Below are 57,671 nucleotides of genomic sequence, written 5' to 3' on the forward strand. Positions count from 1 at the left end.
TTGCAATTAAAGAGTTATGCCATTTCGTTATCAAGATTGGCTAATGGGGAATTAACGCATACATTTGTAACGAAACCAAGTAAAGAAGCTGCTCGGCTGTTTCACGATGACATTAAGCAAATCAAAGACAACGATGATTATGTTGCGATGGCTTACATAGGCACCGCAAAAAAAGAAATGTTTACATATCCAAAAGCGGATTTCGCTGAGGATTACGATCCAACATCAAGACCATGGTATAAGCTTGCAGCTGAAACCCCGGATCAAGTTGTTTGGACGGAACCTTATAAAGATGTCGTGACAGGAGACATGATTGTTACTGCATCGAAAGCGATCTTAGACGGGCAAAAAGTGATAGGGGTTGCCAGCTATGACTTGAAACTCTCTGCTATCCAGAGTATGGTCAATAAACAAAAGGTGCCTTACAAAGGATTTGCCTTTTTAGCTGATGCGAGCGGCAATCTTTTAGCCCATCCGTCAAATCAAGGAAAAAATATATCAAAGGATCAAACACTGCAAACCATCGCATCCGAGAAAAAAGGGATACAAGATGTGAATGGGAAAATGGTTGTGTACCAAATGATTGGCGAAACAGGCTGGAAGGTCGGAACGCAATTTGATACCGATCAATTAATGTGGATTTCAGATAAAATGAATCGGGCAAATCTTTGGATATCATTGATTGCGCTTATCATAACAATTATTCTCAGCTACTTCCTGGCCAAAACGATAACCGGTCCGATACAGCAGCTGATCGCAAAAACGAAAGCTGTTTCCGCAGGCGATTTAACAGTGCGCGCGGAATCAAAATCTAAGGATGAAGTCGGTATTTTAACAAGAGATTTCAATCTGATGGTTGAAAATATGAAGGAAATGGTTGAGCAAGTGAGACTCTCTTCAGGGAAAGTATCTGACACCTCTGAACAACTAACGGCTGTCTCTGCCGAAACTAATGAAACAAGCGGCCAAATTGCAAAAGCGATTGAAGAAGTAGCCGCAGGAGCATCGGAACAGGCTTCTGAAGTTGAAACCATTAATGAAAAATCGGAAAGCCTGTCAACGAAAATCAGGCAAATCGCTGAGGAGGCAGGCGGAATTAAAGAACGCTCAAAATCGTCCGAGGATGCAAGCTATAAAGGACTTGACGCGCTCGGCCAGCTGCTGATGAAATCAAACGAAGCCAATATGGAAACGAAAAAGGTTGAAACGATGCTGCTGGATTTGGAAAATCAAACTAAGAATATTGAAGAAGTCGTTACAGCGATTTCAAACATATCTGATCAAACCAACTTGCTTGCCTTAAATGCCAGTATTGAGGCAGCCAGAGCCGGAGAAAGCGGGCGCGGTTTTGCCGTCGTAGCCGATGAAGTGCGGAAGTTAGCTGAGCAATCAGCCCTTTCTACAAAGCATATCAGTGAGACTGTGAAGCTTATCCAGCTTGAGACAAAAGAGGCCTCTCACGCGATGGTTGAGGCAAGCAGAATGAATGATGAACAAAACAGTGCCATTCACGAAACTGGAGAGGTATTAAATACGATAACTGCAGAAATGCAGTCACTGGTACAAGGTATTGATCACATTTACGCGGAAATTCAAAGAATGAGTGAAGAACAGCTTGCGATTTCTGAAGCTATTCAAAGCATTTCAGCCATATCACAGGAATCAGCTGCCGCAGCAGAGGAAGTGAACGCATCAACCGATGAACAGCTTGTCACCCTTGATAAAGTCAAACACTCAACGGAAACACTAAAGCATGCAAGCCAAGAGCTTATGAACACAATTGCAAAATTCACATTGTAATCCAATTACATCCCCAAACATCATTTGTTTTGGGGATTTTTTATGTTATAAGATGAATAGATATGGTAGTCTAAAAAATGAAGGAAAAATGATAAATTTTAACTAAAATCAAAACGAAACATCTGGGAGGAATGACCTTGAAAAAAACAATTGGTTTTATCGGTCTTGGAGTGATGGGAAAGAGCATGGCATCACATATTCTGAATGACGGCCACCCTGTTTTGGTGTACACCCGGACAAAAGAAAAAGCAGAAAGCATACTTCAAAAAGGCGCGATCTGGAAAGATACGGTCAAAGATCTTTCGAAAGAAGCGGATGTCATCATTACAATGGTCGGCTATCCCAGTGATGTTGAAGAAGTGTATTTCGGAAGCAATGGAATTATTGAAAACGCAAAAGAAGGCGCATATCTTATTGATATGACGACATCTAAGCCTTCGCTTGCGAAGAAGATTGCTGAAGCGGCCAAAGAAAAAGCATTGTTCGCTTTAGACGCTCCTGTTTCCGGTGGAGACGTCGGTGCACAAAACGGAACACTCGCGATTATGGTCGGTGGAGAAAAAGAAGCTTTTGAAGCCTGCATGCCGATTTTCTCTTTAATGGGAGAGAATATTCAGTATCAAGGACCGGCTGGAAGCGGACAGCATACCAAGATGTGCAATCAGATTGCAATTGCAGCCGGTATGATCGGTGTTGCTGAAGCGATGGCTTATGCCCAAAAATCAGGCCTAGAGCCAGAAAATGTTCTGAAAAGCATCACAACGGGCGCAGCCGGAAGCTGGTCATTGTCAAATCTTGCTCCCCGTATGCTGCAAGGCAACTTTGAACCGGGATTTTATGTGAAGCATTTTATTAAGGATATGGGAATTGCACTAGAGGAAGCAGAATTAATGGGGGAAGAAATGCCAGGCTTGTCGCTCGCAAAATCCTTATATGACAAGCTAGCTGCTCAAGGTGAAGAAAACAGCGGAACACAGAGTATATATAAGCTTTGGGTGAAATAAAAGGACTGCTTGTATCCTGCAGGCAACCATCAGGCTGTCGTGAAAATCTCGACAGCCTTTTTTTGGACTATAAGTGCGTAAAAGAGAAAAATACCACTTGTTTTAATTAATTGACAAAACGGAAGGGTGAAAATAAGAACATGATTCTATAATTCTAGCTTTAAGAAAGAATCAATAGCTTAACCTATACATTCAACATCAGTGACTATTTTTCTGATGATCTAAATGCTGATTTGTTTTGTTTATTGATTTATTCTCTGAGATAGGATTATGGGGTAATATTCTTATTACTAAAGCGGCTTTGGAGTGAAGTCGATTTAGCATTGCCTCCTATCTCAGAAAAGTGAGTATAGGAGGCTTTTTTTGTAGATTATTATTGATGGGGGTATTGATATGAAGCTTGAACAGCAAGAAATAAATATTTTACATTCTGATTCTGGTCCATACGGGATAGCCATTTCACCCGAAGGAAAGGTATGGTTTACTCAACATAAAGCTAACAAGATCAGCTGTCTTGATAAGACGGGCCAAATTCAAGAGTATATTGTCCCGACACCTGATGCTGGAGTCATGTGTTTAACGGTGTCTTCAGAAGGTGATATTTGGTTTACAGAAAATAGGGCTAATAAGATAGGGAAACTGACAGCAAAACGGCAATTTATAGAATATCCATTGCCGCATCAACATTCAGCCCCATATGGGATTACGGAAGGTCCAGACGGAGATATCTGGTTTACTGAGATGAATGGAAATCGTATAGGTAAATTGACATCAGAGGGCAAAATTCATGAATACGAACTGCCTAATGAAGGATCGTACCCTTCTTTTATTACGTTGGGTTCAGATCACTCACTTTGGTTCACTGAAAACCAGAATAATGCTATCGGCAAAATAACTGAATCAGGTGAGTTAACGGAGTTTCCGATTCCTACACCAGCAGCAGGACCGGTAGGCATTACAAAAGGGCATGATGATGCACTTTGGTTTGTAGAGATAGTGGGTAATAAGATAGGTAAGATTACGGTTTCCGGTGACATAACTGAATATGATATCCCTACACCAAATGCACGGCCTCACGCTATCGCTGCAGGTGTAAGATCTGATTTATGGTTTACCGAATGGGGGGGAAATAAAATCGGAAGGCTGACAAGTGATCAAACAATTGAAGAATATACAATCAACACACCTCATGCTGAGCCTCATGGAATAGGATGCGATAATGATGGCACAGTATGGTTTGCATTAGAATGTAACAAAATAGGGAAATTAAAATTAACTAAATAAAGGAAAAGAGGACCCTTTGCATCTCATGCGAAACCTATGCTGCTCAACCTGACCCAAACATTTCTCCTTTATTATAAAAAGTCAAATCTATCAATGGCATAAATCTGTTGCAGCAGCTTTGCTATTGAAGGTAAAAGAAAAACGGATTGTAGTGAATAAGTTCCCTTCGCAGCCGGGTGAAGAAGACTGCCGTAACTTGACCTTGCTTGGCTGGGGGTCTGGCAGCTTTTTTCTGTTTCTCCATACATTTAGATGAATACAAAAAAAGCTTGTAGAAAAAACATGGTTTTCTCTACAAGCTGAAGATTACCTGTATCGTACAGGGAATTTTTTTTATTATTTTCCGATGAATTGTTGTGTCCAGATGCTTCCAGACTCAACGTAGCCAACACCGATGTGAGTAAAGTTAGGGTTTAGAATGTTTTTTCTGTGTCCTTCACTGTTCATCCAAGCTTTTACTACTTCTTCTGGTGTCTTTTGGCCCTTCGCAATGTTTTCACCTGCTGTTTTGTAGCTGATTCCGAAAGATTTCATCATATCAAACGGTGAGCCGTATGTTGGGCTTTGGTGATCAAAGTAGTTTTTGTCTTTCATATCCTGAGATTTTGCTCGTGCAGATTTGCTTAACGTTTCATCAATTTGAAGCGGCTTTAATCCTTGTTTTTGTCTTTCTGCATTTGTAAGTTCAACAACTTTTTTCTCATATGCACTTACAGATGAAGGTGCAGATGTTGTTGTGTTTGTTTTTTCAGCAGTTGCGGGTGCTTTAGAAGCAGTGCTTTGATCAGCAGCTGCTTTTTCAGTAGTCTTTTGTGCAGGTTTTGCCGTTTCTGTCTTTTGAACATCCTGAACTTTCACGTTAGATTGCTTCGCATGTTTTTGAAGAAACTGCTTAATCTCTTTTTCGTTTGCAGCGTTTAACGTTTTGATATTTGTGTTAATATGCAGTTTTTTCACTGCATCGTTAAGTGACATGTTTTGTACTGTGTTCCCCGTTTTTACTGTAACCACAGGCTGGCAGGAGAGTTCTTTCGCTGATGCTTGCTGTACGCCCCCGAATGTGAATAATCCAACCGCAGCGGCAGCAGATAAAATAAATGCTTTCTTCATTAGTTCGTAACCTCCTAGAGTTGTTTGTTTCTACAGAAAAATCATAACATAGCTTTTTTGTCATAAAGATTCCAGCACTTTCCTTTGACAAATAGAGATTGTCATTTTCGTAAAGTAAATGCGTTGAATCACTAAGAATAAGGGAATCAGCGGTATATATGATTTTATCGTACCGTTACATAGCTTCCTTTTTTTTGAACCGTTAGTTATATTTTAATGTGTTTTTATATTGACAGCTTTTTTTACTCCTTTTCGCTGTAACAACTATTACAAAGGTGTTACAATTAATCTCAGTATATGTAAATATATTGAATGATTTGAGAGGGGTAACCAGAAGTGACTGAAATAGGACGTGAACCAAAGAAAAAGAGCAAAGGAAACAGAGCAATCAGAATGAACCTTTTTTTCCTAGCTGTCTTTGTTCTATTCACTGCATTAATTTTTAAGCTCGGGGTTGTTCAAATTGTTGAAGGCGAACAGCATGAAGAAGACGCTGAGAAATCAAATGCAAAAACAGCTTACTATCCTGCGCCTCGCGGGAAGATGTACGACAGAAATCAGAAAGTTGCTGTCGACAACCAGAGCGTTCCAGAAATTGTGTATGTATCAACATCTAGCACAAAAACAGAAGATAAAATCAAAACAGCGAAGCGGCTTGCTTCTTTCATTCATATTGATACCGAATTTTTGAAGGAAAGGGATCTTCGTGATTACTGGATCGCAGCTCATCCGAAAAAAGCCGCCGCTCTGCTTAAGGAATCAGAAAGCAATCTGAAAGGAGACCAGGCTTACAAGCTTCAAATAGAGCGTGTTCCGGATCAAGAATTAAAGGCTATTCAGCAAGATGACGAAGAAATGGAAACTGCTGCGATATATACAAGGTTTTCAAGCGGAAATGCTTACGAACCTCAAATCGTAAAGGCAATGAATCCAAATAAGAGCAATAGCAATGGAAAAAACGGAGCGCTGCTTGATGAGAAGAAAAACTCCTCGCAAAGACCAAAAAATGACTTAACATATGATGAAATTTCCATTGTTTCTGAGCATTTAGAAGAACTTCCGGGAATCGATATCGTAAACGATTGGACACGAAAATATCCTTATGACAAAACCCTTTATTCTGTTTTCGGGGGCGTCACGACACCTGATCAGGGCCTGCTGAGCGACCGGAAAGATTTCTACTTAACAAGAGGCTATGCGAATAATGACAGGGTGGGAAAAAGTTATTTAGAGTATCAATATGAAGAATATTTAAATTCGCATAAAGAAAAAGTGGAATACGTAGAAGATAATAAAGGAAATGTCGTCAGCCAAAAAACCATTGATAAAGGCAGCAGGGGATACGATCTTCAGCTTTCTTTTGACATGGAGCTTCAGGCAAAGGTAGAAAAGATCATTGAAGAAGAAGTAAGAAACAGCCGTGCACGCGGAAATTACATGCTTGACAGAGCCTTTGTCGTGATGATGGACCCGAATAACGGCGATATTTTATCGATGGCAGGGAAAAAGATAGATTTAAAAACCAACAAAATTGAAGATTATGCGATAGGGGCATTTACCACCCAATATGAAATGGGATCAGCAGTAAAGGGGGCCACCGTGCTAGCCGGCTATCAGGACGGAATTCCGCATTATAAATATTATGTCGATGCTCCAATGCTTTTAGGAACGAATCTTATAAAAAAATCTTATACTAATATGGGAACCATCAATGAATTAACCGCATTGCAAAAAAGTTCAAACGTATATATGTTCAATGTTGCCATGCATATTGCAGGCGTAACATACAAGCCGCATGGATCTCTCCCGGCTGATCAGAACGATCTACTGAAAATGAGAAACTATTACAGCCAGTTTGGTCTGGGAGTAAAGACAGGTATTGATCTCCCGCAGGAATCAGCCGGAATGCAAACCACACCTAAAACTGTAGGAGGATTAATTTTAGACTTAGCAATTGGCCAATACGATACATACACACCGCTTCAAATGGCTCAATACATCTCAGTAATCGCCAATGGTGGCTATCGTGTTCAGCCTAGAATCGTTACAAGTATTCATAAGCCAGGAAAAAAAGACCAGCTGGGTAAGGCGATTGAACATAGGAAACCTAAAGTACTCAATAAGATTAATAATTCAGAGAGCGATTTGAAACAAGTACAAACAGGCATGAAATTAGTCACTTCTTCAGGGACAGCTAAAAATACGTTTACAGAAGATGTATCAGGGAAAACGGGAACAGCGGAAACATTTTACTACGGCACGAATCGCAACTGGTGGGGGAAAAAAACATACAATCTGACTTTTGTCGGCTATTACCCGTCGAAAAAAACAAAAGTGGCCTTTAGTGTTGTTGTTCCATCAGTAGATGATGATGATAAGATCAATAAAATTATTGCCAAAAGAGCTATCCACGCCTATGCAGAGCTCGAAAAAAAACACAGTAAAAAATAAAAAACAGGGTGCACAACTAAAAGATTGTGTGCCCTTTCTTTTATTCAAAAATTGACGTTCACCATAAGAATAGAAGGAGAATACTCATTTTCTAGCGAATCATACTAGGTAAAAGTCAATCTGTATATGTCGAAACACGATGATCATGCAAAGGAGGGATTCTGTGGAACAGGATACGCAGCATGTTAAACCACTTCAAACAAAAACCGATATTCATGCAGTCTTGGCCTCTAATGGACGCATCATTTATATATCTGCCAACTCCAAACTGCATTTGGGCTATCTCCAAGGAGAGATGATCGGATCATTCCTCAAAACGTTTCTGCATGAGGAAGACCAATTTTTAGTTGAAAGCTATTTTTATAATGAACATCACCTGATGCCGTGCACCTTTCGTTTTATTAAAAAAGATCATACGATTGTGTGGGTGGAGGCTGCGGTAGAAATTGTTACGACAAGAGCTGAGCGGACAGAACGGGAAATCATTTTGAAAATGAAGGTTCTTGAAGAAGAAACAGGCCATCAATCCCTAAACTGCGAAAAACATGAAATCGAACCTGCAAGCCCGGAATCGACTACATATATAACGGATGATTATGAACGGTTGGTTGAAAATCTCCCGAGTCCGCTATGCATCAGTGTCAAAGGCAAGATCGTCTATGTAAACAGCGCGATGCTCTCAATGCTGGGAGCAAAAAGCAAGGATGCTATTATTGGTAAATGGTCCTATGAATTTATTGAAGAAGAATATCATGATATCGTGAAAAACAGGATTATACGAATGCAAAAAGGAATGGAAGTCGGAATGATTGAACAGACGTGGAAAAGGCTTGATGGCACACCTGTTCATTTAGAAGTGAAAGCATCCCCGACCGTCTACAAAAACCAGCAGGCTGAGCTGCTGCTGCTGATCGATATCTCTTCAAGGAAAAAATTCCAAACCATCCTGCAAAAAAGCCGTGAACGATATCAGCTGCTGATTCAAAATTCCATTGATACCATTGCGGTGATTCACAATGGAAAATGGGTGTTTATGAATGAATCGGGAATTTCCCTGTTTGAAGCGGCTACATATGAGGATTTAATTGGCAAAAACATATACGATCAGCTGCATCCTTGCGATCACGAGGATGTAAAAGAGAGAATCCAAAACATTGCCGAGCAAAAAACAGAATCTGAAATTGTCAAGCAATCCTGGTTCACCTTTCAGAACAGGGTCATTTATACGGAGATGGTCTGCATTCCGACGACCTTTTTTGGTGAAGCGGCCGTCCAGGTCATTCTTCGGGACATCTCAGAGAGAAAACAAACAGAAGAATTGATGCTGAAATCGGAAAAATTATCAATCGCAGGGCAGCTCGCGGCGGGAATCGCCCATGAGATCCGCAACCCTCTTACAGCGATCAAAGGATTTTTACAGCTGATGAAACCGACAATGGAAGGAAACGAACATTACTTTGATATTGTGTTTTCTGAACTCAGCCGTATCGAATTAATACTCAGTGAATTGCTCATGCTGGCGAAACCTCAGCAAAATGCTGTCAAAGAATATTTGAACTTGAAAAAATTAATTGGTGAGGTTTCAGCCCTGTTAGAAACGCAGGCGAATTTAAATGGCATTTTTATCAGAACAAGTTATGAAAAAGACAGCATTTATATAAACGGGGATCAAAACCAATTAAAGCAGGTATTCATTAATTTAATCAAAAATGCAGTTGAATCAATGCCTGATGGGGGAACAGTAGACATTATCATAACCGAAGATGAGCATTCTGTTCATGTTACTGTCAAAGACGAAGGGGAAGGTATACCTGAAAAGGTACTAAACCGGATTGGAGAGCCATTTTTAACAACAAAAGAAAAAGGTACGGGGCTTGGATTAATGGTGACATTTAATATCATTGAAAACCATCAGGGAGTTATACATGTGGACAGCCATCCTGAAAAAGGCACAGCGTTTAAAATTTCATTTCCAAAAAAATAAAACAACGGCTTAAACGCCGTTGTTTATCGTCTGCATTGCTTCACGTTTTTTAAATACAAATAATTCTAAACGGTCCAGGCCTTCTCTCAGCGTGTCCATTGAGCATGCAAAAGACAGCCTTACATATCCTTCACCATATGTTGAGAACGAGCTGCCCGGCACGAGTGCCACGCCAGCGTCTTCCAAAAGAGCCATACTAAAATCAAATGAAGTCATTCCAAATGATTTAATAGAAGGGAAGATATAAAACGCACCGGATGGTTTAACAACATCAATTCCCATGGAAACAAGACGGTCATAAACATAGTCCAGACGTTTTTTGTATTGTTCTCTCATAATCAATGCGTCGTCAAAGCCGTTTGTGACAGCTTCAAGCGCGGCTTTTTGAGAAATGGATGAGGCACATGACACATTGTATTGATGAACCTTTAAAATGTGCTTTGCAATGTCTTTCGGTGCAAATAAAAATCCAATTCTCCAACCAGTCATGCTGTGTGATTTTGACAAGCCGTTAATGACAATTGTTTGATCCCGCAAATGGTTTGCGATGGAGTAATGCGGTCTGTCATATGTTAATTCACTGTATATTTCATCGGACAATACGAAGACATTTCTGCCTTTTAAAAGGGCTGCGATGCTTTTCAGTTCTTCTTCAGATAAAGTCACGCCGGTAGGATTTGACGGATAAGGAAGCACGACACACTTGGTGTTGGGTGTCAGAGCATCTTCAATCAGCCGGGCGGTAAGCTTAAAGCCGTGTGATGTAGTATCAACAATGACAGGCTTGGCCCCGCACAAATTGATAATAGGTTCATAGCCCGGATAAATAGGCCCTGGCATAATGACTTCATCACCGGGAGATAAAATCGTCCGGAATGCAGCATCAATGGCTTGGCTTGCGCCTGTTGTGATGATAATTTCAGATTCAGCATCATAGTTGAAATCCGCTTTTTTCTTCATATAAAGCTGCACAGCTTGTCTCAGCTCCAGGTAGCCGGCATTCGGAGTATATGACGTCACGTTTTCATCAATGGCTTTTTTTGCGGCAGCTTTCACATGATGCGGTGTGAAAAAATCAGGCTGGCCGATTGTAAGTGAAATGACGTCTTCGTGTTGGGCTACAAGATTCGAGAATTTGCGTATTCCTGAAATTTCGATCTCTCTTGCTTTCGGATTCAGCAAATGTTCCATAATTCATCACCTTAACAAATATAATGAGTTTATCCTATTTTACCACTAGCTGATCATTTGTCACCTTTTTAACTGATATATTTCGATTGTATGCGCCTTTTTTCTAAACATACCTTTCTTTTCAGAAAAAAAGAAGACAACCAGCGATTTGATTGTCTTTATTGTATCATGTTCTATTATTGTTTATATGTGCCAATTTCATTAATAGCCATAATCAAAATGAAGGTCTTCGTGCCAAATCAGATACGGAGGATGCTCTTCTCGAAGGTCAGCTGATTCTTTCTTCATATTCAGGTAAGTTTCTTCACTGATATCCTCTAAAACAGTCATTTCGTTTTCTTTAAATATTACTAAGGTACCCATTATTTACACCCTTCTTTGGAAAAATCCTTGACTATTTTATCACTGTTAGTTGGAAAGTCAATGGTTATTAGGAAAAAAGTTTCTTTTTTGAGGAACGCGGCTTGTTGCCTTCGGAATTCGATTTTGAAGAGCTGCCATTCACTTTTTACAAATTACGCCGATATATACAGTACAATACTGAATGCGAATAGCGAGGGATTGAATTGTCGTTACAACAATACGAAATTTTATTGGATTCTGGTACAAATGAATTAGAAATTGTGAAGTTTGGCGTGGGTGAAAATGCTTTCGGAATTAACGTCATGAAGGTAAGAGAAATTATTCAGCCTGTCGAGGTGACATCAGTGCCTCACTCCCATCAGCATGTAGAAGGAATGATTAAACTCAGAGGAGAAATTCTCCCTGTGATCAGTCTCTTCTCATTTTTTGGAGTAGAGCCTGAAGGATCAAAAGATGAGAAATATATCGTGACTGAATTTAATAAACGGAAAATTGTTTTTCATGTCGGCTCTGTTTCTCAAATTCACAGAGTATCCTGGGAAGCGATTGAAAAGCCGACATCGTTAAATCAAGGAATGGAGCGGCACCTTACCGGGATTATTAAGCTCGAAGACCTGATGATCTTTTTGCCTGACTATGAAAAAATTATTTATGACATTGAATCAGATTCAGGTGTTGACACGTATAATATGCATACCGAGGGCTTCGATGAAAGAAGAACTGATAAAAAGCTTATCATTGTAGAGGACTCACCGCTTTTGATGCGCCTCTTGCAGGATGAATTAAAAGAAGCAGGGTACAACAATATCGCTTCGTTTGAAAATGGAAAAGAGGCATATGAATACATTATGAACCTTGCTGAAAACGAAACTGATTTATCAGAACAGATTGATATGATCATCACTGATATTGAAATGCCAAAAATGGACGGACACAGGCTCACAAAGCTGCTGAAGGAAAATCCGAAAAGCTCAGATGTGCCGGTTATGATTTTCTCATCGTTAATTACGGATGATCTGCGTCACCGCGGCGAAGTTGTAGGCGCAGATGAGCAAATCAGCAAGCCTGAGATCAGTGATTTGATTAAAAAAGTGGATACGTATGTTATTGAATAAATAAAAACAGCCGTTGCCAGAAAGAGGCACGGCTGTTTTTATTTTAAAAGTAACTCTCGCCAAGTTTTTTAAAGACCGGTTTATGGTAAGCTGGCTGCTGGCGATTTGGCACTAGCGGCTTTTCTTTCATGCCGACATATTCTTGCAATAGGTGTTTCGCTTTTGTTAAAGACATTTGAGCTTTAGGATTTCGGTACGATTGATTAAGTGTACCTAAATGCGGAAGATGTTCGAAGTCTTCTTTAGTTGGAGGCATGTGAAAATAGTAGTCTCCGATTGAGATAAGCACGTCCGATTGCTGTTGGCTGAACCTTGGATTTTTTGAAAAATGAAGCCCTATTTTCTTTCCTTTACCTTCTTTGACAAGCTTTTGCAAAGCCCGTTTTTTCAGCAGATATAGGTATTTAGGGTTGGGGGCGGTTTTTGCATGGCGGTTCACAGTGTAAACTGCTTTTGAAAGATTTTCTACGGTTGGCTGCAGATCTTTCGTATATGCATGGTCGTCCATTATTTCTCTCCTTTGCTCTTATCAATTTCTATATGTTTAGATTATACTTTTTTAAAGTTGAAATGCAAATATTGAATGTAAAAATGCGCTTTTTTCTAAGAAAAAAAGCGCATTTTTAACCTGCATTATACAGATCTTGCCTTCTTTTTCGGCTGTTCTTGAAATGCTTCCTGAACATTCACTTCCACAGCCTGAGCACTGTATTTTGGCAGTGCAATAAAATAAAAAATAAAAACGAGCAGGATAATAACACCCATGCCGTAATAAAGATAATCAATGTTTGAAACAAACTTAGGGAATAACAGTGCGACTAAGCCAAGTGTCAAAGACTGTGCAAACATCATAAAAGGGTCCTGCATGCCGCTTACACGTCCCATCAGTTTTGGATGAACAATTTTGGGCATCCACCCTCCGATTGCAATGTTGATCGGTCCGATGCACATTCCCAGTGCAAAAGCTGCCGCGTAATACACCCATAAAATATTGGTGTAGCCGAGGACGAAGATCAGCAAACCTGCAATGAAAATCGGTATCGACATTAAAAAGTGCGGCTTCACTTTTTTAGAGATGATCGTGCCGATTACGCTGCCTGCCAGCAGCCCAAACCCGAGTGCGATCGTAAATACAGACGTATGCCACTCATAACGGTCAGGCGCCAATCCATATTTCATTGTAAACATCGGCAATACGGCGAATCCTCCATTGACAAATCCAAAAATGAAGAAGCCAAAAATAAGAGATGCCAGCAATTTGTTTTTTAAAATATAGAGGATGCCTTCTCTAAAGTCATTTATTGAATCCTTAACAGAAGTCTTTCTCCAGCTGAATGCACCGTTTGGCTGTCGGGCTTCTTTTGGAATCCGGCAGCTGCGGATCAGCAGCCCGGAAATGATAAAGCTGACAAAATCAAGAATAATGGCGCCTTCAATACCGATGGTGTTGTACATAAACGCGCCTATACCGACTCCAAACACCATAAAAATGCTAAAAAGCATCTGATTAAGCCCTGCCGCTTTCGCATAATGCTCCTTCGGCAGAATGGCTTGTACCAAACTGTTTTCTGCCGGAAAGAAAAACTTTGTTACAGCGCTTCTGATAAATAAGATACAAAAAACAAGAGGAATATTGCCGGTAAATAAAGTGAAAAAAAGCACGACAGTCAGGCCTGCTCTGATCCAATCACAATTTTCTGCCACCTTTTTTCTGTCAAACCGGTCCGCGACGACTCCCACGATCAGAAATACAAATATGGTCGGAAGAGAATACATCAGCTCCGCCAAGGTCGTATATGAAGGCTGGCTGCTGAATCGGTCCAGCAAAAAAAAAGCAAAGGCCATGTTGCCTACTGTCGTGCCCATTTGAGAAGCGAGTGCTGCGAAAAATAGACGAACAAAATTACGATTTTTAAATATATCCATAAAAACGCTCCTTACCCTAAAGGTCCCACTTTATCATATTATAAACCGCCTGTTTTTGAAACAAATAAGAAAACATTACCGGTTAATCGTGACTCTTGTTCCGTTTGGCACAATTGAAGCAAGTTCGATCACGTCTTTGTTATGCATGCGAATGCAGCCTTTAGAAACAGCCTTACCAATCGAAGCGGGATTATTCGTCCCATGTATTCCGTAGTGCTGCTTTGAAAGGCTCAGCCAATAAGCGCCAAATGGGCCGCCGGGATTGCGCTGGCGGTTAATAATGTAAAACTCGCCAGTAGGCGTTTGCGTTAGTATTTTACCAACGGCGATGGGATAGGTTTTCATTACCCGATTATTTAGGAACAGCGTAAGGGTCTTCGCTCCGATTGAGACTGCGATATGATACGGAATTGTATATGGGTCCGGCAGTCCGGGGATGACTATGGACTGTCCCGCTGTGAGCCCTGCCTGCAGTGACGGATTAGCCTGGAGTAATGCAGCCGTGCTGATTCTGAAATCAGCCGCGATGCTGTTCAGTGTATCACCTTGCTTCACCTGGTACGTAAGCAGTTTCCTCATCCTCCTTTTTTACTTATAAGTATTGATGAGGAGCCCATCCTGCTACATTAATTTGTGCTTTTTAAGGTGAAGACAGTGATTTCAGGCTTGGCCAGAAACCGCAAAGGTAGCCTGGTCATCCCGAGGCCTCGGTTTACGTAAATATGAGTGCTGCCCGTTTGATACATTCCCTCTGTGTAGACTTTTCCATATGGAGGCGTAATAATCGGTCCGTAAAAAGGCAGCTGAATCTGGCCGCCGTGTGTATGGCCGGAAAGCTGAAGGTTCACGGGATAATCTGTTGTTTTCAAGGCCGCATCAGGTTCATGGACGAGAAGAATGGAAAAAAGTCTGTCGCTCAGCCTTGAAAGGGTGCCTTCATAATCTGGGTTTCCCAGCATTAAGTCATCAAGCGAAGCAATTTCGATTTTGCTGCCGTCTGCGAGTGACAATGTTTGATAGCCATTGCGATATACCGTGAAACCTCCGGCCGTCATCAGGCTTTTGTAAACGGCAGTTCCATAGCCTCCATGATCATGATTGCCGTAAATACAAAGCTTGCCGAAGGGAGCATTAAGCTTTCTCAATAATGGAATGACTGCCTGGGGGTGCTGGTACGTATCAGGATTATCGATAATATCACCTGTAAAAACAATGAGATCAGGTTTAGATTCATTAATTGTAAGAATGACAGTTTTTAAATCTTCGAGAGTAAAGTAATCACTCAAGTGTGCATCGCTGAACTGCACGATTTTAAAACCGTCAAATCCGTGCGGGATGAGAGAGCTTTTTATTGTGTGTTCGGTTGTCTCGATCATATGCGGCTCGAGATACCTGGCATAGCCATATCCCCCGCCGGCCGTTAAAGCACCGGCAGCAAGAGCGCCGAACATTCCTTTTAGAAATTGTCTTCTGGACATCTTTTTCATTTCAAACCAACCTTTAATAGAGTTGTTCTATTATATCATCTGTATCTGATAAAAATCTCATATGAGCATGTGCTGACAGAGGCAGGGATATAATGATAGAATATTATTGAATGAATACTCATTCACAATTGGAGGGGTAAACATGGAAAAAAAAGCGGTAATTATTACCGGCGGGTCAAGCGGCATGGGAAAAGCGATGGCAAAAAAACAGGCTGAATTAGGGTGGCACGTTATGGTGACAGGGAGGAACCATGAAGCACTTGAGGAAACAAAAAAAGAAATTCAGACCTTTGAGGGACAGGTCGCTTGTTTTCAAATGGATGTCCGTTCCGATTCCGCCGCTTCAGACATGATTAAAGAAGCGTTAAAAGCCTTTGGCCGGTTTGACGCGCTGATTAACAACGCGGCCGGAAACTTTATTTGTCCGGCAGAAAAGCTAACGCCCAATGGATGGAAAGCCGTTATTGAGATTGTTTTAAACGGCACATTTTTTTGCAGCCAAGCAGCGGCAAGGCATTGGATTGACCAGAAGCAGCAGGGTGTCATTTTAAATATGGCAGCCACGTACGCTTGGGGAGCGGGAGCGGGGGTCGTTCATTCCGCTGCAGCCAAAGCGGGGGTATTGTCATTGACAAGAACGCTGGCCGTTGAATGGGGGAGCAAATACGGCATTCGTACAAACGCTATAGCCCCCGGACCGATTGAACGAACAGGCGGTGCGGAGAAGCTATTTGAATCGGAAAAAGCGATGGCCCGCACGATGAACAGTGTGCCGCTCGGCCGATTGGGCACACCGGAGGAAATCGCCGCTTTGGCAGCGTTTTTGCTTTCTGATGAAGCATCCTATATAAACGGGGATTGTATCACAATGGACGGAGGGCAATGGCTGAATCCTTATCCGTTTTAAAGAATATTAATCTTTGGATTCAATGTGGTATAATCAGACAAAGATAGAGAAGCAGGTGATAACATGTTGGATCCACTTGATATTTTAACGAACATTGATGATGTCCTTCCATATTACCAGGCGATTTTCAGTGCCGAGGAACAGAAGGTTGTCGGATATGAGGTGCTTGGACGAATTTTGGCAGATTCAGAAATCCAAAGTCTCGGGCCCTTCTTTTTAGATGCGGGGATACCCGAAGAATATAAACTAGAGGTTGATAACAGAATTATCCGCCAGGCTCTAGACCGCTTTTTAGATGCGGATTCTGATCTGTTGATTTTTATGAATCAGGATGCCAATCTGCTGATGCTGGATCATGGTGAAAGCTTTCTGGAGCTTCTGAAAGAATATGAAGCGAAGGGAATCGAACTCCACCGTTTTGTGCTTGAAATTACAGAGCACAATTTTGAAGGGGATATTGAGCAGCTCTACCATATGCTTGCATACTATCGTACATACGGAATTAAAATCGCAGTTGACAACATCGGAAAAGAAAGCAGCAACTTGGACAGAATCGCGCTGCTCTCACCAGATCTGTTAAAAATCGATTTGCAGGCGCTGAAAGTGTCACAGCCGTCACCGTCATATGAGCATGTGCTGTACAGCATATCTTTATTAGCAAGAAAAATCGGTGCGGCGCTGCTGTATGAAGACATTGAGGCGAACTTCCAGCTTCAGTACGCCTGGAGAAACGGAGGCCGCTATTTTCAGGGCTATTACTTGGTGTCTCCATCTGAAACGTTTCTAGAGAGAGATGTATTGAAACATAGACTAAAAACTGAATTTCACCAATTTATCACACATGAGAAAAAGAAACTGGAAACCGTCTATGAGCACTCCGAACAGTTTTACAAACGAGTGCATCAGGCTGTGACCTCTTTGAGAAAAAACAATCTGTCTTCTGATGATGACTTTATTAAAAAGCTGGCGGAAGAGCTGACAGATTGCAGCTTCAGGATTTACATGTGTGATGAAGAAGGCGATCAGCTGACGGGAAATGTGTTTAAGCAGGATGGAGAATGGATTTATCAGCCGGAATATGCGGAAAAGAACTGGAGCTGGCGCCCTTATTTTCTGGAGAACATTATGCGAATGAGAAATCTCAGAAAAGGTTTTTTCAGTGATCTGTACAGTGATTTGGAAACAGGTGAAATGATCAGAACGTTTTCATATCCGATGGATGATCAGATGTATTTATTTATAGACTTGCCTTATTCTTATTTATATGAGCAGGACGGACTGATTTAACGGCTGATAGGCCGTTTTTTTTTATGAATTGAAAAAAATATCAAAAAACGATTGACATTGATACTGAGAATCATTATCATTTAATTATAGAGAGAAGCTACTCTCTGTTCCCCAACCCCTCTATCAGATCAAGATCCGAAAAAACTTGGCGCTACCCCCGCCAAGTTTTTTATTTGTCAAAGCATAGGACAATCCAATGAAACAATAAACCTAACTAGTGGTAAACGTTTAACACGGGGAGAAACATTGAGTGCCGAACACCCCTGACACTGCTGCACGGGTGTTCAGTTCCGTTGTTTACCTCTATCCAGCATGACTCCCATTGATTATGGCCACGCGGAACTTCACCATAACATTCAAAAGAAGGTTTTGACAAAGTTGCAAAAAGGCATTCTTAATGCTGCCAAAGATTCGAAAAAAATTATAATTGTGTGCATGACATTCAAAAAAAGCCTCAAACTAAAGAAAAATAGTTTTTTTCACTTTTTTTTCTTTGCTTAAATTCAGCAGTGAAAATGCCATCCTGTCCGACTTTATGGTATGATGCTCAATAGAACTTGTATTATAATAAATACTTGTTGATTTGAAGTTGCTTTTTGAAAGGAGTCTTTTTTTAGAATGTCACAATTAATGGGTATCATCACACGGCTGCAAAGTCTGCAAGAAACAGCGGAAGCGGCTAACGAGCCAATGCAGCGTTATTTCGAAGTGAATGGTGAGAAAATATGCAGTGTTAAATATTTCGAAAAAAATCAAACGTTTGAACTGACGGTTTTCCAAAAAGGTGAAAAACCTAACACATATCCGTTTGATAATATCGACATGGTTTCCATCGAAATCTTTGAACTTCTTCAGTAAGATTCCTGAAATAGGGGGAACAAGCTTCCGCCTTTGCAAAAGTAATCGAAATAAACGGTAAGGAACATACTTGTTTCATGGTTGTAAATCCTTGAAAAGGAGTGTCGTGATGGCTGATTCTTTTCTGTTTTATAATCTTTCAGAAGCACAGATGACCTTTCAAGATGTGATGGAACGGCTTAAAGCCTTTGTTCAAAAGGACCCCCGTTCTTCTTATGTGTTATCGATCGGAACCGATTCACAGGTTTACCGCGATTACACAAAGTTTATTACCGCATTGCATTTGCATCGTACAGGCAAGGGAGCTTGGGGCTGCTTGAAAAATCATACAGTCGACAGACCCATACATAGCCTTCGGGAGAAGATTTCGTTAGAAACGGCGTACAGCCAAGAAACGGCCGCTCATATTCTTGATGGACACTTAATGGATATTACCGATCTGCTCCTGCCCTTTACCGGTGAGGGGGCGGATCTTACCTTTGAAGTTCACTTGGATATTGGGAAAAAAGGGCTTACAAAAGATCTGATCCAAGAAATGACTGGACGTATTACCTCCATGGGGATTGAGGCCAAAATAAAGCCGGATTCATACACTGCCTTCAGCTATGCAAATCGTTTCACAAAATAATTTGACTGAAAAAGCCAAGGTAAATGTCGAATTATGCGGTTGACGTTTGTTATCTGATTACTTATTCTAGCGGTAGAGCTGAAAGTAAGTTGTCTTGCTTTCAGAGGTATTCAGTATAAAACAGGGGGCCTGATTGCGAATGAGTCTTATCGGTGAACGATTTACAGAAGAAGAACAAAAACTTCTGCTGAATATCCTGATCAACCATGAGTATGCCATCGAGCTATTAAGCAGTGAGATCAACGATATAGAGACAGGGACCAAAAACGTTGACGGAACCACCTACAAAAAACTTGTAACGCTATACGACCGATTTCGATTTGAAAATTAATGGGACACCCTATAATTGATACTCCACAAAGAGTATCTTTTTTATTGAAAGGAAACTTTTCGACAAATACTGATAAAGTTTATATTATTGCAATATAGGGAATGTATTGATGATGAAAATGAAAAGGGGTCGAAAACATGATAAGCTTACAATCAGATCAACTTCTTGAGGCAACAGTCGGACAATTTATGATTGAGGCGGACAAAGTAGCGCACGTGCAAGTCGGAAATAACCTTGAGCACGCATTATTAGTATTGACAAAAACCGGATACACAGCCATCCCGGTTCTGGATCCTTCCTACCGTTTACATGGCTTAATCGGGACAAATATGATCATGAACAGTATTTTTGGACTTGAGCGAATTGAGTTTGAAAAGCTTGACCAAATCACTGTTGAGGAAGTCATGCTGACCGACATTCCGCGCCTTCATATCAATGATCCGATTATGAAGGGATTCGGCATGGTCATTAATAACGGATTTGTCTGTGTTGAAAATGACGAGCAGGTATTTGAAGGGATTTTTACGAGAAGAGTCGTTTTAAAGGAATTGAATAAGCATATACGCTCATTGAATAAGTAGGCTGTACGGCCTATTTTTATTATATAGGCAGAGTGAAAAGAAAGCGCATACATAATTTAAACGAGAATAGGGCTTGAATAAGAAACTAAGATTTTATTAGAATGGGAGATAAGAAAAACTTATTGATAACAAAAAGGAGGACGACATGCAGCTTCAAGAGCTTCATATGCTCGTAGTTTTAGCTGAGGAATTAAATATGAGAAAGGCGGCAGAACGGCTTTTTGTATCTCAGCCGGCTTTATCTCAGCGCTTACAAACCATTGAAAAGGCGTGGGGAACAAAAATCTTTTTAAGATCCCAAAAAGGATTAACGGTAACGCCTGCCGGTGAGAAAATCATTCAGTTTGCGAATGATGTGACATTAGAGCAGGAAAGAATAAGAGAAAATATTGACGAGCTTGAAGGTGAAATTCACGGCACATTGAAGCTTGCCGTCGCCTCCATAATCGGTCAGCATTGGCTCCCTAAAGTCCTGAAGACGTATGTTGAAAAGTATCCGAATGCAAAGATCTCGCTCATAACCGGGTGGAGCAGCGAAATGCTGAAAAGCTTGTATGAGGATCAGGTTCATATCGGCATTATAAGAGGCAACCCTGAGTGGAAGGGGCGCAAAGATTACTTAATGACAGATCATCTGTATTTAGTGGATACTGAAATTTCCTGCATCGAAGATATTGCCCATACAGAACGGCCGTTTATCCAGTTTAAAAGTGACAGCACTTATTTTCAGGAAATTCAGCACTGGTGGCATCAAAAATTTAAAACGTCGCCGAAACAGACGATATTGGTTGATCAGATTGAAACGTGCAAACAGATGGCGCTGCACGGAATCGGTTATGCCATTTTGCCGTCTGTTACCCTTCAAAATGAAGATAAAGTGAATAAAATGCCTCTTTTAGACATGAAAGGGCATCCGATCGGTCGGGATACATGGTTATTAGGCTATGAGCCTGCCTTTGAACTGAAACAAGTCCAAGCTTTTGTACAAGTGATAAAGGATATGCTGGATCAGGAAAATCCATTTTAAAGACAGCGAGGTGCTGTCTTTTTTTATTTATATGTTGACAATGAAAATCATTATCATTTAAAGTGATACATATGATATTGAAAATCATTATCAATTAATGGGGTGATAACATGGCTAAAGCCTTGATTACATATGCCAGCATGTCAGGAAATACAGAAGACATTGCCTTCATAATAAAAGATACGCTTCAGGAATATGAGTTGGATATCGATTGTGTCGAGATAGATGATGTGGATGTGTCTTGTTTAACCTCCTATGATTATGTACTGATTGGCACCTATACATGGGGGGACGGCGATTTGCCCTACGAAGCGGAGGATTTTTTCGAAGAGGTCAAACAGCTTCAGCTTAATGGTTTAAAAACAGCCTGCTTCGGGTCTGGCGATTATTCTTATCCAAAGTTTTGCGAAGCGGTGAATTTGTTCAATGTCATGCTGCAAGAGGCGGGAGCTGCTGTTTACCAGGAAACACTAAAAATTGAATTAGCGCCTGAAACAGATGAAGATGTGGAAAGCTGCCGAGCGTTTGCGAGAGGTTTTCTTGCATGGGCAGATTATATGAACAAGGAAAAAAGCCATGTTTCATAAAGGAGCAACTGCTGTTACGGCATCGGCGTTTTCTGGATATTTTGTGGCGGTACAAAGAGAAGGCATTTTTCATTATTCTTTGGAGCAGGGCTGGAGAAAGCTTTTTCGTTTGAAAAGTAAGATACACTGTATCAGCTACATAGGGCCTTACTTATTTGGCGTTGGTGAAAAGGGAACAGTCATTCGTTCGGCTGATGAAGGGAAAACCTGGACGATGTCGAGCTTTCCGACAAATGCAACAGTGTGGGCGATTACCGGCAGAAACAACGGGTTTGTCTGCGCCCACGGTAAGCATTGTATTTATGTATCGGATGATTTTGGTGTCTCATGGCGCGTAGTCAAACCTTTTGCCGAATTTCATAATCCCCCTGTTATCCGGTCGCTATGCCTTCACGGGGGCAATCTTTTTATCGGCACGCAAATACACGCATATTTTGGCGGCATTTGGGCTTACGACATTAAGCGTGACACTGTCCAAGTTGTCAAAAAAGAAAAAAACCGGATGACGGCATCCATGCTAGTGTTCAATGAAAATTGGCTGGTGGCGGCGATGGGTTCTGTGAAAGGAAAGCACGGTGCTGTCACTGTACGGAATCTTTTGAATGGTGAAGAATTCATCATTCAATCCAGCATGATCAGAAAAGAAGATTCATTTCTTGATCTTTCAGAGGATGATGGCATTATATATGTCACTACAACACAAGATGAAAACGGTTTTTCGAGAATTTACCAGGCTAATCTCGAAGCCCGGTCGTTAAAATGGTTCGATACCATTAAGGGACATGGATGGAGAGTGGCCAATCAGAAAGAGAATTTCTTTTGCGCAGGCTTGTATGAATGTAAATTTGTCCAGCCGTACGAAGTTTCAGCAATGATTCATTAGAGGAGGAACAAGGAATTGGCGAAGATTTTGCTCGTTTATGCAACAATGTCAGGCAACACTGAAGCTATGGCAGATTTGATTGAAAAGGGGCTTCAGGAGGCGGAAGCAGAAGTAGACCGTTTCGAAGCAATGGATATTGATGATGCCCAGCTGTTTACCGATTATGACCATATCATAATGGGAACCTATACGTGGGGAGACGGAGATCTGCCTGATGAATTTTTAGATCTGGCTGAAGACATGGATGAGATTGATTTTTCCGGCAAAACATGCGCTGTATTCGGTTCCGGTGATACAGCATATGAATTTTTCTGCGGAGCGGTTGATACGCTAGAGGCAAAAATAAAAGAACGCGGTGGAGACATTGTGCTGCCTTCGGTAAAAATCGAAAATAATCCAGAAGGTGAAGAAGAGGAAGAATTAATAAACTTTGGGAGACAATTCGCAAAGAAAAGCGGGTGCGCTGTCTGATCACTCACTGGGAACTGCTAAAACGGCTGTTCCTTTTTTTCTTGTCTTTGTATCTTTCCTTTGATACAGTAATGAGGTAGAAAATCAGGAGGAGGACTATACATATGAAAATGATGGACGCAAATGAAATTATTTCATTTATTCAAAATAGTACAAAATCAACACCTGTAAAGGTTTACGTGAAAGGTGAGCTGGAAGGAATCAATTTCGGCGAATCTGCGAAAGCTTTTATCAACGGAAACACTGGTGTCGTTTTCGGTGAGTGGAGCGAAATCCAAACAGCAATCGAAGAAAACCAAAGCAAAATCGAAGACTATGTGGTTGAAAATGACCGCCGCAATTCTGCGATCCCAATGCTTGATCTTAAAAACATCAAAGCGCGTATCGAGCCGGGCGCGATCATCCGCGACCAAGTTGAAATCGGTGATAACGCAGTCATCATGATGGGTGCTTCTATTAATATCGGTTCAGTCATCGGTGAAGGCACAATGATTGATATGAACGTTGTGCTTGGCGGACGAGCTACTGTCGGAAAAAACTGCCATATCGGCGCGGGTTCTGTACTTGCGGGCGTTATTGAGCCGCCATCCGCTAAACCGGTTGTGATTGAAGACGACGTCGTAATCGGCGCAAATGCTGTTGTGCTTGAAGGTGTAACAGTAGGTAAAGGAGCTGTTGTTGCTGCGGGAGCGATCGTGGTAAACGACGTTGAGCCATACACTGTCGTTGCAGGCACACCAGCTAAAAAAATCAAAGACATTGATGAAAAAACAAAAGGCAAAACTGAAATCAAGCAGGAATTACGCCAGCTGTAAGGAAAAGTTTGATAAAAAAGGCGTGGATAATATATCCACGCCTTATTCGTATAGGCAGGAGGAATAGAAATGAAGAAAGAGGAGCTCATCGCAATTCGCAGAGATCTGCATCGTATACCGGAGCTTGGATTTCAGGAGTTCAAAACCCAGCAGTATTTATTAAATGTCTTGGAACAATATCCGCAAGACAGAATTGAAATTGAGAAATGGCGAACAGGGCTTTTTGTAAAAGTGAACGGGACGGCGCCGGAAAAAATGCTGGCGTACAGAGCGGATATCGATGCGCTTTCTATAGAAGAGCAAACTGGTCTTCCATTCGCATCAGAGCATCACGGCAACATGCACGCCTGCGGTCACGATTTGCATATGACGATTGCACTCGGCATTATTGATCATTTTGTTCACCACCCAGTCAAACAAGATTTGCTTTTTCTGTTTCAGCCGGCAGAGGAAGGGCCTGGCGGTGCGGAACCAATGCTTGAGAGCGATGTATTAAAAAAGTGGCAGCCTGATTTCATCACTGCGCTTCATATTGCTCCAGAGCTTCCGGTAGGCACCATTGCGACAAAAAGCGGCCTTCTATTTGCGAATACATCAGAGCTAGTCATCGATCTGGAAGGCAAAGGGGGACATGCGGCATATCCGCATTTGGCTGAGGATATGGTTGTAGCAGCAAGTACACTTGTCACCCAGCTGCAAACGATTATCTCTAGAAACACAGATCCGCTAGACAGTGCTGTTATTACAGTTGGTACCATTACCGGAGGCTCGGCACAAAATATCATTGCGGAAACGGCCCACCTGGAAGGCACGATCCGCACGCTTTCTGAAGAATCGATGAAACAGGTAAAGGAACGGATTGAAGATGTAGTGAAAGGAATCGAAATCGGATTCCGCTGCAAAGGAAAAGTGACATATCCGTCTGTATATCACCAAGTTTACAATACGAGCGGATTAACAGAAGAATTTATGTCTTTTGTTGCTGAACATCAACTGGCGACAGTAATTGAAGCAAAAGAAGCAATGACTGGGGAGGATTTTGGCTACATGCTGAAAAAATATCCCGGCTTCATGTTCTGGCTCGGCGCTGATTCTGAACATGGGCTTCATCATGCTAAGCTGAATCCCGATGAAAATGCGATAGAAACAGCGGTTAATGTCATGACAGGTTATTTTTCTGTTTATGCCAATTAAGTACAAATGAAAGAATAAAATTCCATAAAATGAGCACTCTAGTAAACGGAGGTGTTCAAAAATGGCTAAAAAAATTGGAATTGAACAATCGTTATCAGATGTAGAAGCTGCTTTAAAAGAAAAAGGATATGACGTTGTAATGATGAAAAGCCCTGCTGATGCTCAAGGCTGTGACTGCTGTGTCGTAACAGGTCTTGATAATAATGTGCAAGGGATAGCCGATACGGTAACACAAGCACCTGTCATTACAGCTTCCGGGATGACGGCTGAAGAAATTTGTAGCGAAGTTGAGAGCAGAATTCAGTAATAAAAAAACCGAAGCAAAAAGCTTCGGTTCTTTTATTTATTCTGTTTCTTTAGGGAAAGCGCGGTCGAACGCGTTCTTTATTTCTTTTCTCAACACTCGTTCGACTCGCCACTGTTCCATATTTTCTGTTTTGGCAATGACCCTGATTACAATTTCAGAAGTCCCCAGTTCTTGAATCCCGATGACATTTGGGCCTTCTTTTATTTGTGGAAGAGCCGCTGCCGTTTCATCACAAACCTGCTGTAAAATATGAATCATTTCATCAATATTTCTTTCAGCCGGCACTTTAATGTCAACAAGAGCCTGCATGGTACCACGAGAATGATTGCTCACGTTTGTGATGTTTCTGTTGGGGATGTAATGCAGTGTTCCGTCAAAGCTGCGGATTTGAGTTGTCCTTAAGCCAACCTGCTCGACAATTCCGTCAAAGGTGGAAACGGTAATATAATCTCCGACATCCAATTGTTTCTCAAGCAAAATAAAAAAACCTGTCACGATATCACTGACAAGCCCTTGGGCGCCAAATCCGACAGCCAGGCCGACGATTCCTGCCCCCGCTAAAAGAGCGCTTGGATCATAATGAAACAAATCTAGAACCATGACGAAAAATATGAAAATCAATGTATAAGCAAATATGTTAAGAGTCAGGCTTCGGAGCGTATGTGCACGTCCGATAGACAAGCTATTCTGCTCCTCGAATTTTGCAAACAGATGTTTAATGATTTTCATGCCTAATGATCGAACGATAAAATAGAGCAATATCATAATGGCGAGTTTAATGAGCAGAACACCGGCATTTGTAATCAGTCCCGCCCAATCATATTGTTTAATAAAGTCCATGTTGAGCTCCTTTTCTAATTGATTGCTGCACATTGAGACTAGTTACCCTGTACATGACCATGTTAAACGTTTTATTCAAAAATGTCGAAGCCAAAGACATACATGATTTGTTAAAAATTGACTCGGGAAATCTGCTTTTATATAATGGCATTGCAATATAACTAAAAATGGTTAATCACCCTTTATTTTCATGCGATTTTGACCTTTAAGCCAAACAATAAATTGGAGGGATACATATGGCAGAACGTATGGTAGGTAAACAAGCTCCTCGTTTTGAAATGGAAGCAGTCCTTGCAAGCAAAGAATTCGGTAAAGTAAGTCTTGAGGAAAACATGAAAAACGACAAATGGACAGTGCTGTTCTTCTATCCAATGGATTTCACTTTTGTTTGTCCGACAGAAATTACAGCAATGTCTGACCGCTATGACGAGTTCGAAGATCTTGATGCAGAAGTCATCGGGGTTTCAACTGATACCATCCATACTCATTTAGCTTGGATCAATACAGACCGCAAAGAAAACGGTCTTGGCCAGCTGAAATACCCGCTTGCTGCTGATACAAACCATGAGGTATCCCGGGAATATGGCGTTTTAATCGAAGAAGAAGGTGTGGCTTTGCGCGGATTGTTTATTATTAATCCTGAAGGGGAGCTCCAATACCAAACTGTTTTCCATAACAACATTGGACGTGATGTTGATGAAACGCTTCGTGTTCTCCAGGCGCTGCAAACTGGCGGACTCTGTCCGGCTAACTGGAAACCAGGCCAAAAAACACTTTAATTCTTTCCAAGAACGAAAAGCGGTCTAGCATATTCGTTAGGCCTTTCTGTTAAATAGGAGGGAAAAGCAATGAAATTACGTCAGCCCATGCCGGAATTGACGGGAGAAAAAGCTTGGTTAAATGGTGAAGTGACGAGAGAGCAATTGATTGGGGAAAAGCCGACGCTTATTCATTTCTGGTCCATCAGCTGCCACTTGTGCAAAGAAGCGATGCCGCAAGTGAATGAATTTCGTGATAAATATCAAGATCAACTGAATGTTGTAGCTGTGCATATGCCTCGTTCCGAAGATGATCTTGACCTTGGTAAAATTAAAGAAACAGCTGCTGAACACGATATCACCCAGCCGATTTTTGTTGACAGTGACCATACTTTAACCGATGCATTTGAAAATGAATACGTACCTGCATATTATGTGTTTGATAAAACAGGACAGCTCCGTCACTTCCAAGCCGGCGGGAGCGGTATGAAAATGCTTGAAAAACGTGTGAACCGCGTTCTGGCTGAAACGGAATAGGTATCTGACTAAATAGTATTTCCTAAAAACCTGATCACATCAGGTTTTTTATTTGTGCAAAAAGCAATGGAAGAAGAGTAAGAAGCTTATTTTTCCAAATTTGGGTATAGGAATTGATGGTTTGTTTGATTGATACGCTAGAAAACACAGCTAATTTTTGATGTTTTTCCTCAATTTTAGATAAATCTCATATCTCATAACTCGAAAATTGTAGATATTACACTAAATTCCTTTAAAGAAGTAAGTAAAATATATATTTTCAACATTATACCAAATAAACTAGAAAGCCCCTTAATCCCTTGAGAATAAAGGACTCTTTTGAAAAATAAAACATTTTCAGAAAATAAGGAATTTTTCATAGAGTAAATATAATAGTAAAATGCTAAAATAATAGTTGATAAAATTACTTTTGTAATCTAATATCTTAATTAAAGATGTTAATTTTGATAGGGGGTACATTGAGGAATGTTTAATGAAAGAGAAGCTTTGCGCTTGCGGTTAGAACAATTAAATGAAGCTGAAGTGAAAGTCATTCGTGAATATCAAATTGAACGTGATAAAATATACGCAAAATTAAGAGAGCTGGACAGAAATGGAAGCCCTTCCGAAATCAAAAAGGATTTCCGTTCTGAAAAAAAACCTGACTCTCTGCCGGTTCTCGCTGAGCTTGCGGCTCAGGAAATCAGAAGCTATCAGCCGCAATCACAGCAGCAGTCTGTCCAGCCTCAGCTTCAATCTATTTCCTCTCTTCCTGCCGGTATACCAGACGGAACAACACGAAGAAGAAGAGGAACGGCAAGACCGGGATCAAAAGCAGCGAAGCTGCGTGAAGCTGCTATTAAAACATTAAAACGCCACAACGCGGCGATTAAGAGCTCCGAGCTTCAAAAAGAGATTGAAAAAGAAAGCGGTCTTGAAATCCCTAATATGACAACGTTTATGCAAAGCTTAATTAAAATGTACCCGGAAGTGAAAAAACCATATCGCGGGCAGTACATTTTAGAGGGTGAAATCGAATCTGCAGAATCAGCTGAATCAGCTAATGAATAAATATAAAGAAAAACTGCTTGGCATCGCTCAAGCAGTTTTTTTATTGAGGTTTTTTCTGTGAAGGTTTGTTTTCTTTTTCAAGATTAAGCTTATACACCCACTTTTGATAAGGCTTTTCTTCAGCGGCTCTGTTTTTCAGCTCTTCGATTGTATGGCTCTTGGCCTGGTCTGATGATTGGGCGCGGGCAAGCTGTTTTTGGAGCACATGTATCTGTTTGGTGACATCTTCAAGGATGGTCTCTACATGATATGGCTGCGCGTAGGCCGCTGGAGCTTCTTCTTCCGTTTTTTCTTTTTGTTTTGTGCCGCCATCAATATCGGCAAAATGAGAAGCAATCCAGGCATCGCTTTCATCAAGCTGCCGTTTATACGATATAATAGTTTCGTGAAATAATTTTTCTTTCGTTTTTTCTATGTCTAGCAGTCTTTCTTTCGTTTCTATGATTCGATCTTTCATATGATCAACTTCTATTTTAATATGTTTTAGCTGATATTCTTTTTCTACCATTTGCTCTTTTAGACGCCCATTTTCGGCCTTTATCAATTCGGCTTGCTGTTTTGCCTGAAGCAGTGCATTTTGTTCTTGCTCAATTGAGGCTTGAAGTTCGCTGATCCGTTTATGAAGATTTTTATTTTCTTCTTCGATTTTGACTTTAGCAATATGAAGTTTATGTTTTTCTTCGATTTCGGCTCTGCGTTTATAGGTTTCAGCAGATAGAAGCTCCTGCAAAACAACGATTTTATCAAGCAGTTCAGCTCTTATTTGGTGCAGGGTTTGGCTGGTGTGGGAGGCATGTTTTTCTTTTGTTGACATATGTGTTAATTCGGCAGTCAGCTGCTGGAGTTTTTCTTTCATATCGGTATTTTCTTTGAGCAATTTGTTATTTTTCTGATGAAAGTAGCTTGCTTCAAGTTCAGAAATCAGCTTATGGCACCTTGAAAGCTCGGATTTTAAATAAAGGTTCTCCTGAGACACGTCGTGGAAAAAAGGACCTGATCTTTTCATTCGAACCATCTCCCTCATGATGTTAACACTACAATATGCAAATACTGAACAGCTATTCCTCTTTAATAAACAGACAAGCAGTAGCGTTGAGCCTTTGCTTTTGCTATGCTTTTAACGAAACTAGAGGTGAGATGATATGAAGCATGTAAACGTACTGCTGGCAGGGGGAGCCTCGCGGCGATTTGGAGAACCGAAGGCGTTTGTCAAATGGAAGGGCAGGATGCTTTACGAATGCGCTAAAGAGGCACTTGGAGAACAAACGGTTATCATCAGCCGTCCCGAATTTATTGATAGATTTCAAGAAAATGGTGAAAATGAAGTGTATCAAGATGCTGAGCCATTTCAAGGCATGGGGCCATTGGCTGGTATATATACCGCTTTTAAAAAGACAGACGGTGATCTTTATACTGTTCTTTCCTGTGACACACCGCTGATACAAAGAAGGACGATACTGGAGCTCAAACGTCTGATGACTGCCGGTGCTGACGCGGTAGTCCCAATTTCAGACGGACAAGTGCAGCCATTGATTGCGATTTACCACAAACGTATCATGCCGGTTCTATACGATCAGCTTTCTGAGAAGAGGTTGAGAATATCAGATTTATTAGGCAGAATTTCGGTTTGTTACGTACAGGCTGAAAATATCGGAGCAAACCCGGCAGAGTTTATCAACATTAATACACGTGATGATTTTAGCTGTTTGGAAGAAAAATCGAACTCCCTCAAGCGGGACTGACGGGGCAATAACATGATAAGATGACATAAAAGATAAGGAGAACAGGTTTGATGGAGGAACGTTATTCACGGCAAATCAGATTTAAGCAAATTGGGGAAGAGGGCCAGAAAAGACTGGCAGACAGCCATGTGCTGATTGTCGGAGCGGGAGCGCTCGGCACTGCAGGAGCTGAAGGGCTTTCGAGAGCGGGAGTCGGTACTATTACCATTATTGACCGTGACTATGTGGAGTGGAGCAATCTTCAAAGGCAGCAGCTTTATACAGAAAGCGATGCCAAACTCCGCATGCCGAAAGCCATGGCTGCCAAAGAGCATTTATCAGCGATTAACAGCGAGATACATATTGAGGCGTATGTTACCGAAGGAACAGCCGAAACGCTTGAGCCGCTGATTGAAAAAGCAGATGTCGTGATCGACGCGACAGATAATTTTGAAACCCGCATGCTGATAAACGATCTTGCCCAGAAAACAAAGACACCTTGGGTCTATGGCGCCTGTGTAAGCAGCCAGGGAATGTTCATGACTGTCATTCCCGGAGAAACCCCTTGTCTGTCTTGTTTGTTTGAGCAAATTCCTGTCGGCGGGGCGACGTGTGATACTGCCGGCATTATTCCGCCTGCTGTGCATATCGTTTCAGCATATCAGCAGGCTGAGGCATTAAAGCTGTTAACCGGCCAAAAAGAAGCAATACAGCGGGGTTTTGTGACATTTGATGTCTGGAACAATTCGCATATGAAGATTAACGTTAATCATGTACGCCGTGAGGAATGCCCATCTTGCGGAGCTAATGCGGTATATCCTTATCTTCAGGATTGGAACACACCAAAAGCTGCTGTACTATGCGGCCGTGATACAGTGCAGGTAAGGTCAGAATCATTAAAAAGAATCCCGAAACAGGAACTCATTAAGCGGCTGAAAACAATCGGCAAGGTCGAGGCTAATGCGTTTTTGCTGCATATTTTTTACGAGGATTTCAGAATTGTCATTTTCAATGACGGACGGGCACTGGTGCATGGAACAAATGATGTGAAAGAAGCCAACTCCGTGTTGGCAAGAGTGATTGGACTGTAACAACAGGAGGGGTCAGAATGCTGGAGAAACGAACACCGATACCGGTAGACGAGGCAGTTCGGCGTGTCTGCCATTTTCAAAAACAAGGTGAAACAGAATGGGTGGCGCTGGAAGACAGCCTTCATCGGTTTTTAGCCGAAGATATAACTGCGGATCACCACGTCCCTGCGTTTGACCGTTCGCCATACGATGGTTTTGCTGTCAGAGCGTGCGATACGGCAGAAGCTTCACGTGAAAACCCAGTTCGGTTTGAAGTTATTGACCATATTGGAGCGGGAGCAGTATCTGAAAAAGAGCTTGGCCCGTTTCAGGCTGTGCGGATTATGACTGGCGCGCAAATCCCTGACGGGGCAGATGCAGTCGTCATGATTGAACTGACTCAAACCTTTGAGGAGAATGGGAAGTCATTTATGTCTTTAAAACGCCGCTTTCAGACGGGGGATAATATTTCAAAAACAGGTGAGGACGCTCAAAAAGGGAGTGTTTTACTGACAAAGGGCACCCGGGTGACACCAGGAGTGACGGCTCTTTTGGCAACATTCGGATACGCATCTGTGCCTGTCGTGAGAAAGCCTGTAGTCGGGATTATCGCAACCGGTACCGAATTGCTGAATGTCAGTGATCCGCTGGAACCGGGAAAAATCCGCAACAGCAATGCGAGTATGGTATATGCGCAAGCGATAGAAGCAGGCGCAACACCGCTTTATTTAGGGAAAATCTCTGATGAATTGGATAAAAGCTTTGCTGCAGTTAAAGAAGCGATGAAAAAGGTGGACTTCCTGATCACAACTGGAGGTGTGTCAGTCGGTGACTTTGACTTTTTGCCTGCGATCTATGAAAAACTCCGAGCGGACGTGCTGTTTAATAAAGTTGCCATGCGCCCGGGCAGTGTGACAACGGTGGCGCATGCAAACGATATGCTGCTGTTTGGCCTTTCAGGTAATCCGTCGGCATGCTATGTCGGTTTTGAACTGTTTGTCAAACCGATAATCCAGACATGGCTGCTCAATGAAACACCGCATTCAATTTGTGCGGAAGCTGTTTTGACCAAGGATTTTCCGAAGCCGAACCCATTTACCCGATTTGTTCGTGCGCTCGTGCACCATCAGGAAGGGAAGCTGTTGGCGACACCCGTTGGCTTAGATAAGTCGAGCTCTGTCACATCACTTGCAGATGCCAATGCATTTATTATCCTGCCGGGCGGCACGCGAGGCTACGAATCTGGCAGAACGGTTCAAGTACTGCTCATTAGAGAAGAGAATGGAAGTGAATGGCCTTGGTCCGTCCTTTCCCGATCGTCCAAGTTGTAGGATTTCAAAACAGCGGGAAAACAACGTTTATTGAGCGCATTCTTGAAAAAGCCTCTGAACAGGGAGTCCATTTGGGCTGCCTGAAGCATCATGGTCACGGCGGTGAACCGCAAACGCTCACGGAAGGAAAAGACACGGACCGTTACAAGGCGGCAGGTGCTGATGTAACAGCGGTAGAAGGTGCTGGTGTGTTACAGCTGACCGCCCGCCGCAATTGGGATTTGGCACGGCTGATTGAGTTATACCAATTTCTCGAAACAGACTGTCTTCTGATTGAAGGCTTTAAAAAAGCCCCTTATCCTAAAGTGGTTATCCTAAGTGAAAAGGAAGATCTGGAAGCGCTGCAAGCAGTAAATATAATCGCCATCATCTATAGAAAAAAAGAGCATATGACAGAGCATCAGGGATTACCCGTTTTTCATGCGGATGATCCGGTTGCCGTGGATTTTGTGCTTTCACAGCTGAAGGGGGAATCTGCATAATGGAACGGTTTGAGATTACGAAAACACCCATTAATACTGAAAACATCATCAAAAAAGTGGAGAAACGGGAAGCAGGGGCCATTACAACATTTATTGGTACGGTTCGGGAATGGACAAACGGAAAAAGAACGGTTCGGCTTGAATATGAGGCATATGAACCGATGGCCGTGCAAATGCTTGCTCAAATCGGCGCTGAAATCGAAGAAAAATGGGAAGGTGCCTCAGCTGCGATCACGCACCGTATAGGTGTGCTCGATATCGGTGAAGCAGCGGTAGTGATTGCTGTATCTTCTCCCCATCGAAAAGCCGCATATGAAGCCAATGAGTATGCGATTGAACGCATTAAACAGATTGTGCCGATTTGGAAAAAAGAAATTTGGGAAGACGGTGAGCAATGGATCGGCGACCAGCTAGGAACAACAGCTTATCCGAACGGAAAACCAGACCTAAGCGAGGGAGAGCAGCATGATTAAAATTCTTTTATTTGCAGGACTGGCTGAACAGGCCGGTACACAAGCAATAGAAATAGATGTGGAACAAGCAACCACAGATGAAATAAAAGCGAGTCTAAAAGAACAATACGGTCTTGAATCTATTGATACGGCTATGATTGCCGTTAACGAAAGCTATGTAAAAGAAAATACCTCTGTATCTTCGGGTGAAACGGTAGCCATCATACCGCCGGTCAGCGGGGGATGAAAACCGGACGGCATTTCAGCCGTCCGGTTTTTCTGTATTTCATTGGCATATCCCCAAGTATCCCCAGCATACAATGATTTTCTGTAAGCGTTTATTCTACATATGTTACTCCCTATAAAGTAAGAGACTCACTCCATAATTAGACTGAAATTTTGAAAAATAATAGAAATTTATTTCGGGTATCGATATAGTGAAGATGATAAATGTTGGAAAGGTGCTGGATATGGAGACATTTAAAAGATTAAAAATGTATTATTGGCCGTACAGAAAAGTGTTTATGTGGTCGCTTCTAGCCATGCTTTTGATGACTGCAATTACTGTCGTTTATCCGATTATCTTGCAAATTACGATTGATGAGATCGTGCTGGGACGGCAGTATCAGCTTGCGGCGTGGGTCAGCTTAGGATTTATTGCGGTAATGGTTTTGAAAGGAATGGCTACCTTTTTTCATCAGTATTTAGGTGATATGTTCGGGATCAAATCCGTTTATCGGCTGAGAAATGGTCTGTATGAAAAACTGCAGCGGCTTTCTTTTTCTTACTATGATAACGCGAAAACAGGAGATTTGATGTCCAGGCTGACTGCTGATGTTGAAGGTCTTCGTTTTTTCTTATCATACGGTCTCGCTGAGCTCATTCGCTTCGGCCTGCTGGTAGCCATCAGCCTGTCGGTTATGTTTTACTATTCTGTTCCTCTCACGCTTGTGACGATAGCTGTTCTGCCATTTCTCGCGGTTGCGGTATACCGGTTTGACAAAAGAGTCCATCCCGCCTTCAGAGGCATCCGCAAATCGTTTGCGAAACTCAATACAAAAGTTCAGGAAAATATCAGCGGCATTAATACGGTTAAATCTCTTTCCAGGGAAGATTTTCAGATCAGCACTTTCAATAAAGCCAATGCAGAATACAGGGCGCAGTATTTACAAACATCATCCATCTGGTCTGCGTATTTCCCTTTAATGGAGTTCATTGGTAACATTTGTATTGTAGCTCTCCTCTCATACGGCGGTTACTTGGTTATGCAAAATCAGCTCAATCCCGGCGAGCTTGTTGCTTTCTTCAGCCTTGTCAATTATATGATGTGGCCCATTATGAACTTAGGTTTTGTCATCAATATGTTCTCTCAAGCAAAAGCGTCAGGAGAACGCCTGCTCGATATTCTGGAAAAAGAAGAAGACATTACAGATCCTCCTCATGCTTTGCATAAACAAAAATTAACCGGAGATGTCCATTTCAAAAATGTTTCTCTTGCATACGGGAAAGAACAAACAAACGCGCTATGCAATGTAAGCTTTGAGGCAAACAGCGGGAAGGTAATCGGACTGTTGGGCCCGACAGGTTCAGGCAAAAGCTCAGTGACACAGCTTCTCACCAGATTTTACAGTCCTGTTGGCGGAATGATTACCATTGATCACAAACCAATCACGGATTATTCGTTAAAAACCCTTCGCTCCAATATCGGGGTCGTACTTCAAGAATCCTTCCTGTTTTCATCTACGATTAGATCAAATATTTCGTATGGGCGGCCGGATGCCTCAATGGAAGACGTCATCGAAGCGGCAAAAAGGGCACAGGCTCATAACTTTATTATGGAGCTTCCTGATGGGTATGACACCATGCTGGGAGAGAGGGGAATGGGGCTTTCCGGCGGGCAGAAACAGCGTATTGCCATTGCGAGAGCCATCTGCTTGAACCCGAGCATTTTAATATTGGATGATGCCACAAGCGCAGTAGATATGCAAACGGAGCACAGCATACAGCTTGCCTTAAAAGAAGTCATGAAAAACCGCACAACCTTTATCGTCGCTCACCGCATTTCTTCACTGAAACACGCCGATGAAATTCTCGTTTTTAATAAAGGACGCATTCGTGAAAGGGGAACACATCATGAGCTTCTTGAAAAAGGCGGCTACTATAAAAAGATTTACGATTTGCAATACCGTGATGTCAAAATGATTAATGAGCCGCATGAGGTCGGATAGGGAGGGGCCAAATGAAACAAGCGAAAAAACAGGGGATTTTAGAGCGTTTCTATTACTCTTCAGATGAAATCATTGAAAAGCCGTTTAACTGGGCTCAAATGTGGCGGCTGCTGAGCTATGTCAAACCATATCGAAAAACAATTTTGCCGCTTTCTTTTCTCACCGTATTAATTGGCACTGCTGTGAAGCTTGTGATCCCCATTTTGATCGGCGTTTATGTTCTTGATCAAGCGATTACAGGGAGAAACTCGGAGCTGCTGATTCAGCTCATTTTTATTATTAGCGGTTTATATGTCCTCAATTACGCCGCCAATGTGTTAAGAATCAGGTGGATGAATCAGCTTGGCCAGCATGTCATTTACGATTTGCGACAGCATTTATTTACCCATGTGCAGCGCTTATCCCATCGATTTTTTGATCAGCGGTCGGCGGGATCGATCTTAGTCAGGATCATGAATGATATTAACTCTCTTCAGGAGCTCTTTACAAGCGGAGTCATCAATTTGTTGACCGACTTGCTGCTTCTGGCCGGCGTGATTATCATTTTGTTTACGCTGAGCCCTGAGCTGACTATAGCCATCATGGTGACATTGCCGATTATGTTTTTTATTTCAACAAGTCTCAGAAAAAAAATACGCCGATCCTGGCAAACGGTACGGCTAAAGCAATCGAAGCTCAACTCTCATCTAAACGAAAGCATTCAGGGCATCCGGGTCACACAGGCATTTACGCAGGAAGAAGAAAACATGGCGTATTTTGACGGTGTCAATCAGGAGAACTACGAATCATGGCGGGAAGCAACTAGAAAAAATGCCATGTTCCGTCCGCTGGTAGAAATGACGAATGCGATTGGGACGGCTGTCTTGATTTGGTATGGAGCCACACTCATCATGAATGAAACCATCACGATTGGCGTCTTCGTTTCTTTTGCTTTTTATCTGGGTATGTTTTGGGAACCAATTTCGAGACTGGGTCAGGTCTATAATCAGCTGTTAATGGGGATGGCATCATCAGAACGGATTTTTGAGTTTCTGGACGAACAGCCAAATGTCAAGGAGAAGCCGAATGCCATTCATAATGAAAAGATAAATGGGGAGATCAGTTTTGAAGAGGTTGAATTTTCGTATGATGAAAAACGAAAAGCCCTTCACGCCGTTTCTTTCTCTATTCCTGCAGGCTCGACGCTTGCGCTTGTCGGGCATACAGGGAGCGGGAAGACGACGATTGCGAATTTAATCAGCCGTTTTTATGATGCGACCGGAGGCACCATTAAAATAGACGGTATACCGATTAAGGATCTTTCCCTTGCCAGTCTGCGTTCACAAATCAGCATTGTCCTGCAAGATACATTTATTTTCTCTGGGACCATCATGGAAAATATTCGTTTTGGAAGGCCAAATGCTTCGGATGAAGAGGTGATCAAAGCGTCCCAAGCGGTCGGAGCGGATGACTTTATATCCGATTTAGCGGAAGGATACGCAACAGAGGTAGAGGAAAGGGGCAGCGTACTGTCTGCCGGTCAGCGCCAGCTCATTTCATTTGCAAGAGCATTGCTCGCCGATCCGGCTATTATCATCCTTGACGAAGCAACGGCAAGCATTGATACAGAGACAGAAGTAAAAATTCAGCAAGCGTTAAAAACGCTTCTGAAAGGGCGTACAGCAGTGATGATCGCTCACAGATTGTCTACGATCCGCGACGCCGACCGCATCATTGTTCTTGATCACGGCAGGAAAATAGAAGAAGGGAACCATGATCAGCTGCTCGCTAAAGGAGGCATTTATGCCGGGCTTGTGAAAGCGCAATACAGCACAACGATAGAATAATATGAAAAGCCTTCAATATTGAAGGCTTTTGGAAATTTATTAGAAAAACATGAAACTTTTTGATATCCTTCCCGTACTATTTGTTAGATATTCTCAAGGAGGTTTTGAAATGGAAACGAATGTAGAAAAAAACAGCGGAACGGTGACTGAAAAGCCTTCACTTTTCGGAGTAATCACAAGTCCGTCCGTTCAATTTGAAAGAATAAGAGAAAGGCCGGCTGTATGGGGACCGCTTTTGATTGTTGCAGCAATTATCATCGTTGGTGCCGTGCTGCAATCACTCGGTACGGATTATAGTGAGCTTTTGAAAAGCCAGGATACGCAAGGGCTATCTGCTGAACAAATGGAAACTGTTGCAACAATAACCAAAGTTGGCGGAATGGCAGGCGCTATTATCGGCGGTATCGCAGCATTATTTATTGCCCCTCTTATTTATTGGCTCTGTGTAAAAATATCAGGCGGAGTTACGACATATAAAAAAATGCTTTCTCTCGGTCTGTTTGTCTCTTTGATTAGCAGTCTCGGATTATTGGTTAATGGAATCGTTGCTTTTACGACTGACGTGAATCCTCTTTACAGCACGACGTCACTGGCAGGGATTATCCCATCTGACGGGGCTCTTGCCAGCGTGTTAAATACCTTTGAAATTTTCAGCATCTGGAGCTTTGTATTATTAGCAATCGGACTTCACAAAACGGGAGGCATCTCCAAAAAAGCCGGGTGGATTTCAGCAATCATTCTATTCGGAATTTTAGTTGTATTTTCGCTTTTTTCAGGTTTAATCAATTCTGTGGCGGGTGCATAAGCTCATGAAAAAAGTCTGGATCGGAATTGGAATCGCAGTTATAGTCGCTCTTTTTGTTGGAATCAATATATACCGGTCTGCCGCTCCAACAAGCGGCAGCGCCGGCAAGGAGATACAGACGGGGAGCGTTGAAGAAAATGAAATCTCATCAACGGTTATGGTTCCTGGCACGCTAAAATTTTCAAATGAACAGTATGTCTTTTATGAAGCGGATAAAGGGACATTAGAAGACATTAAAGTTAAGGAAGGCGATAAAGTTAAAAAGGGCACGCCTTTAGTCACCTATACAAATGAGCAGCTGAGCCTGGAAAAAGAACAGAACCAGTTAACGTCTGAATCCAACCGGCTTCAAATTGACCAAATTCAAGAAAAGTTAAAAGCCTTAGACAGCAAAGAAAGAGAACTGGAAAAACAGGTAGGAAAGAAAGAAGCAGAAAAACAAATCGAATCTGAACGGACAGAGCTTCAAATGCAGAAAAAAACAGCGGAGATCGAATTAAAACAAACCGAGCTTCAGCGGCAGTCACTTGCCAACCGGGTGTCAGATTTAGAAGTGAAAAGCGAAATTGAAGGCACCGTTATTTCTGTCAACCAAGAAGCGGCATCCAAAAAGTCAGATATTCAAGAGCCTGTCATACATATCGGCAACCCAAAAGACCTTGTCGTCTCAGGGAAATTGTCTGAATACGATACATTGAAAGTCAAAAAAGGCCAGAAGGTCACACTCACTTCAGATGTAATACAGGGTAAAACATGGAAAGGCACGGTTTCCGCAGTCGGGCTTGTTCCGGATCAGCAGGAGAGCGCTGCGGCACAAGGAACAGAACAGGCGGTCCAATACCCGCTTCAAGTGAAAATAAAAGGAAATCTTCCAGAAGGAAAGCCAGGCTTTAAATTTATCATGAATATTGAAACAGATAAACGGAAAGCAAATACGCTTCCTTCAAAGGCAGTCAAAAAAGAAGATGACCAATATTATGTGTATACAGTAAAAGACGGAAAAGCAAAGCGAGTTGATGTCAAAATCGGCGAAGTGACAGATGACCTGACAGAAATTAAAGAGGGGCTTTCCCAAGATGATCAAGTCATTTTGAATCCATCTGATCAGGTGACTGACGGAATGGAAGTGAAATCCTAAATGATTCAGCTTTCTAATGTGCGAAAAAGCTACCAGATCGGAAAGGAAACGTTTGATGTTCTCCATTCTATTGATTTGGACATTCATCAAGGTGAATATGTCTCGATTATGGGGCCGTCAGGATCAGGAAAATCGACGATCATGAATATTATCGGCTGTCTTGATCGGCCGACTTCCGGTACATATAAATTGGACGGCGAAGACATTTCTTCATATAAAGATAAAGAACTGGCGGCAGTCCGTAACCGGTCCATCGGTTTTGTATTTCAGCAATTTCAGCTTCTTCCGCGGCTGAACGCAAAAAAAAATGTCGAGCTGCCGATGATTTACTCCGGGATAGGCAAAAAAGAACGTCAAGAGCGGGCTGAGAGAGCATTGGAAAAGGTCGGGTTAGCCGATCGAATGCTCCACATGCCCAACGAGCTGTCGGGCGGGCAGAAGCAGCGGGTGGCGATTGCGAGGGCGATCGTGAATGAGCCGAAATTGATTTTAGCTGATGAACCGACCGGCGCGCTGGATACGAAAACAAGCGAGGCGATTATGGATCAGTTTACAGCATTAAATGCCGAGGGAACGACAATCGTTCTGGTTACTCACGAGCCTGAAGTAGCAGATTGCACGAATCGGATCGTCATGGTGCGTGACGGAAACATTGTTCCTGCCAGCTCCGGACAAAGGAGTGTGGGAGAATGAGCCTGTTAGAAAACATCAGAATGGCTCTAAGCTCTGTCCTTGCCCATAAAATGCGTTCGATCTTAACGATGCTCGGCATTATCATTGGTGTAGGCTCTGTCATTGTTGTCGTTGCGGTAGGACAGGGCGGCGAGCAAATGCTGAAGCAGTCGATCAGCGGCCCGGGAAATACTGTGGAGCTGTACTATATGCCTAGCGACGAGGAGCTTGCAAGCAACCCGAACGCCGCAGCTGAATCTACGTTTACAGAAAACGATATTAAAGGTTTAAAAGGAATAGAAGGCATTAAACAAGTCGTTGCTTCGACTTCTGAAAGTATGAAAGCGCGTTATCACGAAGAAGAAACCGATGCTACGGTTAACGGAATAAATGATGGATACATGAATGTCAATTCTTTAGAAATCGAAAGCGGCAGAACATTTACCGACAATGACTTTCTCGCTGGGAATAGAGCCGGAATCATCTCTCAAAAGATGGCTGAAGAACTGTTCGATAAAACCTCCCCTTTAGGAGGTGAAGTTGTCTGGATAAACGGACAGCCCGTTGAAATTATCGGTGTGCTGAAAAAAGAAACAGGCTTGCTTTCTTTCGGTTTAAGTGAAATGTATGTGCCATTTAATATGATGAAATCCTCTTTTGGCACAAGCGATTTCAGTAACGTATCATTGCAGGTCGAATCAGCAGACGACATAAAATCGGCAGGAAAAGAAGCAGCACAGCTGGTAAATGACAATCATGGCACAGAGGATTCGTATCAAGTGATGAACATGGAGGAGATTGCGGCCGGAATTGGCAAGGTAACGGCAATTATGACGACGATTATCGGCTCAATTGCAGGTATTTCCCTTTTGGTCGGCGGAATCGGTGTCATGAATATCATGCTCGTATCAGTCACAGAACGGACACGGGAAATTGGAATCAGAAAATCCCTCGGTGCGACGAGGGGACAGATTCTGACTCAGTTTTTAATTGAGTCAGTAGTATTGACGCTGATTGGCGGTCTGGTCGGGATTGGTATTGGATACGGAGGGGCCGCGCTTGTTTCAGCCATTGCGGGCTGGCCGTCACTCATATCCTGGCAGGTTGTATGCGGGGGCGTGCTGTTCAGTATGCTCATTGGTGTTATTTTCGGCATGCTTCCTGCAAATAAAGCTGCAAAGCTTGATCCCATTGAAGCGCTGCGTTATGAGTAGCCTCATGCAACATGCATGAGGTTTTTTTATGTTTAGTGATTTCTACTATGAATATAAAAGACTTTTTTCATTAAAATAAGAAGAAAATGTCGTACAATTGTCCTTATTTTTGTCGAATTTACAGTTTACAAACCCTATAGACATACGTTAATATGGAGAAACGTGAAAGATTTTGATAGTTATTGAATGAATTTGAATGATTTTAGTTGCCTAAACCGAAAATAGCGTTTACAATGAAATTGTATTCAAAATGAATACGTTTTCATTAGGAGGTGAAGCATGCTAACTCCTGAACGGCATCAATTGATTATTGATCAAATAGAAAAGCATGATGTGGTAAAGATTCAAGAGCTTATAAATCTGACTAATGCTTCTGAATCAACAATCAGAAGAGATTTATCGACCCTTGAAGAACGCGGTTTTTTAAAGCGCGTTCATGGTGGAGCGGCCAAGCTTTCCGATATCAGACTTGAACCCGATATGCTTGAAAAATCATCCAAAAACCTTCACGATAAATTGAAAATTGCTGAAAAAGCAGCTTCTCTTTTAGAAGAAGGGGATTGCATTTACCTTGATGCAGGCACGACGACATTGCACATGATTGATTTTATGGATAAAACCAAAGATATTGTCGTTGTCACAAACGGGGTGATGCATATCGATGCATTAATAAGGAAAGAAATTTCTTTTTATCTGCTTGGAGGATACGTAAAGCACAGAACGGGCGCGATTATTGGAGGCGCTTCACTGATTGCCATGGACCAGTACAGATTTGACAAGAGTTTTCTGGGGACAAACGGTGTCCATACAGAGGCTGGATTCACAACGCCGGACCCTGATGAGGCCCTTTTAAAACAGAAAGCGATCAAACAGGCAAAACACGCTTACGTCTTAGCAGACCCTTCGAAGTTCGGAGAAATTTCATTTTCGGCATTCGCCGGAATAGGCGACGCAACAATCATTACGACTGACGCTGAAGAGCTTACATTCGATAATTACCAAGAAAAAACTGTCGTAAAGGTAGTGAAACCATGATTTACACTGTAACACTTAATCCATCTGTCGATTATATTGTTCACGTTGAAGATTTTACTGTAGGAGGCCTGAACCGTTCTTCGTATGATACCAAGTATCCAGGGGGCAAAGGCATCAACGTATCGAGACTGCTGAAAAGACACCATGTGGTGTCTAAAGCGCTCGGATTCGTCGGCGGATTTACCGGAGAATATATCAAAACATTTTTACGGGAAGAAAACCTGGAAACAGCTTTTTCTGAAGTAAAAGGGGATACCCGTATCAATGTAAAGCTGAAAACTGGTGATGAAACTGAAATTAACGGGCAGGGACCGACAATTTCGGATGAAGATTTCAAAGCCTTTTTAGAACAGTTCCAATCTTTGCAAGAGGGAGATATCGTCGTTCTTGCAGGAAGCATTCCATCTTCACTCCCTCACGATACTTATGAAAAAATCGCAGAGGCCTGCAAACAGCAGAACGCACGAGTTGTTCTGGATATCTCAGGCGAGGCTCTTTTGAAAGCAACAGAAATGAAACCATTTTTGATGAAGCCAAATCATCATGAGCTTGGAGAAATGTTCGGCACGACTATTACATCTGTTGAGGAAGCCGTTCCTTATGGGAAAAAGCTTGTAGAACAAGGCGCTGAACATGTAATTGTATCAATGGCCGGAGACGGAGCGCTTCTGTTTACGAACGAAGCTGTTTATTTTGCTAACGTGCCAAAGGGGAAATTGGTAAACTCAGTCGGAGCAGGGGATTCCGTTGTTGCAGGTTTCCTTGCCGGAATTTCCAAACAGCTGCCGCTTGAAGAAGCATTCCGCTTAGGAGTTACTTCAGGCAGTGCTACCGCGTTCTCTGAAGAACTTGGAACAGAAGAATTTGTCCAGCAGCTTCTTCCTGAAGTTAAGGTCACACGTCTATAGAGGAGGAAACACAAGTGAAAATAACTGAGCTTTTAACGAAGCATACGATAAAGCTTAATATTGAGAGCAAAGAAAAAGAAAATGTTATTGACGAAATGGTCACTGTTCTTGATAAGGCTGGAAAGTTAAATGACCGACAAGCCTATAAAGAAGCCATTTTAAATCGCGAAAGCCAAAGCTCCACGGGTATCGGTGAAGGAATCGCTATCCCCCATGCGAAAACGGCAAGCGTTATCAACCCGGCGATCGCGTTCGGACGTTCAAAAGACGGCGTCGATTATGAATCATTAGACGGCCAGCCGGCTCACTTAGTGTTCATGATTGCGGCGACTGAAGGCGCAAACAACACTCACCTTGAAGCGTTGTCAAGGCTTTCAACGCTGTTAATGCGTGAAGAAATCCGTAAGCAGCTCCTTGAAGCTGAGTCTGAAGATGCCATCATCGACATTATTAATCAGCACGATAAAGATGATGACGAAGAGGAAGAGGAAGAGGAAGCGGCACCAGCACCTGCCGGAAAAGGAAAAATTTTAGCGGTTACTGCATGTCCGACAGGTATTGCCCATACATTCATGGCTGCGGATGCCCTTAAAGAAAAAGCGAAAGAGCTTGGTGTGGAAATTAAGGTCGAAACAAATGGGTCAAGCGGCATTAAGCACAAGCTCACTGCCCAAGAAATCGAAGATGCACCTGCAATCATTGTCGCAGCGGACAAGCAGGTTGAAATGGAACGTTTTAAAGGCAAGCGCGTACTTCAAGTTCCTGTAACGGCGGGTATCAGACGTCCGCAAGAGCTTATCGAAAAAGCGATGAATCAAGATGCGCCGATTTATCAAGGCAGCGGCGGCGGTTCAGCAGCTTCAAACGACGATGAAGAAGCGAAAGGCAAGTCTGGAAGCGGTATCGGAAACGCGTTTTATAAGCACCTGATGAGCGGTGTCAGCAACATGCTTCCGTTCGTAGTCGGCGGCGGTATTCTCGTTGCGATTTCATTCTTCTGGGGAATTCACTCTGCTGATCCGAATGATCCTAGCTACAACACGTTTGCAGCAGCATTAAACTTTATCGGCGGCGACAATGCATTAAAACTGATTGTTGCAGTTCTGGCCGGTTTCATTGCGATGAGTATTGCAGATCGTCCTGGTTTTGCGCCTGGTATGGTCGGAGGATTTATGGCTACTCAAGCGAATGCTGGATTCTTAGGCGGCTTAATTGCCGGATTCCTTGCCGGTTATGTCGTGATTTTACTGAAAAAAGTATTTACGTTTATCCCTCAGTCACTTGATGGATTAAAACCTGTTTTGATTTACCCGCTGTTCGGTATTTTTATCACTGGCGTATTAATGCAATTTGTCGTCAATACACCTGTAGCGGCATTTATGAATTTCTTAACAAACTGGCTTGAAAGCCTTGGTACTGGAAATCTTGTGTTAATGGGTATTATCTTGGGCGGCATGATGGCGATCGATATGGGTGGCCCGCTTAATAAAGCAGCCTTTACGTTCGGTATCGCCATGATCGATGCAGGCAACTATGCGCCTCATGCAGCAATCATGGCCGGCGGTATGGTTCCTCCGCTTGGTATCGCACTTGCAACAACCATTTTCAGAAACAAATTCACTCAGCGTGACCGTGAAGCTGGTATTACATGCTATTTCATGGGAGCTGCTTTCGTAACAGAGGGAGCGATCCCATTTGCTGCGGCTGATCCGCTTCGCGTCATACCAGCTGCTGTAGTCGGTGCAGCTGTTGCCGGCGGATTAACTGAATTCTTCCGAGTAACGCTTCCGGCGCCTCATGGAGGAGTATTCGTAGCTTTCATTACAAACCATCCGATGCTTTACCTTTTAAGTATCGTGATCGGTGCTGTCGTGATGGCAATTATCCTCGGTATCGTCAAAAAACCTGTTACAGAAAAATAAGAAAAAAAGCGTCCTTGGTTCGAAAGGACGCTTTTTCTTATCCGGCCGGCAGGGAGCGCGGTTAAGTTATGTATTTTATTCTTTTTTATGATAAAGTAAAAGAAGAGAAACAACTGACATAGCAATTGTCTAGGAGGAAACACTTTGACCGAGGAAAAAAATACGAATACTGAGAAAACGGCGAAGAAAAAAACCAATACGTACCTGGAATGGGGTAAAGCGATTGTCATCGCTGTTCTGCTGGCTCTCCTGATCCGTCACTTTTTGTTTGAACCGTATTTAGTTGAAGGTTCATCTATGTATCCCACATTACATGACGGAGAAAGGCTGTTTGTGAATAAAACAGTCAACTATATCGGCGAGCTGAAGCGCGGAGATATCGTTATTATCAACGGTGAAACTTCTAAAATCCATTATGTAAAAAGATTGATCGGAAAGCCTGGAGAAACCGTTCAAATGAAGGATGACACGCTTTATATAAACGGTAAAAAAGTAGCCGAGCCTTACTTGTCTAAAAACAAGAAGGAAGCAGAAAAACTTGGTGTCAGTCTGACAGGAGACTTTGGACCGGTTAAGGTTCCGAAAGGCAAATACTTTGTCATGGGAGATAACAGGCTAAATTCTATGGACAGCCGAAACGGGCTGGGACTGATCGCGGAAGATCGAATTGTCGGCACATCGAAGTTTGTCTTTTTCCCGTTTAACGAAATGCGTCAAACAAAATAAAAACGCCTTGCTGGCCTAGGACAGCAGGCGTTTTTATTTTGAAAAAGAAGCGACCAATGCAATGCATAAAACCGTGATGAACACTGAACCAATAATAGCTAGCACACTGAAGAAAAGGTGAACCTGTTTGTTCTCTTTTCCGCGCTTTTCTAAAAGCCGTTTAGAAAAAATGTGCGAAAATATGTAAATAAGGGCTATGCCTATATATAAGCCGATATCTTTGGCGGTAAAGCCTGTTACGGCAAGGTAAAAGCCCGTAAAAAAGATCAGTAAGCAATATTCAGTAAGTGTTAAAAGCCTCAACGTGTTCCTCCATGAGAGTGTGTAATTTTCCGAGCGGATGCATTCTCTCTCTTTAATTGTAACACAGCTGGCTGGTTTGGGTGTATAAGTGTTTTCTCTCTGTTTTATCAGGGAATCATTTCTCTTGCCCTGCATTCATGGTATACTTTTATTGATGATAGACATGATGGAGGATAATAAATGATTGCTGTAAATAATGTAAGCTTGCGGTTTGCGGATCGCAAGTTATTTGAAGATGTTAATATTAAATTTACCCCAGGCAACTGCTATGGGTTAATTGGTGCAAACGGTGCCGGTAAATCAACGTTTCTAAAGGTGCTGTCAGGCGAAATCGAGCCTCAGACAGGCGACGTGCATATGAGTCCTGGCGAGCGTCTTGCCGTCTTGAAGCAGAACCATTTTGAGTACGAAGAGTATGAAGTGCTGAAAGTGGTCATTATGGGCCACAAACGCCTGTATGAAGTCATGCAGGAGAAAGACGCTATTTACATGAAGCCTGATTTCTCAGATGAGGATGGGATTCGTGCTGCTGAGCTAGAAGGTGAATTTGCGGAACTGAACGGTTGGGAAGCGGAAAGTGAAGCTGCGATCCTGTTAAAAGGCCTTGGTATCTCAGAAGATCTGCACACAAAAAAGATGGCAGACCTCGGCGGTTCGGAGAAGGTAAAAGTTCTCTTGGCACAGGCATTATTCGGCAAGCCGGATGTTCTGCTCCTCGATGAGCCGACGAACCACTTGGACCTTCAGGCAATCCAGTGGCTTGAAGAGTTTCTGATTAACTTTGAAAACACAGTTATTGTCGTATCCCATGACCGCCACTTCTTAAATAAAGTATGCACCCACATTGCCGACCTTGATTTTAACAAAATTCAAATCTATGTCGGAAACTATGATTTCTGGTACGAGTCAAGCCAGCTGGCGTTAAAGCTTTCTCAAGAAGCGAACAAGAAAAAAGAAGAGCAGATTAAACAGCTTCAAGAGTTTGTCGCTAGATTCAGCGCCAATGCGTCTAAATCTAAGCAGGCTACATCAAGAAAGAAACTTCTCGAAAAAATCACGCTGGATGATATTAAACCGTCTTCCCGCCGCTATCCTTATGTTAACTTCACGCCGGAACGGGAAATCGGAAATGATGTTCTTCGCGTGGAAGGCTTAACAAAAACAATCGATGGCGTAAAGGTGCTTGACAATGTCAGCTTTATTATGAATCGAGAAGATAAAATTGCTTTCACTGGCCGAAACGAACTTGCTGTTACTACGCTGTTTAAAATCATTTCCGGGGAAATGGAAGCTGACAGCGGAACGTTTAAATGGGGTGTTACCACATCTCAGGCGTATTTTCCAAAAGACAACAGCGAATATTTCGAAGGCAGTGATCTGAACCTTGTAGACTGGCTTCGCCAATATTCTCCGCACGACCAAAGTGAGAGCTTTTTACGCGGCTTCTTAGGACGCATGCTGTTCTCTGGAGAGGAAGTCCACAAAAAAGCAAACGTACTCTCCGGGGGAGAAAAGGTCCGCTGTATGCTGTCGAAAGCGATGCTTTCTGGCGCCAATATTTTAATTTTGGATGAGCCAACTAACCATTTAGACCTAGAGTCCATTACAGCGCTCAATAACGGCTTAATCAGCTTTAAAGGCGCTATGCTGTTTACTTCCCATGACCATCAGTTTGTGCAGACCATTGCCAACAGAATTATAGAAATTACACCTAACGGCATCGTCGATAAGCAAATGAGCTATGATGAGTTCCTTGAAAATGCTGATGTGCAGAAAAAATTGACTGAACTATACGCGGAATAAAAAAAGCAGAGATTTCTCTGCTTTTTTTGATACCTAAATATGAAAGGAGATCACAACATGAAATTTTTGGTTGTCGGAGCAGGTGGAGTAGGTGGGTATATTGGCGGACGGCTTTCGGAGAAAGGAAATGATGTGACATTTCTCGTGCGCCAAAAACGAGCTGAGCAGCTGAAAAAAACCGGGCTTGTCATCCATAGTGAAAAAGGGAATGTATCATTTCAGCCCGAACTAATCAGTGCCGGAGAAACAGGGCAATTTGATGTCGTTATCATTACTTCTAAAGCATACTCGCTTGGTCAAGTGATAGACGATGTCAAACCATTTATCCATCAGGAATCTGTCATTATCCCTTTTTTAAATGGGTACCGCCACTATGAGCAGCTATTTGCGGCATTTTCAAAAGAACAGGTGCTGGGCGGCCTGTGTTTTATAGAAAGTGCTTTAGACAACAAAGGAGAAATTCATCATACGAGCGCATCACATCGTTTTGTATTTGGAGAATGGAACGGCGAGCGTACGGAGCGGATAAGAGCGCTTGAAGAGGTATTTTCAGGTGTGAAGGCTGAAGTCATCATTAGCGGGCATATCGAGAAGGACATTTGGAAAAAATATCTCTTTATTGCAGCGCAAGCGGGGATCACAACGTTATTTCAACGACCGCTTGGCCCAATCCTCGCCACAGAAGCCGGACGTCACACGGCCCAAACTCTTATTGGGGAAATTTGCGCCGTTTTACGAAAAGAAGGTGTTCCGGCTGATCCGGATCTTGAGGAAGAGAGCTTTCGTACGATGACCAGCATGTCTTATCATATGAAGTCCTCCATGCTTCGGGATATGGAAAACGGCCAAACGACAGAAGGCGACCACCTGCATGGATTTTTGCTTGAAAAAGCTAAACGTTTATCTCTCGCTGCACCAGTATTAGAAACCGTTTATGCGAATCTGCAAATGTATGAAGCAGAAAAATAAAAAAAGGAGGCGGAAAAGCCTCCTTTTATTTACTTAAAAAGCCCAATTTCCGTTTCTGAAGATAGGCTCTCTTTTCCCGTCTGCCGTAATTCCGTCAATATTCATATCCTTAGAACCGATCATAAAGTCCACGTGTGTAATGCTTTCATTTAGGCCTTCTTTGACAAGCTCTTCACGAGACATCTGCTTTCCGCCTTCAATATTAAAGGCATAGGCGCTTCCGATCGCCAAATGATTTGACGCGTTTTCATCAAACAGCGTGTTATAGAAAAGAATGTTTGATTGTGATATAGGTGAATCGTAAGGAACAAGTGCCACTTCACCTAAATAGTGAGAACCTTCATCTGTTTCCACCAGTTCTTTTAAAATATCCTCACTTTTTTCAGCTTTAATGTCGACTATACGGCCATTTTCAAACGTCAGGGTGAAATTTTCAATAATATTTCCGCCGTAGCTTAATGGTTTTGTGCTTGATACCACACCGTCAACCCCGTCTTTTTGCGGCAGCGTGAACACTTCTTCTGTCGGCATATTGGCCATAAACTCATGGCCGCTTTCATTCACGCTTCCCGCACCTGCCCAAACATGCTTCCTAGGCAGCTTAATTGTTAAATCAGTTCCTTCAGCTTGATAATGTAAGGCAGCGTAATGTCTCTCGTTCAAATGGTCAACTTTTTCATGAAGATTTTGGTCATGATTGATCCACGCCTGAACCGGGTTGTCTTCATTTACGCGCGTCGCTTTAAAAATTTCTTCCCACAGAAGGTGGATCGCTTCCTCCTCTGATTTACCAGGAAACACCTTGTGAGCCCAGCCTGCTGATGCCGCACCTACGACAGTCCAGCTGACTTTGTCTGATTGAATATATTGTCTGTATGTATGTAATGCTTTGCCTGCTGCTTTTTGGAATGCCGCAATCCGTTTGGAATCTATACCTTTTAGCAAGTCTGGGTTTGACGACACAACAGAAATGAAAGCAGCTCCATTTTTGGCAAGCTCTTCTCTGCCTTTTGCTTCCCATTCAGGATATTCTTCAAATGCTTCAAACGGCGCAAGTTCGTATTTTAATTTGGCGACTTCGTCATCCTGCCAATTCACGGTGACGTTTTTTGCGCCCTTTTCATATGCGTGTTTTACAATTAAACGGACAAAATCCCGAACGTCTGTTGAAGCATTTACGACTACATACTGGCCTTTTTGGACATTAACGCCGACTTCTACCGCCAGCTGTGCATATGTATTTAATTTCTGTGAAAATGAATCCATGAATCATTCCTCCAAGCTTTTTTCTCATCATATCAAATATGATCCTATAAAGGAAAGAAGGAGCCCAAAGTGAAAAACCCAAAACGACACGTCTTGGGTTTTTCAATATTATGGATGATTCAGTTTTACAGTGCCGCCTGCAGGCGAATGAGGCATATTTGCCAAAGAAATGCTCATGCCTCCAAGAATAATTCCGCTTAAAATGGCTGCGATCGCTACTCTTCTTCCTAAATCTCTTAGCATTTGTTTCCTCCTTAACGTTTCTCCATTTCCCACAATATGAAGGAAGTGAGGAAAAAAGAAGCAAGAAATTTGCCGCGTGTGAGAATTTTGCGGGTAAAGACTATTTAATTGCCTTTTGCAGCTTATCAATCACTTCTAAAGAACGGCCTGTGCCGATTGCTACAGATTCAAGCGGGTTTTGCGCCACGTGTACAGGCACGACAATCTCTTCTGTGAGCCATTCTTTAATTCCATTAAGGAGCGCGCCGCCGCCTGTTAAAATAACGCCGCGATCAACAATATCTCCGCTCAATTCAGGCGGACAGTCCTCAAGTGTCGCTCTGATGGCTTCAAGAATATGCAGGAGGGATTCACGCATTGCATCTTGAATTTCGTTGGATTGAAGCATAATGGTTTTTGGAAGACCTGTCACGAGGTCGCGTCCCCGAATTTCCATTGCCTCTGGTATATGTTCAATCAGAGCATGGCCAATTTCCATTTTTACCTGCTCAGCTGTGCGTTCGCCGATCAGCAAATTGTATTTTTTACGGACGAAAGAAACGATATCCTCATCAAGCTGGTCTCCGCCGATCCTGATAGAATGGCAGGAAACAACGCCACCGAAGGAAATAATAGCGACCTCTGTCGTCCCTCCGCCGATATCTACTACCACATTGGCAACCGGCTCATCAACCGGTAAATCCGCTCCGATGGCGGCTGCAACTGGCTCTTCGATTAAATGAACGTTTTTCGCGCCGCAATTTTTCACCGCATCACTGATGGCGCGGCGTTCTACTGCTGTTGAGCCTGATGGTGTGCAAACGACTACGTTCGGTTTTCTGAACGACATGCCGATGCTTTTTGCGGCTTTTTTCATAATGTGCTTTAGCAGGTCAGTTGTCATATCATAGTCTGCGATCACGCCATCTTTCATCGGTCTGACAGCGACAATTTTTCCCGGTGTTTTACCGATCATGTTTTTCGCATCAGCTCCGATTGCAAGCACTGCTTTTGTCGTCGTATCCACTGCGACAACAGATGGTTCATTTAGGATAATCCCTTTATTTTTGCTGTAAACAAGTATATTAGCTGTTCCTAAGTCAATCCCGATTTCAGTTGATTGAAACATGTTTTCACCCAATCTCTATCCTAATTTAATATGATTCTACATTTAAAGTTTCTCAGAAATACTGCGATTTTTGGGGGTGTGCGTCGGTAAAGAAATGTTTTTGTAAAAAATCAAGGAACTGTGTAACAGAAGTAATACATTTTTCGGTTTTATGGAAAAAATATCTTGTAATTCTTATAGAAAGCGGGAAACTTTTTCAAAGTTTCATTCGTCTACGATATATTGAGGTACATCCTTAAAACATTACATGAGAAAAGAAACATTTAAAGGAAGAAGGGTTTTTATGAAATCAATAGGTGTTGTGAGAAAAGTAGATGAATTAGGCCGCATTGTCATGCCGATTGAGTTGAGACGGGCATTGGATATTGCCATAAAAGACAGCATTGAGTTTTTTGTTGACGGGGATAAAATTATCTTGAAAAAGTACAAACCTCATGGCGTTTGTTTAATGACTGGAGAAATCACTTCAGAAAATAAAGAATACGGCAACGGTAAAATTACGCTAAGCCCTGAGGGTGCACAGCTGCTTCTCGAAGAAATTCAAGCCGCTTTAAAAGAATAAAATTATGCTAAAAAAGGCGGAGTGATGTCATCTCCGCCTTTTTTGCGTGCCAATTTTTGATTACCGCCGCCTAAGATAAGACATCAAGATATTTGGTAATGAATGATTTGGGATACTTTACATATTTTACTCAATTATTTGTCGAAGAATGGTACAATAAGTAGAGAAACACAAGCGGCAGGTGGTCATATGAGAAAATATCAAGCTCGTATCATTTCCATCATTTTGGCAATGATTTTTATAATGTTTTGGGATTATTTATTTTATTTTATAGGCAAAAACCCGATTAATTGGCCTGTTGATATTGTGTATACTGCAGTCACGCTGGTAAGTGTCTGGATGCTGGCTTATTATATTGATGAGAAACAGCAGCTGGTTAAGAAAATGAAGGATAACGAATGGAAGTATAAACAGCTTTCTGAAGAAAAAAACCGCATCATGGATAATTTGCAGGAAATCGTATTTCAAACGAATGCAAAAGGCGAAATTACATATTTAAACCAAGCGTGGGCATCAATAACCGGCTTTTCAATCAGTGAATGTATGGGAACAATGTATAACGATTACTTCATAAAAGAAAAGCACGTAGCCGACCACATTAACACCCAAATCCAAAACAAAGCGTCTTCTGGCATGTTTACGGCAAAATACGTGACAAAGAACGGCACGATTTTTTGGGGAGAAGTTCATTATAAACTTTACTATGACCGGGATGACCAATTTACAGGCAGCCTGGGTACAATGTCAGATATCACTGAGCGGAAAGAGGCTGAAGATGAGCTCATTGAGATTAATGAACGGCTGGCGAGGGAATCCCAGAAACTATCAATCACAAGTGAACTTGCCGCAGGTATTGCTCATGAGGTCAGAAACCCTTTAACATCTGTCAGCGGTTTCCTCCAGATTATGAAAACACAATATCCGGACAGAAAAGACTATTTTGACATCATCTTTTCAGAGATTAAAAGAATCGATTTAGTGCTCAGCGAGCTGCTGCTGCTTGCAAAACCGCAGGCAATCAGATTTAAAACACACCAGCTTAATGAGATCTTGAAACAAGTCACGACATTGCTTGATACCAATGCAATTCTGTCCAATATCGTCATAGAGAAAAATTTCAAAGAGACAGATGGCTGTATGATTAATGGAGACGAAAATCAGCTGAAGCAGGTCTTTATCAACATCATTAAAAACGGAATTGAGGCAATGCCAAAGGGTGGTGTCGTAACCATTTCAACTGCTAAAACCGCCTCTCATGCAGTGATAAGCGTAAAGGATGAAGGAAACGGCATGCCGCAGGAAAAGCTGAAGCAGATTGGCAAACCTTTTTATTCAACAAAAGAAAAGGGCACTGGACTGGGACTTCCCATTTGTTTGAGAATCCTGAAGGAACATGACGGGGAATTGAAAATCGAAAGTGAAGCTGGAAAAGGCAGCGTCTTTCAAGTGGTTTTGCCTTTAAAATCAGACAGCTGAGAGGAGAAAAATAAAGTGAACTCGCTTCTGTTTGTATACGGGACATTAAGAAAGCATGAAAAAAACCATCATTTGCTGGCACAATCGGCATGTATCAATGAGCAGGCGAGAACAAAGGGAAGTTTGTTTGCTGCAAAAGAGGGGCCCACAGCTGTTTTTTATGGTGAAGGCTATATATACGGCGAAGTATATGAAGCAGATGAATTGTGTATACATAAGCTCGATCAATTTTTTCAAGGATATCATAAACAAACGGTGTTTGTAGAAACGGATGTCGGGATTAAAAATGCGCTTATTTATTTTATGAACAAAGACGGGTTTGCCGGCTTTACGAAAATAAGCAGCGGCGACTGGAAAGAACATCAGATGATCAGCAAATCGAAAAATCCCATTTATTATTTTGCCTATGGATCATGCATGGATAATGCCCGCTTTCAAAAAGCGGGAGTCGATCACTATTTTCAAGATCCAGTAGGAAGAGCTGTTTTAAAAGGATACACAACCCGCTTCACGCTAAAAAGGGATGACGGTTCAAGAGCGGACATGTTGGAAGACGGAGGAACAACAGAAGGCGTTTTATACCGTATCCCTTATTCTGCTCTCTCCTATCTATATAAAAGGGAGGGCGTCGAATCTCTTACGTATCGGCCGGCATTTGTAGACGTTGAAGCTGGCGGTAGGCACTACAAAGACTGCTTAACCTTTCTCGTCCTCCAAAAAGAAGCGGAAATTGCCCCGCCTCAGCACTATCAGATTGAAATCGAACGCGGAGCGGAGCTGTATTTGTCGCCTGAGTTTACTGAAAAGCTCAAGCGGCATATGAATTCGCTGCCAAAAGGATAACACTGTAACAAAAGAATATGATAAAATTTGATCAATATCATGTCATATAAAGGAGCACCACGATGAAAAAAGAATTTGCGGTAATTGGGCTGGGCCGTTTTGGTGGCAGTATTTGCAAAGCATTAAGCGAAGAAGGCGTCGAGGTTATGGCAATGGATATCGATGAAGATAAAGTCAACGAGTATGCCAAGATTGCATCTCACGCAGTTATCGGTGATTCGACAGACGAATCTGTCCTGAAAAATTTAGGCCTGCGAAATTTTGACCACGTTATTGTAGCAATCGGGGAAAATATTCAAGCGAGTATTTTAACGACACTCATTCTGAAAGAACTTGGCGTCCATACGATTACAGTTAAAGCGCAGAACGATTATCACGAAAAAGTGCTGTCTAAAATTGGCGCGGATCACATCGTCCACCCAGAACGCGATATGGCAAAACGAATTGCGCATAATATCGTGTCCAACAATGTACTTGACTATTTGGAGCTGTCTGAAGAGCATAGTCTTGTTGAAATCGTAGCTAACAGCCGCCTGGCTGGAAATACACTTCTCGATTTAGATATTCGCGCAAAATACGGTATTAATATCGTAGCCATAAAAAGGGGCAAGGAAGTCATCGTATCACCGCTTGCAACCGAAGTCATCCACCAAGAAGATATACTCATTGTTATTGGATCAGTTACAGACATCTCCCGTTTTGAAAAAAGAGTTCTTCATACTAAATAGCAGTCAAATAAGCCGTCCTCAAAGGGCGGTTTTTCATATTATCAGAATATAACAACTTTAATGAACTGAGCGCCAATTTCTTAAAATTTCATTGACTAAGCACAGGCGTTCCGATAGCATATTGTACCATATAATAAAAAAGAGGAGGGGCCTATTTGAATAAAGAAGCGCTAGTCAATAGGCTGAATGCTTCAGCCAAAAGACAAAAAGCTGATATCGTCATTAGGAACGGAAAAATCATGGACGTATATAATCAAGAATGGATATATGAAGATATTGCGATTACAGATGGAGTTATTGTAGGCCTCGGTGAGTATGAAGGCGAAAATATTATTGATGCAGAGGGACAAATGATTGTTCCGGGTTTTATTGATGGACATGTACATATTGAGTCATCAATGGTTACACCGATTGAGTTCGCTAAAGCAGTGTTGCCTCATGGCGTGACGACGGTTGTTACAGATCCGCATGAGATCGCAAATGTGTCTGGTGAAAGAGGGATTGTGTTTATGCTTGAACAAGCTCGGCATACACCTTTGAATATCCATTTTATGCTTCCTTCCAGTGTGCCTGCCGCAAGTTTTGAGCGATCAGGCGCAATTCTCAAAGCTGCCGATCTCAAGCCTTTTTATGAAGAAGAAGAAGTATTAGGGCTGGCTGAAGTTATGGATTATGTGTCGGTTCAGCAGGCTGAAAAAGACATGGTTCAGAAACTGCTCGATGCCCGTGTTGCAGGAAAACGGATAGACGGTCATTTAGCTGGTTTATCAACAGACCTCATTAACATTTACAGAACCGCATTTGTCTTAAATGACCATGAAGTAACATCGAAGGAAGAAGCCCTTGATCGTATCAGAAGGGGCATGTATGTCATGATGCGTGAAGGATCTGTCGCCAAAAACACGCTCAATGTGCTGCCGGCGGTGAATGAAAAGAACGCACGCCGGTTCTTTTTTTGTACGGATGATAAGCATGTGGATGATTTATTGTCAGAGGGAAGTGTAAACCATCAGGTGAAAATGGCGATTCAAGCTGGACTTGATCCGTTTTTAGCCTATCAATTAGGAAGCCTCAATGCGGCCGAATGCTACGGATTAGATACAAAGGGAGCGATTGCCCCGGGTTTTGACGCTGATTTGCTCTTTGTATCTGATCTGGAAAATGTCACTGTCACAATGACGATGATAAAAGGGCAGACTGTTGCTGAAGACAGCAAAGCGGTCTATCAGGATCATGCTTCAACTGCAGCACCAGATCAGGCACTGCTTGATTCTGTTAAGCTTGCTGCTCCTCTTAACAAACAGGATTTTCATATGCCAATCGATTCAGAGCAGCAGATCAATGTCATTCAAATCATACCAAATCAGCTTGAAACAAGATTAGTACAAGTTCCGGCTCCTGTTGCCCGCGAATTTGAGCCTGACACTGAGCTTGATTTATTAAAGATTGCAGTTGTTGAGCGGCATAAAGGATTAAAAGAAACCGGACTTGGCGTTGTGAAAGGTTTTGGATTCAAGAGCGGAGCGATTGCCACAACCATTTCACACGACTCCCATAATATTATTGCTGTCGGAACGAATGATGAGGATATCGCGGCGGCAGTTAATAAGCTGCAGGAAATTGGCGGAGGATCAACGATTATAAAAAATGGGGAAGAGCTCCATTCAGTACCGTTGCCGATTGCAGGGTTATTATCCGACCAATCTGCAGAGCAAGTGAATCAAAGCTTGCTGACGCTTCATGATAAATTGCCGTTAATCGGTTTCACAGGCGGATTTAATCCATTTTTGACATTGTCGTTTTTAGCGTTGCCTGTCATTCCTGATATTAAAATGACGACTACGGGCTTATTCGATGTAAAATCATTTCAACACATATCACTGCAATAAAAAGAGGCACTCACTTAGGGAGTGCCTCTTTTTTTAAACCTCCATAATGATCGGCAGGATCATTGGACGGCGCTTTGTTTTTTCGTACAAGAAAGGTGCAAGCGTGTCTGTAATCTCGTTTTTGATTTCAGACCATTGAGTCGTTTTTCGTTCCATTACTTTTTGTAAGTGATTT

General features: G+C 42.2%; 59 protein-coding genes (2 of these 59 cut by a window edge). 45 read left to right on the top strand and 14 right to left on the bottom strand.

The features are described from left to right. From mcpC to QF06_RS06015, 3 genes are all read left to right on the top strand, one after another. A protein-coding gene (mcpC, locus tag QF06_RS06005; protein WP_041850891.1) for a methyl-accepting chemotaxis protein McpC crosses the window boundary here: on the top strand, positions 1-1,800 show its 3' portion. 168 nt of this gene lie to the left of the window's left edge; 1,800 of the gene's 1,968 nt are visible here — the last part of the coding sequence; the start codon falls outside the window, past its left edge; it ends in the stop codon at positions 1,798-1,800. 137 nt (positions 1,801-1,937) lie between these two features. Next, the gene (locus tag QF06_RS06010; protein WP_015715802.1) at positions 1,938-2,804 is read left to right on the top strand and encodes an NAD(P)-dependent oxidoreductase; all 867 of its coding nucleotides are present in this window, start codon (positions 1,938-1,940) and stop codon (positions 2,802-2,804) included. 393 nt (positions 2,805-3,197) lie between these two features. Continuing rightward, positions 3,198-4,088 carry a Vgb family protein gene (locus QF06_RS06015; protein ID WP_041850890.1) on the top strand — a complete coding sequence of 297 codons (891 nt, stop codon included), beginning with the start codon at positions 3,198-3,200 and terminating at the stop codon, positions 4,086-4,088. A gap of 336 nt (positions 4,089-4,424) precedes the next feature. Here the strand turns inward: QF06_RS06015 and QF06_RS06020 are convergent, their stop codons facing one another. Continuing rightward, positions 4,425-5,198 (bottom strand): CAP domain-containing protein, encoded by a 774-nt coding sequence (locus QF06_RS06020; protein WP_041850889.1) that lies wholly within the window; start codon positions 5,196-5,198, stop codon positions 4,425-4,427. 336 nt (positions 5,199-5,534) lie between these two features. Between QF06_RS06020 and QF06_RS06025 the strand changes: the two genes are divergently transcribed. Both QF06_RS06025 and kinA read left to right on the top strand, forming a co-directional pair. Beyond that, positions 5,535-7,649: a peptidoglycan D,D-transpeptidase FtsI family protein gene (locus QF06_RS06025; protein WP_041850888.1), complete on the top strand. Its 2,115-nt coding sequence runs from the start codon at positions 5,535-5,537 to the stop codon at positions 7,647-7,649. A 163-nt stretch (positions 7,650-7,812) separates the two neighbouring features. Then, positions 7,813-9,633, top strand: coding sequence for a sporulation histidine kinase KinA (gene kinA / locus QF06_RS06030; RefSeq protein ID WP_015252197.1), 1,821 nt, complete (start codon positions 7,813-7,815; stop codon positions 9,631-9,633). A 9-nt stretch (positions 9,634-9,642) separates the two neighbouring features. Here the strand turns inward: kinA and QF06_RS06035 are convergent, their stop codons facing one another. Together QF06_RS06035 and QF06_RS21040 are read right to left on the bottom strand one after the other, a co-directional pair. Next, the gene (locus QF06_RS06035) at positions 9,643-10,824 is read right to left on the bottom strand and encodes an aminotransferase A (RefSeq protein ID WP_041850887.1); all 1,182 of its coding nucleotides are present in this window, start codon (positions 10,822-10,824) and stop codon (positions 9,643-9,645) included. Positions 10,825-11,025: 201 nt separating this feature from the next. Then, positions 11,026-11,187: a hypothetical protein gene (locus tag QF06_RS21040; protein WP_014476654.1), complete on the bottom strand. Its 162-nt coding sequence runs from the start codon at positions 11,185-11,187 to the stop codon at positions 11,026-11,028. A gap of 203 nt (positions 11,188-11,390) precedes the next feature. On the opposite strand from QF06_RS21040, the gene cheV reads away from it, so the two are divergent. Beyond that, positions 11,391-12,302 (top strand): chemotaxis protein CheV, encoded by a 912-nt coding sequence (cheV, locus tag QF06_RS06040; protein ID WP_014476655.1) that lies wholly within the window; start codon positions 11,391-11,393, stop codon positions 12,300-12,302. A gap of 43 nt (positions 12,303-12,345) precedes the next feature. Here cheV and QF06_RS06045 read toward each other — a convergent pair whose 3' ends face one another. The 4 genes from QF06_RS06045 to QF06_RS06060 form a co-directional block, all read right to left on the bottom strand. Continuing rightward, on the bottom strand, positions 12,346-12,810 hold the full coding sequence (locus QF06_RS06045; protein WP_003232406.1) for a YkyB family protein: 465 nt from the start codon (positions 12,808-12,810) through the stop codon (positions 12,346-12,348). A 125-nt stretch (positions 12,811-12,935) separates the two neighbouring features. Further along, positions 12,936-14,228, bottom strand: a complete 1,293-nt coding sequence (locus QF06_RS06050; RefSeq protein WP_014479656.1) for an MFS transporter — start codon at positions 14,226-14,228, stop codon at positions 12,936-12,938. Between the two features lie 75 nt (positions 14,229-14,303). Continuing rightward, positions 14,304-14,798: a L,D-transpeptidase family protein gene (locus QF06_RS06055; protein WP_072174092.1), complete on the bottom strand. Its 495-nt coding sequence runs from the start codon at positions 14,796-14,798 to the stop codon at positions 14,304-14,306. A gap of 56 nt (positions 14,799-14,854) precedes the next feature. Further along, a complete protein-coding gene (locus QF06_RS06060) occupies positions 14,855-15,715 on the bottom strand; it encodes a metallophosphoesterase (protein WP_041850886.1) in 861 nt (286 codons plus the stop codon). Between the two features lie 142 nt (positions 15,716-15,857). Here QF06_RS06060 and fadH point away from each other — a divergent pair, with 142 nt between their 5' ends. The 13 genes from fadH to QF06_RS06125 all read left to right on the top strand — a co-directional run bounded on the left by fadH (position 15,858) and on the right by QF06_RS06125 (position 25,591). After that, positions 15,858-16,622: a 2,4-dienoyl-CoA reductase gene (gene fadH, locus QF06_RS06065; RefSeq protein ID WP_041850885.1), complete on the top strand. Its 765-nt coding sequence runs from the start codon at positions 15,858-15,860 to the stop codon at positions 16,620-16,622. A 63-nt stretch (positions 16,623-16,685) separates the two neighbouring features. Further along, the gene (locus QF06_RS06070; protein WP_041850884.1) at positions 16,686-17,909 is read left to right on the top strand and encodes an EAL domain-containing protein; all 1,224 of its coding nucleotides are present in this window, start codon (positions 16,686-16,688) and stop codon (positions 17,907-17,909) included. A gap of 618 nt (positions 17,910-18,527) precedes the next feature. Continuing rightward, positions 18,528-18,767, top strand: a complete 240-nt coding sequence (locus QF06_RS06075) for a YkuJ family protein (RefSeq protein ID WP_003218671.1) — start codon at positions 18,528-18,530, stop codon at positions 18,765-18,767. 109 nt (positions 18,768-18,876) lie between these two features. Then, positions 18,877-19,395: a ribonuclease H-like YkuK family protein gene (locus tag QF06_RS06080; protein WP_003232389.1), complete on the top strand. Its 519-nt coding sequence runs from the start codon at positions 18,877-18,879 to the stop codon at positions 19,393-19,395. Positions 19,396-19,528: 133 nt separating this feature from the next. Further along, positions 19,529-19,726, top strand: a complete 198-nt coding sequence (abbA, locus tag QF06_RS06085; protein WP_010886502.1) for an AbrB antirepressor AbbA — start codon at positions 19,529-19,531, stop codon at positions 19,724-19,726. A 137-nt stretch (positions 19,727-19,863) separates the two neighbouring features. Continuing rightward, on the top strand, positions 19,864-20,307 hold the full coding sequence (gene cbpB, locus QF06_RS06090; RefSeq protein ID WP_003218674.1) for a cyclic-di-AMP-binding protein CbpB: 444 nt from the start codon (positions 19,864-19,866) through the stop codon (positions 20,305-20,307). A 145-nt stretch (positions 20,308-20,452) separates the two neighbouring features. Further along, on the top strand, positions 20,453-21,334 hold the full coding sequence (gene ccpC / locus QF06_RS06095; protein WP_003232387.1) for a transcriptional regulator CcpC: 882 nt from the start codon (positions 20,453-20,455) through the stop codon (positions 21,332-21,334). 110 nt (positions 21,335-21,444) lie between these two features. After that, on the top strand, positions 21,445-21,921 hold the full coding sequence (locus tag QF06_RS06100) for a flavodoxin (protein WP_041850883.1): 477 nt from the start codon (positions 21,445-21,447) through the stop codon (positions 21,919-21,921). After that, positions 21,911-22,804 (top strand): WD40/YVTN/BNR-like repeat-containing protein, encoded by an 894-nt coding sequence (locus tag QF06_RS06105; RefSeq protein ID WP_041850882.1) that lies wholly within the window; start codon positions 21,911-21,913, stop codon positions 22,802-22,804. Before QF06_RS06100 ends, QF06_RS06105 begins: the two co-directional genes overlap by 11 nt. 15 nt (positions 22,805-22,819) lie before the next feature. Further along, positions 22,820-23,275 (top strand): flavodoxin, encoded by a 456-nt coding sequence (locus QF06_RS06110; RefSeq protein WP_032721472.1) that lies wholly within the window; start codon positions 22,820-22,822, stop codon positions 23,273-23,275. A gap of 104 nt (positions 23,276-23,379) precedes the next feature. Next, complete coding sequence (gene dapD, locus QF06_RS06115) at positions 23,380-24,090, top strand: 2,3,4,5-tetrahydropyridine-2,6-dicarboxylate N-acetyltransferase (RefSeq protein ID WP_003218680.1); 711 nt, start codon at positions 23,380-23,382, stop codon at positions 24,088-24,090. Between the two features lie 69 nt (positions 24,091-24,159). Continuing rightward, positions 24,160-25,284 carry an N-acetyldiaminopimelate deacetylase gene (locus QF06_RS06120; RefSeq protein WP_015252188.1) on the top strand — a complete coding sequence of 375 codons (1,125 nt, stop codon included), beginning with the start codon at positions 24,160-24,162 and terminating at the stop codon, positions 25,282-25,284. A 61-nt stretch (positions 25,285-25,345) separates the two neighbouring features. Continuing rightward, complete coding sequence (locus QF06_RS06125; protein ID WP_003232382.1) at positions 25,346-25,591, top strand: YkuS family protein; 246 nt, start codon at positions 25,346-25,348, stop codon at positions 25,589-25,591. Between the two features lie 36 nt (positions 25,592-25,627). On the opposite strand, the gene mscT is transcribed toward QF06_RS06125, so the two are convergent. Then, positions 25,628-26,431: a small-conductance mechanosensitive channel protein MscT gene (gene mscT, locus QF06_RS06130; RefSeq protein ID WP_003244994.1), complete on the bottom strand. Its 804-nt coding sequence runs from the start codon at positions 26,429-26,431 to the stop codon at positions 25,628-25,630. Between the two features lie 236 nt (positions 26,432-26,667). Here mscT and ahpA point away from each other — a divergent pair, with 236 nt between their 5' ends. From ahpA to rok, 3 genes are all read left to right on the top strand, one after another. Further along, positions 26,668-27,210 carry a biofilm-specific peroxidase AhpA gene (gene ahpA, locus QF06_RS06135; RefSeq protein ID WP_003245371.1) on the top strand — a complete coding sequence of 181 codons (543 nt, stop codon included), beginning with the start codon at positions 26,668-26,670 and terminating at the stop codon, positions 27,208-27,210. 69 nt (positions 27,211-27,279) lie between these two features. Next, the gene (gene ykuV / locus QF06_RS06140; protein ID WP_041850881.1) at positions 27,280-27,726 is read left to right on the top strand and encodes a thiol-disulfide oxidoreductase YkuV; all 447 of its coding nucleotides are present in this window, start codon (positions 27,280-27,282) and stop codon (positions 27,724-27,726) included. A 465-nt stretch (positions 27,727-28,191) separates the two neighbouring features. Further along, positions 28,192-28,776 (top strand): transcriptional regulator Rok, encoded by a 585-nt coding sequence (rok, locus tag QF06_RS06145; RefSeq protein ID WP_014113628.1) that lies wholly within the window; start codon positions 28,192-28,194, stop codon positions 28,774-28,776. 40 nt (positions 28,777-28,816) lie between these two features. Here the strand turns inward: rok and cse15 are convergent, their stop codons facing one another. Continuing rightward, entirely contained in the window at positions 28,817-29,782 is a 966-nt protein-coding gene (gene cse15, locus QF06_RS06150; RefSeq protein ID WP_041850880.1) for a spore protein Cse15, read from the bottom strand. A 136-nt stretch (positions 29,783-29,918) separates the two neighbouring features. Here cse15 and QF06_RS06155 point away from each other — a divergent pair, with 136 nt between their 5' ends. The 16 genes from QF06_RS06155 (at position 29,919) to sipT (ending at position 46,306) form a co-directional block, all read left to right on the top strand. Continuing rightward, positions 29,919-30,518 carry a molybdenum cofactor guanylyltransferase gene (locus QF06_RS06155; RefSeq protein ID WP_021479380.1) on the top strand — a complete coding sequence of 200 codons (600 nt, stop codon included), beginning with the start codon at positions 29,919-29,921 and terminating at the stop codon, positions 30,516-30,518. Between the two features lie 50 nt (positions 30,519-30,568). Beyond that, positions 30,569-31,588, top strand: coding sequence for a molybdopterin-synthase adenylyltransferase MoeB (locus tag QF06_RS06160; protein ID WP_003232375.1), 1,020 nt, complete (start codon positions 30,569-30,571; stop codon positions 31,586-31,588). A 17-nt stretch (positions 31,589-31,605) separates the two neighbouring features. Further along, entirely contained in the window at positions 31,606-32,898 is a 1,293-nt protein-coding gene (locus tag QF06_RS06165) for a molybdopterin molybdotransferase MoeA (protein ID WP_041850879.1), read from the top strand. Beyond that, on the top strand, positions 32,859-33,380 hold the full coding sequence (gene mobB, locus QF06_RS06170) for a molybdopterin-guanine dinucleotide biosynthesis protein B (RefSeq protein ID WP_003232370.1): 522 nt from the start codon (positions 32,859-32,861) through the stop codon (positions 33,378-33,380). The genes QF06_RS06165 and mobB overlap by 40 nt, the downstream gene beginning before the upstream one ends. Beyond that, the gene (locus tag QF06_RS06175; protein WP_041850878.1) at positions 33,380-33,853 is read left to right on the top strand and encodes a molybdenum cofactor biosynthesis protein MoaE; all 474 of its coding nucleotides are present in this window, start codon (positions 33,380-33,382) and stop codon (positions 33,851-33,853) included. Before mobB ends, QF06_RS06175 begins: the two co-directional genes overlap by 1 nt. Further along, positions 33,846-34,079 carry a molybdopterin converting factor subunit 1 gene (gene moaD / locus QF06_RS06180; RefSeq protein ID WP_041850877.1) on the top strand — a complete coding sequence of 78 codons (234 nt, stop codon included), beginning with the start codon at positions 33,846-33,848 and terminating at the stop codon, positions 34,077-34,079. Before QF06_RS06175 ends, moaD begins: the two co-directional genes overlap by 8 nt. 223 nt (positions 34,080-34,302) lie before the next feature. Continuing rightward, a complete protein-coding gene (locus QF06_RS06185) occupies positions 34,303-36,060 on the top strand; it encodes an ABC transporter ATP-binding protein (protein ID WP_041850876.1) in 1,758 nt (585 codons plus the stop codon). A gap of 11 nt (positions 36,061-36,071) precedes the next feature. Next, positions 36,072-37,886 (top strand): ABC transporter ATP-binding protein, encoded by a 1,815-nt coding sequence (locus QF06_RS06190; RefSeq protein WP_041850875.1) that lies wholly within the window; start codon positions 36,072-36,074, stop codon positions 37,884-37,886. 109 nt (positions 37,887-37,995) lie between these two features. After that, complete coding sequence (gene yknW, locus QF06_RS06195; protein WP_041850874.1) at positions 37,996-38,691, top strand: YknW family membrane protein; 696 nt, start codon at positions 37,996-37,998, stop codon at positions 38,689-38,691. A 4-nt stretch (positions 38,692-38,695) separates the two neighbouring features. Then, positions 38,696-39,829, top strand: a complete 1,134-nt coding sequence (locus QF06_RS06200) for an efflux RND transporter periplasmic adaptor subunit (protein ID WP_015715815.1) — start codon at positions 38,696-38,698, stop codon at positions 39,827-39,829. Further along, complete coding sequence (gene yknY, locus QF06_RS06205; RefSeq protein WP_024572134.1) at positions 39,830-40,522, top strand: ABC transporter ATP-binding protein YknY; 693 nt, start codon at positions 39,830-39,832, stop codon at positions 40,520-40,522. After that, the gene (gene skiZ / locus QF06_RS06210) at positions 40,519-41,715 is read left to right on the top strand and encodes a sporulation-delaying-protein transporter subunit SkiZ (RefSeq protein ID WP_041850873.1); all 1,197 of its coding nucleotides are present in this window, start codon (positions 40,519-40,521) and stop codon (positions 41,713-41,715) included. The genes yknY and skiZ overlap by 4 nt, the downstream gene beginning before the upstream one ends. Positions 41,716-41,994: 279 nt before the next feature. Continuing rightward, positions 41,995-42,750 carry a DeoR/GlpR family DNA-binding transcription regulator gene (locus tag QF06_RS06215; RefSeq protein ID WP_014476685.1) on the top strand — a complete coding sequence of 252 codons (756 nt, stop codon included), beginning with the start codon at positions 41,995-41,997 and terminating at the stop codon, positions 42,748-42,750. Then, entirely contained in the window at positions 42,747-43,658 is a 912-nt protein-coding gene (gene pfkB, locus QF06_RS06220; RefSeq protein ID WP_041850872.1) for a 1-phosphofructokinase, read from the top strand. The genes QF06_RS06215 and pfkB overlap by 4 nt, the downstream gene beginning before the upstream one ends. 14 nt (positions 43,659-43,672) lie before the next feature. After that, positions 43,673-45,580, top strand: coding sequence for a PTS fructose transporter subunit IIABC (locus QF06_RS06225; RefSeq protein ID WP_014479682.1), 1,908 nt, complete (start codon positions 43,673-43,675; stop codon positions 45,578-45,580). Positions 45,581-45,724: 144 nt separating this feature from the next. Then, the gene (gene sipT / locus QF06_RS06230; RefSeq protein ID WP_003232348.1) at positions 45,725-46,306 is read left to right on the top strand and encodes a signal peptidase I sipT; all 582 of its coding nucleotides are present in this window, start codon (positions 45,725-45,727) and stop codon (positions 46,304-46,306) included. A gap of 33 nt (positions 46,307-46,339) precedes the next feature. On the opposite strand, the gene QF06_RS06235 is transcribed toward sipT, so the two are convergent. Then, entirely contained in the window at positions 46,340-46,609 is a 270-nt protein-coding gene (locus QF06_RS06235) for a hypothetical protein (protein ID WP_003232345.1), read from the bottom strand. A gap of 180 nt (positions 46,610-46,789) precedes the next feature. Here QF06_RS06235 and QF06_RS06240 point away from each other — a divergent pair, with 180 nt between their 5' ends. Both QF06_RS06240 and QF06_RS06245 read left to right on the top strand, forming a co-directional pair. After that, complete coding sequence (locus tag QF06_RS06240) at positions 46,790-48,412, top strand: ABC-F family ATP-binding cassette domain-containing protein (RefSeq protein WP_003232344.1); 1,623 nt, start codon at positions 46,790-46,792, stop codon at positions 48,410-48,412. A 57-nt stretch (positions 48,413-48,469) separates the two neighbouring features. Next, positions 48,470-49,381, top strand: coding sequence for a ketopantoate reductase family protein (locus tag QF06_RS06245; protein WP_041850871.1), 912 nt, complete (start codon positions 48,470-48,472; stop codon positions 49,379-49,381). Between the two features lie 33 nt (positions 49,382-49,414). Here the strand turns inward: QF06_RS06245 and QF06_RS06250 are convergent, their stop codons facing one another. The 3 genes from QF06_RS06250 to mreBH all read right to left on the bottom strand — a co-directional run bounded on the left by QF06_RS06250 (position 49,415) and on the right by mreBH (position 51,998). Next, on the bottom strand, positions 49,415-50,647 hold the full coding sequence (locus QF06_RS06250; protein WP_041850870.1) for an aminopeptidase: 1,233 nt from the start codon (positions 50,645-50,647) through the stop codon (positions 49,415-49,417). A 108-nt stretch (positions 50,648-50,755) separates the two neighbouring features. Then, positions 50,756-50,890 carry a protein YkpC gene (locus tag QF06_RS21045; RefSeq protein WP_003238865.1) on the bottom strand — a complete coding sequence of 45 codons (135 nt, stop codon included), beginning with the start codon at positions 50,888-50,890 and terminating at the stop codon, positions 50,756-50,758. 100 nt (positions 50,891-50,990) lie between these two features. After that, positions 50,991-51,998: a cell shape-determining protein MreBH gene (gene mreBH, locus QF06_RS06255; RefSeq protein WP_003245743.1), complete on the bottom strand. Its 1,008-nt coding sequence runs from the start codon at positions 51,996-51,998 to the stop codon at positions 50,991-50,993. A 283-nt stretch (positions 51,999-52,281) separates the two neighbouring features. Here mreBH and abhA point away from each other — a divergent pair, with 283 nt between their 5' ends. From abhA to ade, 5 genes are all read left to right on the top strand, one after another. After that, on the top strand, positions 52,282-52,560 hold the full coding sequence (abhA, locus tag QF06_RS06260) for a transcriptional regulator AbhA (protein WP_003244728.1): 279 nt from the start codon (positions 52,282-52,284) through the stop codon (positions 52,558-52,560). A gap of 189 nt (positions 52,561-52,749) precedes the next feature. Further along, positions 52,750-54,036, top strand: a complete 1,287-nt coding sequence (gene kinC / locus QF06_RS06265) for a two-component sensor histidine kinase KinC (RefSeq protein WP_021479369.1) — start codon at positions 52,750-52,752, stop codon at positions 54,034-54,036. A gap of 15 nt (positions 54,037-54,051) precedes the next feature. Beyond that, positions 54,052-54,879: a gamma-glutamylcyclotransferase family protein gene (locus QF06_RS06270; protein ID WP_041850869.1), complete on the top strand. Its 828-nt coding sequence runs from the start codon at positions 54,052-54,054 to the stop codon at positions 54,877-54,879. 62 nt (positions 54,880-54,941) lie between these two features. Then, the gene (ktrC, locus tag QF06_RS06275; RefSeq protein WP_003222311.1) at positions 54,942-55,607 is read left to right on the top strand and encodes a Ktr system potassium transporter KtrC; all 666 of its coding nucleotides are present in this window, start codon (positions 54,942-54,944) and stop codon (positions 55,605-55,607) included. 155 nt (positions 55,608-55,762) lie between these two features. Next, the gene (gene ade, locus QF06_RS06280) at positions 55,763-57,496 is read left to right on the top strand and encodes an adenine deaminase (RefSeq protein WP_041850868.1); all 1,734 of its coding nucleotides are present in this window, start codon (positions 55,763-55,765) and stop codon (positions 57,494-57,496) included. 33 nt (positions 57,497-57,529) lie between these two features. On the opposite strand, the gene rnjA is transcribed toward ade, so the two are convergent. Beyond that, a protein-coding gene (rnjA, locus tag QF06_RS06285) for a ribonuclease J1 (protein ID WP_003245660.1) crosses the window boundary here: on the bottom strand, positions 57,530-57,671 show its end. The gene runs 1,526 nt beyond the window's last position; 142 of the gene's 1,668 nt are visible here — the last part of the coding sequence; its start codon lies beyond the right edge, outside the window — the gene reads right to left on this strand; its stop codon occupies positions 57,530-57,532.

Origin of the sequence: Bacillus sp. YP1 (assembly GCF_000877815.1) — a bacterium.
Taxonomy (GTDB): domain Bacteria; phylum Bacillota; class Bacilli; order Bacillales; family Bacillaceae; genus Bacillus; species Bacillus subtilis.

Bases quoted from the DNA above. Each gene is read 5' to 3' on its own strand.
- ktrC (WP_003222311.1), top strand. From the start codon at position 54,942: ATGAAAAAAGAATTTGCGGTAATTGGGCTGGGCCGTTTTGGTGGCAGT.
- QF06_RS06045 (WP_003232406.1), bottom strand. From the start codon at position 12,810: ATGGACGACCATGCATATACGAAAGATCTGCAGCCAACCGTAGAAAAT.
- dapD (WP_003218680.1), top strand. From the start codon at position 23,380: ATGAAAATGATGGACGCAAATGAAATTATTTCATTTATTCAAAATAGT.
- QF06_RS21045 (WP_003238865.1), bottom strand. From the start codon at position 50,890: ATGCTAAGAGATTTAGGAAGAAGAGTAGCGATCGCAGCCATTTTAAGC.
- moaD (WP_041850877.1), top strand. From the start codon at position 33,846: ATGATTAAAATTCTTTTATTTGCAGGACTGGCTGAACAGGCCGGTACA.
- QF06_RS06185 (WP_041850876.1), top strand. From the start codon at position 34,303: ATGGAGACATTTAAAAGATTAAAAATGTATTATTGGCCGTACAGAAAA.
- QF06_RS06190 (WP_041850875.1), top strand. From the start codon at position 36,072: ATGAAACAAGCGAAAAAACAGGGGATTTTAGAGCGTTTCTATTACTCT.
- QF06_RS06250 (WP_041850870.1), bottom strand. From the start codon at position 50,647: ATGGATTCATTTTCACAGAAATTAAATACATATGCACAGCTGGCGGTA.
- QF06_RS06165 (WP_041850879.1), top strand. From the start codon at position 31,606: ATGCTGGAGAAACGAACACCGATACCGGTAGACGAGGCAGTTCGGCGT.
- QF06_RS06080 (WP_003232389.1), top strand. From the start codon at position 18,877: ATGGCTGATTCTTTTCTGTTTTATAATCTTTCAGAAGCACAGATGACC.
- mreBH (WP_003245743.1), bottom strand. From the start codon at position 51,998: ATGTTTCAATCAACTGAAATCGGGATTGACTTAGGAACAGCTAATATA.
- QF06_RS06240 (WP_003232344.1), top strand. From the start codon at position 46,790: ATGATTGCTGTAAATAATGTAAGCTTGCGGTTTGCGGATCGCAAGTTA.
- QF06_RS06200 (WP_015715815.1), top strand. From the start codon at position 38,696: ATGAAAAAAGTCTGGATCGGAATTGGAATCGCAGTTATAGTCGCTCTT.
- QF06_RS06075 (WP_003218671.1), top strand. From the start codon at position 18,528: ATGTCACAATTAATGGGTATCATCACACGGCTGCAAAGTCTGCAAGAA.
- skiZ (WP_041850873.1), top strand. From the start codon at position 40,519: ATGAGCCTGTTAGAAAACATCAGAATGGCTCTAAGCTCTGTCCTTGCC.
- QF06_RS06070 (WP_041850884.1), top strand. From the start codon at position 16,686: ATGTTGGATCCACTTGATATTTTAACGAACATTGATGATGTCCTTCCA.
- QF06_RS06160 (WP_003232375.1), top strand. From the start codon at position 30,569: ATGGAGGAACGTTATTCACGGCAAATCAGATTTAAGCAAATTGGGGAA.
- yknW (WP_041850874.1), top strand. From the start codon at position 37,996: ATGGAAACGAATGTAGAAAAAAACAGCGGAACGGTGACTGAAAAGCCT.
- ahpA (WP_003245371.1), top strand. From the start codon at position 26,668: ATGGCAGAACGTATGGTAGGTAAACAAGCTCCTCGTTTTGAAATGGAA.
- rok (WP_014113628.1), top strand. From the start codon at position 28,192: ATGTTTAATGAAAGAGAAGCTTTGCGCTTGCGGTTAGAACAATTAAAT.
- kinC (WP_021479369.1), top strand. From the start codon at position 52,750: ATGAGAAAATATCAAGCTCGTATCATTTCCATCATTTTGGCAATGATT.
- yknY (WP_024572134.1), top strand. From the start codon at position 39,830: ATGATTCAGCTTTCTAATGTGCGAAAAAGCTACCAGATCGGAAAGGAA.
- QF06_RS21040 (WP_014476654.1), bottom strand. From the start codon at position 11,187: ATGGGTACCTTAGTAATATTTAAAGAAAACGAAATGACTGTTTTAGAG.
- mscT (WP_003244994.1), bottom strand. From the start codon at position 26,431: ATGGACTTTATTAAACAATATGATTGGGCGGGACTGATTACAAATGCC.
- QF06_RS06215 (WP_014476685.1), top strand. From the start codon at position 41,995: ATGCTAACTCCTGAACGGCATCAATTGATTATTGATCAAATAGAAAAG.
- QF06_RS06125 (WP_003232382.1), top strand. From the start codon at position 25,346: ATGGCTAAAAAAATTGGAATTGAACAATCGTTATCAGATGTAGAAGCT.
- cbpB (WP_003218674.1), top strand. From the start codon at position 19,864: ATGATAAGCTTACAATCAGATCAACTTCTTGAGGCAACAGTCGGACAA.
- QF06_RS06020 (WP_041850889.1), bottom strand. From the start codon at position 5,198: ATGAAGAAAGCATTTATTTTATCTGCTGCCGCTGCGGTTGGATTATTC.
- QF06_RS06155 (WP_021479380.1), top strand. From the start codon at position 29,919: ATGAAGCATGTAAACGTACTGCTGGCAGGGGGAGCCTCGCGGCGATTT.
- cse15 (WP_041850880.1), bottom strand. From the start codon at position 29,782: ATGAAAAGATCAGGTCCTTTTTTCCACGACGTGTCTCAGGAGAACCTT.
- mobB (WP_003232370.1), top strand. From the start codon at position 32,859: ATGGCCTTGGTCCGTCCTTTCCCGATCGTCCAAGTTGTAGGATTTCAA.
- pfkB (WP_041850872.1), top strand. From the start codon at position 42,747: ATGATTTACACTGTAACACTTAATCCATCTGTCGATTATATTGTTCAC.
- fadH (WP_041850885.1), top strand. From the start codon at position 15,858: ATGGAAAAAAAAGCGGTAATTATTACCGGCGGGTCAAGCGGCATGGGA.
- QF06_RS06120 (WP_015252188.1), top strand. From the start codon at position 24,160: ATGAAGAAAGAGGAGCTCATCGCAATTCGCAGAGATCTGCATCGTATA.
- QF06_RS06060 (WP_041850886.1), bottom strand. From the start codon at position 15,715: ATGAAAAAGATGTCCAGAAGACAATTTCTAAAAGGAATGTTCGGCGCT.
- ykuV (WP_041850881.1), top strand. From the start codon at position 27,280: ATGAAATTACGTCAGCCCATGCCGGAATTGACGGGAGAAAAAGCTTGG.
- QF06_RS06245 (WP_041850871.1), top strand. From the start codon at position 48,470: ATGAAATTTTTGGTTGTCGGAGCAGGTGGAGTAGGTGGGTATATTGGC.
- ccpC (WP_003232387.1), top strand. From the start codon at position 20,453: ATGCAGCTTCAAGAGCTTCATATGCTCGTAGTTTTAGCTGAGGAATTA.
- QF06_RS06175 (WP_041850878.1), top strand. From the start codon at position 33,380: ATGGAACGGTTTGAGATTACGAAAACACCCATTAATACTGAAAACATC.
- abhA (WP_003244728.1), top strand. From the start codon at position 52,282: ATGAAATCAATAGGTGTTGTGAGAAAAGTAGATGAATTAGGCCGCATT.
- QF06_RS06050 (WP_014479656.1), bottom strand. From the start codon at position 14,228: ATGGATATATTTAAAAATCGTAATTTTGTTCGTCTATTTTTCGCAGCA.
- QF06_RS06100 (WP_041850883.1), top strand. From the start codon at position 21,445: ATGGCTAAAGCCTTGATTACATATGCCAGCATGTCAGGAAATACAGAA.
- QF06_RS06015 (WP_041850890.1), top strand. From the start codon at position 3,198: ATGAAGCTTGAACAGCAAGAAATAAATATTTTACATTCTGATTCTGGT.
- QF06_RS06105 (WP_041850882.1), top strand. From the start codon at position 21,911: ATGTTTCATAAAGGAGCAACTGCTGTTACGGCATCGGCGTTTTCTGGA.
- QF06_RS06035 (WP_041850887.1), bottom strand. From the start codon at position 10,824: ATGGAACATTTGCTGAATCCGAAAGCAAGAGAGATCGAAATTTCAGGA.